The organism is Geothrix paludis, from assembly GCF_022808815.1.
Taxonomy (GTDB): domain Bacteria; phylum Acidobacteriota; class Holophagae; order Holophagales; family Holophagaceae; genus Geothrix; species Geothrix paludis.
This window is the reverse complement of sequence record NZ_JAKZLC010000002.1, coordinates 389,780-445,845: the sequence shown is the minus strand read 5'-3', so window position 1 is coordinate 445,845 and position 56,066 is coordinate 389,780. Positions and strand designations below refer to the sequence as shown.

General features: G+C 64.3%; 52 protein-coding genes (1 of these 52 cut by a window edge). 27 read left to right on the top strand and 25 right to left on the bottom strand.

Annotated features, from left to right (window positions below):
• A protein-coding gene (locus tag MLE64_RS07635; RefSeq protein WP_243317184.1) for a hypothetical protein crosses the window boundary here: on the bottom strand, positions 1 to 64 show its beginning. 653 nt of this gene lie to the left of the window's left edge; 64 of the gene's 717 nt are visible here — the first part of the coding sequence; it begins with the start codon at positions 62 to 64; its stop codon lies beyond the left edge, outside the window.
• A gap of 113 nt (positions 65 to 177) precedes the next feature.
• Between MLE64_RS07635 and MLE64_RS07630 the strand changes: the two genes are divergently transcribed.
• Together MLE64_RS07630 and MLE64_RS07625 are read left to right on the top strand one after the other, a co-directional pair.
• Positions 178 to 963 carry an NRDE family protein gene (locus MLE64_RS07630; protein ID WP_243317183.1) on the top strand — a complete coding sequence of 262 codons (786 nt, stop codon included), beginning with the start codon at positions 178 to 180 and terminating at the stop codon, positions 961 to 963.
• 8 nt (positions 964 to 971) lie between these two features.
• A complete protein-coding gene (locus MLE64_RS07625; RefSeq protein WP_243317182.1) occupies positions 972 to 1,307 on the top strand; it encodes a hypothetical protein in 336 nt (111 codons plus the stop codon).
• Between the two features lie 140 nt (positions 1,308 to 1,447).
• On the opposite strand, the gene MLE64_RS07620 is transcribed toward MLE64_RS07625, so the two are convergent.
• Complete coding sequence (locus tag MLE64_RS07620; protein ID WP_243317181.1) at positions 1,448 to 1,843, bottom strand: hypothetical protein; 396 nt, start codon at positions 1,841 to 1,843, stop codon at positions 1,448 to 1,450.
• Between the two features lie 128 nt (positions 1,844 to 1,971).
• On the opposite strand from MLE64_RS07620, the gene MLE64_RS07615 reads away from it, so the two are divergent.
• Positions 1,972 to 2,853: a tRNA (adenosine(37)-N6)-dimethylallyltransferase gene (locus tag MLE64_RS07615; protein ID WP_243317180.1), complete on the top strand. Its 882-nt coding sequence runs from the start codon at positions 1,972 to 1,974 to the stop codon at positions 2,851 to 2,853.
• A complete protein-coding gene (locus MLE64_RS07610) occupies positions 2,850 to 3,539 on the top strand; it encodes an enoyl-CoA hydratase/isomerase family protein (RefSeq protein ID WP_243317179.1) in 690 nt (229 codons plus the stop codon). The genes MLE64_RS07615 and MLE64_RS07610 overlap by 4 nt, the downstream gene beginning before the upstream one ends.
• On the opposite strand, the gene MLE64_RS07605 is transcribed toward MLE64_RS07610, so the two are convergent.
• Together MLE64_RS07605 and MLE64_RS07600 are read right to left on the bottom strand one after the other, a co-directional pair.
• The gene (locus tag MLE64_RS07605) at positions 3,499 to 4,242 is read right to left on the bottom strand and encodes a YIP1 family protein (protein WP_243317178.1); all 744 of its coding nucleotides are present in this window, start codon (positions 4,240 to 4,242) and stop codon (positions 3,499 to 3,501) included. The two genes, MLE64_RS07610 and MLE64_RS07605, sit on opposite strands and share 41 nt — an antisense overlap.
• Positions 4,243 to 4,272: 30 nt before the next feature.
• Positions 4,273 to 5,811 (bottom strand): sigma 54-interacting transcriptional regulator, encoded by a 1,539-nt coding sequence (locus tag MLE64_RS07600; RefSeq protein WP_243317177.1) that lies wholly within the window; start codon positions 5,809 to 5,811, stop codon positions 4,273 to 4,275.
• Here MLE64_RS07600 and MLE64_RS15750 point away from each other — a divergent pair.
• Complete coding sequence (locus tag MLE64_RS15750) at positions 5,707 to 8,460, top strand: protein kinase domain-containing protein (protein ID WP_341482268.1); 2,754 nt, start codon at positions 5,707 to 5,709, stop codon at positions 8,458 to 8,460. The genes MLE64_RS07600 and MLE64_RS15750 overlap by 105 nt on opposite strands.
• Before the next feature lie 4 nt (positions 8,461 to 8,464).
• Here MLE64_RS15750 and MLE64_RS07585 read toward each other — a convergent pair whose 3' ends face one another.
• Positions 8,465 to 9,211, bottom strand: a complete 747-nt coding sequence (locus MLE64_RS07585) for a lysophospholipid acyltransferase family protein (RefSeq protein ID WP_243317176.1) — start codon at positions 9,209 to 9,211, stop codon at positions 8,465 to 8,467.
• 45 nt (positions 9,212 to 9,256) lie between these two features.
• Between MLE64_RS07585 and MLE64_RS07580 the strand changes: the two genes are divergently transcribed.
• A complete protein-coding gene (locus MLE64_RS07580; RefSeq protein ID WP_243317175.1) occupies positions 9,257 to 9,475 on the top strand; it encodes a hypothetical protein in 219 nt (72 codons plus the stop codon).
• A 75-nt stretch (positions 9,476 to 9,550) separates the two neighbouring features.
• On the opposite strand, the gene ric is transcribed toward MLE64_RS07580, so the two are convergent.
• The 4 genes from ric to ispG form a co-directional block, all read right to left on the bottom strand.
• Positions 9,551 to 10,267, bottom strand: coding sequence for an iron-sulfur cluster repair di-iron protein (ric, locus tag MLE64_RS07575; RefSeq protein WP_243317174.1), 717 nt, complete (start codon positions 10,265 to 10,267; stop codon positions 9,551 to 9,553).
• 140 nt (positions 10,268 to 10,407) lie between these two features.
• Positions 10,408 to 12,864 carry an SIS domain-containing protein gene (locus MLE64_RS07570; RefSeq protein ID WP_243317173.1) on the bottom strand — a complete coding sequence of 819 codons (2,457 nt, stop codon included), beginning with the start codon at positions 12,862 to 12,864 and terminating at the stop codon, positions 10,408 to 10,410.
• A gap of 155 nt (positions 12,865 to 13,019) precedes the next feature.
• Positions 13,020 to 13,334 carry a membrane protein insertion efficiency factor YidD gene (gene yidD / locus MLE64_RS07565; protein ID WP_243317172.1) on the bottom strand — a complete coding sequence of 105 codons (315 nt, stop codon included), beginning with the start codon at positions 13,332 to 13,334 and terminating at the stop codon, positions 13,020 to 13,022.
• Positions 13,318 to 14,424: a flavodoxin-dependent (E)-4-hydroxy-3-methylbut-2-enyl-diphosphate synthase gene (gene ispG / locus MLE64_RS07560; protein WP_243294924.1), complete on the bottom strand. Its 1,107-nt coding sequence runs from the start codon at positions 14,422 to 14,424 to the stop codon at positions 13,318 to 13,320. The genes yidD and ispG overlap by 17 nt, the downstream gene beginning before the upstream one ends.
• Positions 14,425 to 14,615: 191 nt before the next feature.
• Here ispG and MLE64_RS07555 point away from each other — a divergent pair, with 191 nt between their 5' ends.
• From MLE64_RS07555 to MLE64_RS07545, 3 genes are all read left to right on the top strand, one after another.
• Positions 14,616 to 14,945, top strand: coding sequence for an STAS domain-containing protein (locus MLE64_RS07555; protein WP_243294925.1), 330 nt, complete (start codon positions 14,616 to 14,618; stop codon positions 14,943 to 14,945).
• Positions 14,946 to 14,949: 4 nt separating this feature from the next.
• Positions 14,950 to 18,021: a BamA/OMP85 family outer membrane protein gene (locus MLE64_RS15950; RefSeq protein WP_243317171.1), complete on the top strand. Its 3,072-nt coding sequence runs from the start codon at positions 14,950 to 14,952 to the stop codon at positions 18,019 to 18,021.
• 281 nt (positions 18,022 to 18,302) lie between these two features.
• Positions 18,303 to 18,527: a hypothetical protein gene (locus tag MLE64_RS07545; RefSeq protein ID WP_243294927.1), complete on the top strand. Its 225-nt coding sequence runs from the start codon at positions 18,303 to 18,305 to the stop codon at positions 18,525 to 18,527.
• Positions 18,528 to 18,618: 91 nt separating this feature from the next.
• Here the strand turns inward: MLE64_RS07545 and MLE64_RS07540 are convergent, their stop codons facing one another.
• The 3 genes from MLE64_RS07540 to MLE64_RS07530 form a co-directional block, all read right to left on the bottom strand.
• Positions 18,619 to 18,963, bottom strand: coding sequence for a cupin domain-containing protein (locus MLE64_RS07540; protein ID WP_243317170.1), 345 nt, complete (start codon positions 18,961 to 18,963; stop codon positions 18,619 to 18,621).
• Between the two features lie 54 nt (positions 18,964 to 19,017).
• The gene (locus MLE64_RS07535; protein WP_243317169.1) at positions 19,018 to 19,932 is read right to left on the bottom strand and encodes a sigma-70 family RNA polymerase sigma factor; all 915 of its coding nucleotides are present in this window, start codon (positions 19,930 to 19,932) and stop codon (positions 19,018 to 19,020) included.
• 217 nt (positions 19,933 to 20,149) lie between these two features.
• Positions 20,150 to 20,629 carry a carboxymuconolactone decarboxylase family protein gene (locus tag MLE64_RS07530; protein WP_423748251.1) on the bottom strand — a complete coding sequence of 160 codons (480 nt, stop codon included), beginning with the start codon at positions 20,627 to 20,629 and terminating at the stop codon, positions 20,150 to 20,152.
• An 865-nt stretch (positions 20,630 to 21,494) separates the two neighbouring features.
• On the opposite strand from MLE64_RS07530, the gene MLE64_RS07525 reads away from it, so the two are divergent.
• Complete coding sequence (locus MLE64_RS07525) at positions 21,495 to 22,853, top strand: tyrosine-type recombinase/integrase (protein ID WP_243317166.1); 1,359 nt, start codon at positions 21,495 to 21,497, stop codon at positions 22,851 to 22,853.
• Between the two features lie 26 nt (positions 22,854 to 22,879).
• Here the strand turns inward: MLE64_RS07525 and MLE64_RS07520 are convergent, their stop codons facing one another.
• Entirely contained in the window at positions 22,880 to 23,125 is a 246-nt protein-coding gene (locus MLE64_RS07520) for a MerR family transcriptional regulator (RefSeq protein WP_243317165.1), read from the bottom strand.
• Between the two features lie 716 nt (positions 23,126 to 23,841).
• Here MLE64_RS07520 and MLE64_RS07515 point away from each other — a divergent pair.
• From MLE64_RS07515 to MLE64_RS07505, 3 genes are all read left to right on the top strand, one after another.
• The gene (locus MLE64_RS07515) at positions 23,842 to 24,474 is read left to right on the top strand and encodes a ParA family protein (RefSeq protein WP_243317163.1); all 633 of its coding nucleotides are present in this window, start codon (positions 23,842 to 23,844) and stop codon (positions 24,472 to 24,474) included.
• Positions 24,475 to 24,493: 19 nt separating this feature from the next.
• The gene (locus tag MLE64_RS07510) at positions 24,494 to 24,805 is read left to right on the top strand and encodes a hypothetical protein (protein ID WP_243317162.1); all 312 of its coding nucleotides are present in this window, start codon (positions 24,494 to 24,496) and stop codon (positions 24,803 to 24,805) included.
• Positions 24,806 to 24,974: 169 nt separating this feature from the next.
• A complete protein-coding gene (locus MLE64_RS07505; protein WP_243317161.1) occupies positions 24,975 to 25,907 on the top strand; it encodes a metallophosphatase domain-containing protein in 933 nt (310 codons plus the stop codon).
• 190 nt (positions 25,908 to 26,097) lie between these two features.
• On the opposite strand, the gene MLE64_RS16035 is transcribed toward MLE64_RS07505, so the two are convergent.
• On the bottom strand, positions 26,098 to 26,574 hold the full coding sequence (locus MLE64_RS16035; RefSeq protein WP_423748245.1) for a helix-turn-helix domain-containing protein: 477 nt from the start codon (positions 26,572 to 26,574) through the stop codon (positions 26,098 to 26,100).
• A gap of 213 nt (positions 26,575 to 26,787) precedes the next feature.
• Here MLE64_RS16035 and MLE64_RS07500 point away from each other — a divergent pair, with 213 nt between their 5' ends.
• Positions 26,788 to 28,086 (top strand): hypothetical protein, encoded by a 1,299-nt coding sequence (locus tag MLE64_RS07500; protein ID WP_243317160.1) that lies wholly within the window; start codon positions 26,788 to 26,790, stop codon positions 28,084 to 28,086.
• 690 nt (positions 28,087 to 28,776) lie between these two features.
• On the opposite strand, the gene MLE64_RS07495 is transcribed toward MLE64_RS07500, so the two are convergent.
• Complete coding sequence (locus MLE64_RS07495) at positions 28,777 to 29,082, bottom strand: hypothetical protein (RefSeq protein WP_243317158.1); 306 nt, start codon at positions 29,080 to 29,082, stop codon at positions 28,777 to 28,779.
• 577 nt (positions 29,083 to 29,659) lie between these two features.
• On the bottom strand, positions 29,660 to 30,025 hold the full coding sequence (locus MLE64_RS07490) for an SPASM domain-containing protein (protein WP_243317157.1): 366 nt from the start codon (positions 30,023 to 30,025) through the stop codon (positions 29,660 to 29,662).
• A 1,335-nt stretch (positions 30,026 to 31,360) separates the two neighbouring features.
• Here MLE64_RS07490 and MLE64_RS07485 point away from each other — a divergent pair.
• Complete coding sequence (locus MLE64_RS07485) at positions 31,361 to 31,963, top strand: hypothetical protein (protein ID WP_243317155.1); 603 nt, start codon at positions 31,361 to 31,363, stop codon at positions 31,961 to 31,963.
• Between the two features lie 279 nt (positions 31,964 to 32,242).
• A complete protein-coding gene (locus tag MLE64_RS07480; protein ID WP_243317154.1) occupies positions 32,243 to 32,677 on the top strand; it encodes a hypothetical protein in 435 nt (144 codons plus the stop codon).
• 94 nt (positions 32,678 to 32,771) lie between these two features.
• Here MLE64_RS07480 and MLE64_RS16030 read toward each other — a convergent pair whose 3' ends face one another.
• The 3 genes from MLE64_RS16030 to MLE64_RS07470 are packed head-to-tail and all read right to left on the bottom strand — an operon-like array spanning position 32,772 to position 34,667.
• Positions 32,772 to 33,224 carry a ubiquitination-like system serine protease family protein gene (locus MLE64_RS16030; protein ID WP_423748244.1) on the bottom strand — a complete coding sequence of 151 codons (453 nt, stop codon included), beginning with the start codon at positions 33,222 to 33,224 and terminating at the stop codon, positions 32,772 to 32,774.
• Positions 33,221 to 34,423 (bottom strand): ThiF family adenylyltransferase, encoded by a 1,203-nt coding sequence (locus tag MLE64_RS07475; RefSeq protein ID WP_243317153.1) that lies wholly within the window; start codon positions 34,421 to 34,423, stop codon positions 33,221 to 33,223. The genes MLE64_RS16030 and MLE64_RS07475 overlap by 4 nt, the downstream gene beginning before the upstream one ends.
• Entirely contained in the window at positions 34,398 to 34,667 is a 270-nt protein-coding gene (locus tag MLE64_RS07470) for a multiubiquitin domain-containing protein (protein WP_243317152.1), read from the bottom strand. The genes MLE64_RS07475 and MLE64_RS07470 overlap by 26 nt, the downstream gene beginning before the upstream one ends.
• Before the next feature lie 144 nt (positions 34,668 to 34,811).
• Between MLE64_RS07470 and MLE64_RS07465 the strand changes: the two genes are divergently transcribed.
• The 3 genes from MLE64_RS07465 to MLE64_RS07455 are packed head-to-tail and all read left to right on the top strand — an operon-like array spanning position 34,812 to position 36,587.
• The gene (locus MLE64_RS07465; protein ID WP_243317151.1) at positions 34,812 to 35,426 is read left to right on the top strand and encodes a hypothetical protein; all 615 of its coding nucleotides are present in this window, start codon (positions 34,812 to 34,814) and stop codon (positions 35,424 to 35,426) included.
• Positions 35,423 to 35,839 carry a hypothetical protein gene (locus tag MLE64_RS07460; RefSeq protein WP_243317150.1) on the top strand — a complete coding sequence of 139 codons (417 nt, stop codon included), beginning with the start codon at positions 35,423 to 35,425 and terminating at the stop codon, positions 35,837 to 35,839. The genes MLE64_RS07465 and MLE64_RS07460 overlap by 4 nt, the downstream gene beginning before the upstream one ends.
• Positions 35,829 to 36,587, top strand: a complete 759-nt coding sequence (locus MLE64_RS07455; RefSeq protein ID WP_243317148.1) for an ImmA/IrrE family metallo-endopeptidase — start codon at positions 35,829 to 35,831, stop codon at positions 36,585 to 36,587. Before MLE64_RS07460 ends, MLE64_RS07455 begins: the two co-directional genes overlap by 11 nt.
• A 371-nt stretch (positions 36,588 to 36,958) precedes the next feature.
• Here the strand turns inward: MLE64_RS07455 and MLE64_RS07450 are convergent, their stop codons facing one another.
• The 6 genes from MLE64_RS07450 to MLE64_RS07425 all read right to left on the bottom strand — a co-directional run bounded on the left by MLE64_RS07450 (position 36,959) and on the right by MLE64_RS07425 (position 43,372).
• Positions 36,959 to 37,285: a hypothetical protein gene (locus tag MLE64_RS07450; protein ID WP_243317147.1), complete on the bottom strand. Its 327-nt coding sequence runs from the start codon at positions 37,283 to 37,285 to the stop codon at positions 36,959 to 36,961.
• Positions 37,272 to 40,361, bottom strand: coding sequence for an efflux RND transporter permease subunit (locus MLE64_RS07445; RefSeq protein WP_243317145.1), 3,090 nt, complete (start codon positions 40,359 to 40,361; stop codon positions 37,272 to 37,274). The genes MLE64_RS07450 and MLE64_RS07445 overlap by 14 nt, the downstream gene beginning before the upstream one ends.
• The gene (locus tag MLE64_RS07440) at positions 40,351 to 41,481 is read right to left on the bottom strand and encodes an efflux RND transporter periplasmic adaptor subunit (RefSeq protein WP_243317144.1); all 1,131 of its coding nucleotides are present in this window, start codon (positions 41,479 to 41,481) and stop codon (positions 40,351 to 40,353) included. The genes MLE64_RS07445 and MLE64_RS07440 overlap by 11 nt, the downstream gene beginning before the upstream one ends.
• Complete coding sequence (locus MLE64_RS07435; protein WP_243317143.1) at positions 41,478 to 42,653, bottom strand: TolC family protein; 1,176 nt, start codon at positions 42,651 to 42,653, stop codon at positions 41,478 to 41,480. The genes MLE64_RS07440 and MLE64_RS07435 overlap by 4 nt, the downstream gene beginning before the upstream one ends.
• Positions 42,654 to 42,725: 72 nt before the next feature.
• A complete protein-coding gene (locus tag MLE64_RS07430; protein ID WP_243317141.1) occupies positions 42,726 to 42,995 on the bottom strand; it encodes a hypothetical protein in 270 nt (89 codons plus the stop codon).
• Positions 42,992 to 43,372, bottom strand: a complete 381-nt coding sequence (locus tag MLE64_RS07425; protein ID WP_279342966.1) for an ArsR/SmtB family transcription factor — start codon at positions 43,370 to 43,372, stop codon at positions 42,992 to 42,994. Before MLE64_RS07425 ends, MLE64_RS07430 begins: the two co-directional genes overlap by 4 nt.
• A 1,082-nt stretch (positions 43,373 to 44,454) precedes the next feature.
• Between MLE64_RS07425 and MLE64_RS07420 the strand changes: the two genes are divergently transcribed.
• From MLE64_RS07420 to MLE64_RS07385, 8 genes are all read left to right on the top strand, one after another.
• Positions 44,455 to 45,891: a TolC family protein gene (locus MLE64_RS07420; RefSeq protein ID WP_243317139.1), complete on the top strand. Its 1,437-nt coding sequence runs from the start codon at positions 44,455 to 44,457 to the stop codon at positions 45,889 to 45,891.
• Between the two features lie 14 nt (positions 45,892 to 45,905).
• A complete protein-coding gene (locus MLE64_RS07415; protein WP_243317138.1) occupies positions 45,906 to 47,366 on the top strand; it encodes an efflux RND transporter periplasmic adaptor subunit in 1,461 nt (486 codons plus the stop codon).
• Positions 47,367 to 47,376: 10 nt separating this feature from the next.
• On the top strand, positions 47,377 to 50,691 hold the full coding sequence (locus tag MLE64_RS07410; protein ID WP_243317137.1) for an efflux RND transporter permease subunit: 3,315 nt from the start codon (positions 47,377 to 47,379) through the stop codon (positions 50,689 to 50,691).
• A 34-nt stretch (positions 50,692 to 50,725) separates the two neighbouring features.
• Entirely contained in the window at positions 50,726 to 51,001 is a 276-nt protein-coding gene (locus MLE64_RS07405) for an eL24 family ribosomal protein (RefSeq protein ID WP_243317136.1), read from the top strand.
• A gap of 722 nt (positions 51,002 to 51,723) precedes the next feature.
• Entirely contained in the window at positions 51,724 to 52,137 is a 414-nt protein-coding gene (locus tag MLE64_RS07400; protein ID WP_243317134.1) for a hypothetical protein, read from the top strand.
• Between the two features lie 563 nt (positions 52,138 to 52,700).
• Positions 52,701 to 52,979: a hypothetical protein gene (locus MLE64_RS07395; protein ID WP_243317133.1), complete on the top strand. Its 279-nt coding sequence runs from the start codon at positions 52,701 to 52,703 to the stop codon at positions 52,977 to 52,979.
• A gap of 129 nt (positions 52,980 to 53,108) precedes the next feature.
• A complete protein-coding gene (locus tag MLE64_RS07390) occupies positions 53,109 to 53,399 on the top strand; it encodes a hypothetical protein (RefSeq protein WP_243317132.1) in 291 nt (96 codons plus the stop codon).
• Between the two features lie 195 nt (positions 53,400 to 53,594).
• Complete coding sequence (locus tag MLE64_RS07385) at positions 53,595 to 55,124, top strand: ATP-binding protein (protein WP_243317130.1); 1,530 nt, start codon at positions 53,595 to 53,597, stop codon at positions 55,122 to 55,124.
• Positions 55,125 to 56,066 lie beyond the last annotated feature (942 nt).

The following is a 56,066-nucleotide window of genomic DNA, read 5'->3' as shown; positions in this document are numbered from 1 at the left end:
CGTCGGCCCGGAGCAGGGCGCCGCAGAGCAGCAGGGCCAGGGGCAGGGGCAGGCCAGGACGCATGGAATCACCTCGGATGGGAGGATTACGGGGGGCCCTCTCAGGGGTTGAGCCAGAGGTTGAGGCGGGGCTGAGCCGGGGATTGAACCGGGGCATGGGGCCTATGATGGGAAGCCATGTGCCTCATCGCGCTCGCCTACCGCGCCCATCCCGACTTCGAGCTCGTCATCGCCGCCAACCGCGACGAGTACCACGCGCGTCCCACGGCCCCCGCCGGCCCCTGGGAGGACGCCCCCGAGGTGTTCGGGGGCCGCGACCTGTCCCAGGGCGGCAGCTGGCTGGCCCTGTCGAAGCGGGGCCGCCTGGCCTGTGTCACCAACGTGAGGCGCATGGTGGCGCCGGACCCCGGCGCGCCATCCCGGGGCGGCCTGGTGGCTTCGTTCGTGCGCGGCCGGCAGCCGGCCCGGGCCTTCGCGGACGAGCTCCGCGAGCGGGCCATGGCCTTCGCGGGGTTCAACCTGCTGCTCTGGGACGGGACGGACCTGCGCTACCTGAACAACCACCCGCGGTTTCTCTCCCGGGAGGTGCCGCCGGGGGTGCATGTGGTCTCCAACGCGGACCTGGACACGCCCTGGCCCAAGACCGAGAAGCTCCGGCGGGCCATGACGGCCTGGGTGGTCTCCGGGGATGGTGACGAGGCGCCCCTTCTGGCCGCGCTGGCGGATCCGACGCCCGCCGCCGATGCCGACCTGCCGGACACCGGCGTGGGCCTGGAACTGGAGCGCAAGCTGTCGCCGGCCTTCATCGTCGATCCGACCTACGGAACCCGCTGCACGACGATCGCCACCCTGGGAAGGGACGGCGCGGTGCGGTTCAGGGAATGGCGCTTCGATCCCGCGGGCCAGCTCGCCGGGCGCACGGACACCCGCTGGACCGCGGCCCCCGCAGGCGGTCGGCCATGAGCGGATCCATGAGCGGATCCGGGCCCTCGAACCCCTCCCAGGACCGCTTCGAGGACGGCCTGCGCTTCCTGGCCGCGGCCCTGGCCCTGGACATCGACCGCCGGCACAGCGGAGCCATCGTCTCGGCTGCTTGCGATGCCATCCAGTGCTTCCTGGTGGTCTTCGAGACGGCGGCCCAGCGACACCTCTCCGATCCGGAAGGGGAGACCACCCGTCTCCGGGGCCAACTCGAGGCCTTGCTCACGCCCCGCCAGTCCCCCGAGGACGCGGCCCGCAACGCCCTGGAGGCCGCCCGCCTGGCTCGCGACCAGGCCGCCCTGCTGCTGCCGAGGCTCATGGAGTAGACGGCCCGAACAGAAATGAAGAACGCGAAGGGCGCTAAGAAGGCGAAGAGCGCGGAGGGTGGTTCAAATGGGGAAGCCCTTCGCTCCGCCGCAGGCGGCTTCGCGCCCTTCGCGTTCCGCTTTTTCCACGGGAAGGGCGATCAGAAGCCCACGCGTCCCAGGGGCACGTTCCGGGGCACGGGGTTGCCGCCGAACCGGTCCACGGGCAGGGTGGCGGAGGCCAGGCTGGTGGGTTCGGGCAGGACGCCGCCATGGGCTTTCAGGAAGCGGCGGAGATCCTCCCGGAACCAGACGATGAACTCCTGGAAGGCGACCTGACGGAGCTCCTCCCGGGTGAGCTCGCCGATGACCTCCACTACGGCGGAAGCCGATTCCGGGGGGGCCTTGTAGGTATGCCAGGGACGGGCCCCGCCCTCGCTGTCACCCGTGATCCGCGACAGGAAGGCCCGGTCCTTTCCGGGCTCGGGCACTTCGGAAGCAGGCTTCCCCCCGGCCAGGAGGCTGGAGGCGAGGCAGAGGCAGACCAGGTGGCGCATGGCCTTGGTGTGAGCCGTGGGCTCCGAAGGTTCCCGGGGGGCAGCTGTCAGCTCTCAGCTGCGAGTGGCCGCCTCCTGCTTTCACGGAGAGCTGACGGCTGATAGCTGATAGCTGATAGCTTCAACCCATGCCCATCGCGATCCTCGGACCCACGGCCTCCGGCAAGTCCGCCGTGGCCGTGGCCGTGGCCCGACGCGTCGGCGGCACCGTGGTGAACGGGGACCCGTACCAGGCCATCGCCGGCCTCGCCATCGGCACCGGCCAGCCGGACGAGGCGGAACGGGGCGGGGTGCCCCACCTGGGCTACGGAGAGCTGCCCCTCTCGACCCGCCCCAACCCCACGGCCTTCGGCGCCTGGGTGCGGGAGTGGCTCTCGGCCTGCCGCGAGCCGGTGCTGGTGACGGGCTCGGGCCTGTACCTGCGGGGCATCTGGGACCAGCTCAGCGCCCTGCCGGAGGTGCCGGCCGTCCTGGTGGATCGCGTGCGGCGCTGGGGCGCGACCCTCGGCACCCCCGCGCTGCACCGCTTCCTGGCTGCGGTGGACCCGGCCCGGGCCGCGGCCCTCCACCCCAACGACAGCGCCCGGGTCCAGCGCGCCCTGGCCCTCCATCTCGCTTCCGGCCAGGCTCCTTCGAGCTTCCTGTCCGGCCCGGACACGGGCGTTCCCGCGGGCTGGCGGGTGCTGGTGGTCGCGCCGGGGCGCGAGCGCCAGCGGGAGCGCGTCGCCGCGCGGGTGGCCGCCCAGGTAGCCGCCGGCTGGCCACGGGAGGTGGCGGACCTGGTGGCCGCGGGCCACGGGGATGATCTCGAGGCCCTGAGGCCCCTGGGCTACGCGGCCTGGATGGCCGGAGGCGATCCCGCGGCCCTCCAGGCCGCCGTGGTGCAGGAGACCCAGGCCTACGCCAAGCGGCAGGCCACCTGGTTCCGCAACCAGCTGCCCGGGGCGCCGGCGTGGGACCCCGACGCCGAGCCCCTGGAAGCGGCCTTCACCCGGCTGGGGCTGGCATGACGCCGACCGCCTGGCACGAGGGGCGCACCTCCCTGGATCTGCTGCGCGGGCCGGACTGGGCCTGGATCGGGCTGCGCTCCGGTGACGGCCTCAACCGCCTCCACAGCGACCTGCTGGTGGCCCTGGACCGACTCTTCATTGAGCTGCGGGGCGGCGGCGCGCGCCGGGTGGCCCTCAGCGGCTCCGCCTGGATGATGGGCCGGGGCCATCACTTCACCGCGGGCGCGGACCTCCATGAAGTAGGCGCCCTCGACCCCATGTCGGCGGAGCCCTTCTCGCGCCGGGGCCAGCGCGTGATGAACCACCTGCTCTGGCCCGGCTGGCGCACCCTCACGCTGATCTCGGGCGTGGCCATGGGCGGCGGCTGCGACCTGGCCCTGCACGGCCAGGAACGCTGGGCGGTGGCGGCGGATCCCGCCGCGGGCAAGGGCGGCCTCCGCCTGGCGCACCCCGCGGCGAAGCATGGCATCCTGACCGGCTTCGGCGGAACCGTCCGCCTGCCGGAGATCCTGGGCCGCGACGGCGCGGACCGGTTGTTCCGGCATTTCGAGACCTGGGGCGCGGCCGAGGCCCTGGCCGCCGGCGCGGTCCACCGGGTGCTGGAGGCGGATTCGGCCGGCCCGGCCGTACGGGTCTGGCTCGAAGCTACCGTCCCACCGCCGCGAGGATCGCAGGGACGGCCATGATGAGCATGAAGCCGCAGCAGCAGATGAGCACGAGAGGCGTCATCACGGCGCAGATCCCGCGCCAAGCCTCCGTTTTGTGCATCCGCGCCAGGCCCATTCCGATCACGACCAGGCCGGCGATCTGGATCAGGAAGCCGAGGGTGGGAATCCAGGCGCCGAGCTGGATGAAGGCCGAAGCGTAGCCGTAGGCGCGGATGCTCTGGCCCACGCCCACCCCGGGCTTGAGGCCGCCCCACATCCAGAGGAAGGCGTGGCTCAGGGCGCCGAAGACCACCATGCCCAGGAAGGTGAAGAGGGGCATGAGCAGCAGCAGGGCCCCGAAGACGAGGGGCATGGCGGCGGCGATGACCCGGCCTTCGGGTTTGCCGGCCTCTTCCAGGGCCGCGACCATGATGCCCATGCCGAGGAGGAAGAACAGCAGGGCCGTGACGAGGAAGACGGGGACCGACATCAGGAGGAGGAAGCGCCACGGGGCGCCGAGGCCGCCGGTGGTCGGAACCCGGTCGAAGAGCTCCATGGGGTTGCTGAAGACCAGCCGGAACATAGCGCCCACCCGGGCCCAGAAACCGGGGATGGCTTCGAGGTCCTCGAAGGGGATGGGGCGGAGGGCGGCCGGTGTCTGAGCTGGGACCGGCCCCGGGTCAGGGGAAGGCGGTGCGCCCAGCGGTGTCAGGGGATCGGTCGGGCCTGGGATGTCGCTCATCCGTCGCTCCGGAGGGGAGTGCCTAACCTATCACGATTCCTTGAAATCCTTGGGCCTGAGGCCCAGTTTCTCCAGGCGCGAGAGCAGGGTGGAGGGGGCCAGACCGGCGACCGCCGCCGCGCCGTCGGCGCCGGCGATCTTGCCGCGGGTGTGGTGGAGCAGCCGCTCCAGGTAGGCCCGCTCCTGGGCCTCCCATGTGTGGGGGCGTCCCGATCTCTCGGCGCCACCGCGCGCGGCCAGGGCGCCGGGGGGCAGCCGCAGCTCCCGGCCCGTCGAGAGGATGGCGGCCCGCTCGAGGACGTTGTTCAGCTCCCGCACGTTGCCGGGCCATGGGTAGGCCTCCAGTTGCTCCAGGACCGGGGACGGCAGGTGGATGGCCGCGACTCGGTTCTCCCGGGCGAACTTGTCGAGGAAGCTCTCCGCCAGGGCGGCGATGTCGCCCGGCCGCTCGCGAAGGGGCGGGAGATGGATGGGGAACACGCTGAGGCGATAGAAGAGGTCCTCGCGGAACCGCCCCTCGGCCACGGCCTTGCGCAGGTCCGTGTGGGTGGCGGCCACCAGGCGCACATCCACCTTCCGGGGCTTCTCGGCGCCCAGCGGGTCGATCTCCTTCTCCTGGATGGCCCGCAGCAGCTTGGGCTGGAGGTCCAGGGGCAGGTCGCCGATCTCGTCCAGGAAGAGAGTGCCGCCGTCCGCCAGTTCGAACCTCCCCTTCCGCGCCGACGCGGCGCCGCTGAAGGCCCCCTTCACGTGGCCGAACAGCTCGGACTCGATGAGCGTCGCGGGCAGGGCACTGCAGTTCACCTTGATGAAGGGCCGCTCGCGGCGGGGCGAGAGATGGTGGAGAGTCTGGGCCACCTTCTCCTTGCCCGTGCCGGTCTCGCCGGTGACGAGCACCGTGGTCACCGTGGGGGCCACTTGCCTCAGCTGGTCCAGGATGGCGCGCATGGCGGGGCTCTCGGCCCGCAGGGGCTCCTGCAGGACATCCCGGCGCTGGACCTCCCGGAAGTAGCTGACCTCCTCGGCCAGGCTCCGCTCCCGTTCGGCCAGGCGGCCCAGGTGTTCGGCCTGCTTGATGCCCAGCGCCAGCAGCGAGGCGAAGACGCTCACATGATGCAGCACGCTCTCGGGGTACTGGCGGCACACCATGGCGTCCAGGGTCATGAGGCCGAAGGTCTCGCCCTGGCTGCGCAGGGGGGCCACCAGGCAGCTGTGGCCGCGGGGCATGTCGAGGAGGCCGTGGAAGGTGTCCTCGCCGGGATCCTCCTCTTCGAAGGTGGCGGGCTTGGACCGGGCCTTGAGCGCGTTCAGCAGGCGGAGGTTGCCCCGGACGGGGATGAGGGCCTTCGCGAGCTGGGGCGTGGCCAGGGGACCCACGGCGTAGGCCACCCGGAGGGCTTCCCCCTCCCGGAGCAGGACGGTGGCCAGATCGTAGGGCACCAGCTGGCCCAGACGCTCGAAGGCGTGGGCCACCATGCGCTCCGGCTCTTCGCCGAGGGTGAGGAGGGCGCCTGCCTCTTCCACCAGCCGGGCTCCGGTGAGGGCAGTCTCGAGATCCAGCGCGGCCACGGGCACCTCCCGTACGATTCTCGAGATTTCGAGAATTCAGTCAACCCGCCGGTCGACCGGGAGCTAATCCCTCGCCTAGTCCGATCGGTATACTGCCTTACCTCCGCAAGGACACGCTTGACCTCTGACGCCTCACATTTCGGTTCCTACCGTCTGCTTGCCCGGCTGGGCGAAGGAGCCATGGGCGAGGTCTGGAAGGCCCTGGACCTGCGCCTCGAGCGGGAAGTGGCTCTCAAGATCCTCAAAGATGCCGACGACCTGCGCCGCAAGGCGCTCATCGGCGAGGCCAAGCTGGCCTGCCAGCTCAACCACCCGAACATCGCCCACATCTACGACGCCGGGGAGGTGGACGGCACCCCCTACATCGCCATGGAGCTGGTGGAGGGGCAGACCCTCCGCACCCTGGTGGGCCACCCCCTGGATGGGAGCGCCCTCCAGGACCTGGCGCGTCAGGCGGCCTCGGCCCTCTTCCACGCCCACCAGAAGGGGATCGTCCACCGGGACATCAAGCCCGAGAACATGCTGCTCACGGACGATGGCCAGCTCAAGATCCTGGATTTCGGCATCGCGCGCCGCGGGGTCGAGGACCTTCCCATGGGCCAGACCTCCCACCACATGACCCTGGTGGAAAGCACGGCGCCGGGCTACAGCCAGGGGACGCCGGCCTACATGAGCCCGGAGCAGGCCAACGGCCAGCCGCTCACGGGCCAGTCCGACCAGTTCAGCCTGGGCGTGGTGCTCTACGAGCTGGCCACGGCGACCCACCCCTTCCGCCGGGCCAGCCTGGTGGACACGCTCTACGCGGTGACGCGGGACGAGCCTCGGCCCCTGTCGGAGCTGCGGCCGGACCTTTCCCGCACCCTCCAGGACGCCATCCACCGCCTGATGGCCAAGTCCGCCAAGGACCGCTTCCCCAGCCTGCAGGCCCTGGCCGCCGGGTTGGCCGAGGACAACCCCACGGCCACCATCCCGCACCTCAGCCTGTCGGCGGTGCGGATCCAGCGGACCCGGCGCCGGTGGCTGCTGGTGTCGGCGGCGCTGGTGCTGGTGGTCGGAGGGGTCGTCAGCGGGCTGCTGGTGCGCCGGGCCCTGGCCACGGGGCTGGGCGAGGCGCGACGGGCCTCCCGGATGGATTTCACCAGGGGCCGGCGCGTGGTGGCCATCCTGCCCCTGGAGCAGCTGCAGCCCGACGCGGAACATGCCTGGCTCAGCAACAGCTTCGCCGACGCCATGGCCTACGGGCTCGTCCGGCGGGAGGACATGCTGGTGGTGGACCGCCTGCGGGTGGTGGAGGCCATGAACCAGCTGGGCGACACGCCGGGGCGGGCCCCGAAGGCTCTGGGCGAGCTGGGGCGCCAGCTCAAGGCCGAGCTGCTGGTGCTGGGCAGCTTCCAGGTGGTGGGCGGGCAGATCCGCATGGGCGTGCGGGTGGTGGACGCCACCCAGGGAGCCACCACGCACCAGTTCCAGCTCGACCGTCCCGTGGGGGACCTCCTGAAGATCGAGGACGAGCTGCAGCAGCGCCTGCCGCAGGAGATGGGCCTGGCCGGCGAGGCCGGCGCGCCCAGGATCCAGGCCCGGAACCCCCGCACCCGGGAGCTCTACACCAAGGCGCAGCAGGTGCTCACTGAGGGCAACCAGGATTCGGTCCAGCTGGCCAACTCGCTCCTGCAGTCCGCCATCGAGATCGAACCGGATTACGCGCCGGCACGCGCCGAGTACGCCTGGACCCTGGCGGAGCTGGGCGCCACCCGCGCCCTCAGCCAGGGACGCTTCGCGGAGGGGCAGGCCCTGCTGCGCCAGGGGAAGGCGGCCGCCGAGGCCGCCATCGCCCTGGATCCCGGCGCCTCGCAGGCCTACCGGGCCCTGGGCTCCATCCTCCTGCGCCTAGGAGATCTGGAGGGCGCCAGCCGTTCGGCGCTCCAGGCCGTGCGCCTGGATCCGGCCGACCACCGGGCCTATGACGTGCTGGCGGATGTCTTCGCCGGGCTGGAGGGGGCGGACAACCACGCGGCCGCCCGCCGCTACTTCGAGAAGTCCCTGGAGCTCTTTCCGGAAGGCTGGCAGGCCCACCACCGCTACGGGGTGCTGCTGCAGAACGAAGGCGACCTGGCGGCGGCGCTCCAGCATGCGGATCGCGCCATCGCCCTGCGCCCCGCGGCCGAGTACGCCTATGTCACCGCCGCCGATGCGCTGCTGTGGATGGGCCGGTCGGGGGAAGCCGAATTCCGGCTGCGGGCGGGCCTCCGGGAGGTGCCGGGCTCCAACGTCCTGCGCAGCCTCATGGTCTATGCGGCCTGGGACCTGCAGGACACCGGCACCGCCGAAGGCTACCTGCGGGAGCTGGAAGGGGCCTGGCCTCCGGACCACTCCAGCACCGTCCTGCTGGCGGGGCTGAAGAAGGCCCTCGCGGGAGACTTCGCCGGAGCCCTGGCCCTGTTCGAGGCCCACCGGCAGAAGGTCCTCGCCTCGGATCTGGCGGCCAAGAAGCACAACGAGCGGCGGGTGCTCTCGGTGAACCTCTATTTCATGGCCCGCATGGCCGCGAAGCTGGGGAACGTGGCCGAGGCCCGGGACCTGCTGGAGCTGGCGGACCGCCTGCATCCCGGCAAGCGCCGGGTCGCCCAGCAGGACCCCGCCTTCCGCTGAGCGGTCAGAGCGCCTTCCTGGCCTCGGTCATGAGGGCTTCGATGCGGCCGCGGACCTCGGTCATGAGGGCCTCCCGATCGGCCAGCGCCGACGGATCCACCGGCTCGCCCACCGCCACCACGTACTTGCCCGGGCGGAGGCGGAGGCTTCCCGGCGGCAGCACTTCCCGGCCGCCCACGGTGGCCATGGGGACGATGGGCACGCCGGCGTCCAGGGCCAGGGCGAAGCCGCCCTTCTTGAAGGGGAGCATCTCGCCGGTGCGGCTGCGGGTGCCTTCCGGGAAGATCACCACGTTCTTGCCGCCCCGGATCTCGGCGGTGGCCTCGCGGATGCTCCTGATGGCCCGTTCCCGGTCGCGGCGATCGATGAAGATCACGCCCGCGACCCAGGCCGCCCAGCCCACGAAGGGGAGGTACTTGACCTCCTTCTTGGCGATGTAGACCGCCGGCACGGGCAGGATCCCGATGAGCACCGGGGGATCCAGCTGGCTCTCGTGGTTCGACATGAAGATCACGGGCTGCCGTCCCTCCCGGACGGCCTCCGGCAGCCGCTCCCAGCCCGTCAGGGCCAGCGGGATCCGGCAGAACCAGCCCAACCCCTTGGCGTAGAGCGGCCCGATGCCGAAAAAGGCGCGGCGGCGCCCGAGGAAGGGAACGGCCAGCAGGATGCCGAGGACGACGACCGGCACCAGGACCATGCCCCAGACCGCCATCACAACTGCGCCCCATCCCGTGTTTCGCCAGTTGGCCACGATGCCCCTCCGTGATATTCAACCTATCAGTTCCGGAGGTTTCCCGTGGGCATCACCGAGCAGATCCTGGCTGATCACGCCACGCGGAAGGACCACGACGGCGTCACCTGGTTCACCGCGGAAGACCTGGCGCGCCTGGGCATCCACGACCGGCTCTTCACCGTCATGCAGAACGTCCAGCACGCCCTGCGCCTGCGGAAGGCGCGGCAGGTGGTCGAGAGCCACGGCTGCACGGACCGGTGGAGCCTCCAAGACGCGCACTGAGGTCGCCGGACGCGAAGCGGCCCGATGCCTGGTGGCATCGGGCCGCTTCGTCGCGGGGCCCGGGAATGGCCCGGATCAGACCTTGACGGCGCCTTCCATCGCCAGGGCGCGGGGATGGAGGATCTGGTTCTCCAGGTAGATGTGCAGGTGCAGATCCCGCTCCATGGTCTCCAGGCCGTCGTAGAAGGCGCGGAAGGTGTTGCAGCCGTCGGCGGGCACGGTGTAGCTGTCCGTGAGCTCCCGCAGCTCGGCCAGAAGGGCCCCCACGGCCTCATGCTCCATCTCCATGACGCGGATGGGGCTCTGGACGCTCCCGAAGCAGGAGGAGCCTGACTGGCCCCGCTCCATCTGGGTGATGTAGGGGAAGAGGATCTGCTCTTCCTTCATCATGTGCGGCATGAGGTCGGCCACCATGGCCCGGTAGAGCTCGCCCACGCGGGCCAGCTCGGGATGCCGCTCGCCGTGGGCTCGGAGCACCTTCGCGAGCAGAAACTCCAGGCGGGGCATTTCCTCGCGGAGGTAGTCGTGGTGCGTGGGCACGATGTGCTGGATGAGGTCCGCCAGAGAGGCCGTGGCCCAGTCCTTCAGGGAGGGCACGCCCGCCACGGGCGGCTCCAGGGTGGCCAGGTCCGCCAGGACCTTGCCCGCGTCCTGCTTCGCCAGGCCGCAGGCCTCGCCGAGGCTCCGGTGGCCCCCGCAGCAGTAGTCGATGCCCAGGCGCTCGAAGTAGCGCATGGTCTCGGGCCGCGCCATCACCAGCTCGCCCACCTTGGTGTCCAGTTCCACGTTCATGACGGCTCCATCGATGGGGACCACCCCCTGGCACCCAAGATGGGGCCTTCGGGCCGTGAGGGAAGTCACATCTTGACTAAAAAGGTCAAATTTTCTTAAATAACTCGAATGTCATATTCAAACTGTTGAATGCGTTGTTTTTAGTCCACCGTGATGGACTTGGACACGTTCTTGGGGGCGTCGGGGTGGACCCCGTGGTCCGCCACCGCCAGGCGGTCCAGGTACTCCATCTTCAGCACCGACATCCGGAAGGCCAGGCGCTGGAGGGCCACGGAGGCCGCGAAGACGAAGAGGTTGGCATCGCCGTTGGGGGGCACCTCGATGTACTTGGACCAGTAGCGGTCTTGGCCCATGGGCTTCCCGGAGACGGCCAGGGCCAGCTCGGGGTTCTTCTCGGCGATGAGGAGGATGTCCGCGCCGCGGATCTTGTGGGTGTGGATCTGGCTGATGGTGATGCGCACGTCCCGCTCTTCGGCGGGGCACACGAAGAGCAGCGGGTAGTTGGAGAAGCGCGTCTCCACCAGCTCGGGCCAGGCCTGGAGGGCCTCGATGCCGCCGGCGAAGGGGCGGCCGTCGCGGTGCTGCTCGTAGACCTCCAGCAGGCCCGCGAGGTCCTGGATGGAGAACAGCGTGTTCTTCCCCAGGATGGTGTTGGGGCCGTGCTTGAACTCGGCGGCGTCGTAGCCCTCGGCGTGGTTGAGCACCACCTCGCGGATCTTGAGGGCGCCCTCCCGGGCCAGGCCGATGAGGCCCGTGCCCAGGATGTGGAGCGAGGGCTCCAGGTAGAGGCGCTTCGCGGCCTCTTCCACATCGGCCTCGCAGGAGCGCAGGGTCTCGGCAATGAGGTCCTTCGCGCGCTCCAGGTTCGCGGCGATCTTGCGCTCCGTGAGCGAGAAGGAGGCGGCCAGCACGTAGAGGATGGCCACCTGGTTGAGGAAGCTCTTGGTGGCGGCCACGGCGATCTCGGGGCCGCAGAGGATGGGCAGGTAGAACTCGGAGAGCTCCTGGGGGATGCGGCTGTTCTCGTTGTTCACCAGCGCGATGCGGCGCAGGGCCGGCACGCGGGCGCGCACGTCCTGGAAGATGTCCACCAGGTCCTTGGTCTCGCCGGACTGGGTGATGCCGATGAGCAGGTCGTGCGGCTGGACCGCGTTCAGGTACATGGACCGGAACTGGCCCGGGTTGCAGGGGAAGACGGCCACGCCCGCCAGGTTGTTGAAGAAGGTGGCCGCCACCAGGGCCGCGTGGTACGAGGTGCCCGAGGCCACCAGGAAGACGCGCCCGCCCTCCTTCTGGGACTCGCGGATGGCCTGCACCAGCTCCTGGAGGTGGCGGGTGACCCGGCGGCGCTTCTTCCACACGAAGAGCAGGTCGTAGAGGGCCAGGGCCGAGGCAGCCGAGGGCGCCAGGCGGCCCAGGTCCGCCAGCAGCTGGCGCTCGTCCGAGACTGGCTGGCCATGGGCGCGCAGCACGTCGGCGTGAGGTTCCACCCGCGCGGCCAGCTCCCGGTGGACGGGATCCGCCAGCAGGGCCTCGAAGGCCTTCCGCAGGGCCGCCTCCTCCGGCGCCTCGTAGAGGGAGAGCACCTTGGCCACCAGGGCCTTGCAGAGGTCCTGGCGGTCCTCGAAGGCCGCGAAGAGGCCCTCGGTCCCCGCGTCGCGGAAGTAGTAGCGCAGCACCTCGTCCAGGTTGTCCGGGGCCGAGGCGATCTCCTGCTCCATGAAGTAGCGGTACGGGGCACGGAGGCCCGTGTCGCGCACGTTCAGCTTCGAGCGCTTGGGCCGCGGCACGGAGAAGCTGAGCTCCTTCCCCAGGGTGAAGACCAGGTACTCCCGCTCCGTGAACCAGATGCCCTCGCCCTCGGAGAGGGGGATGAGCATGCGGGTCTTGGAGAGCACGGAGGTGAGGTCGCTGGAGACCACCACGAACTCGCCGTGGGCGTCGCTGCCGATGCCCGCGTAGAGCGACGAGCCGGACTTCACCGCCACCACGCCGGGCACCTTGGGATCGGCGAAGGCGGCGGCGTACGAGCCCTCGGCCCGGGCGTCGGCCTTGCGGGCGGCGTCGATGAGCAGGAAGGCGCCGTCGGGGACGGATTCCGCCAGCCCCGCGGCGGCGTGGGCGGCCCGGCAGGCGGCCAGGGCCGGGCCCGGATCCGCGAGGTTGGCGGCGTAGGCGTCCTCGGTGAGGTGCGTGATCATCTCGCCGTCGTTGTCGGACTTCACGGCATGGCCCTGAGCCGTGAGGGCGGGCTTCAGCGCGTCCGTGTTGGAGATGTTGCCGTTATGGGCGCCCACCAGCTCCACCTTGCAGCGCACGTGGTGGGGCTGGCTGTTCACATCGGTCACGGCGCCGTAGGTGGCCCAGCGCACCTGGCCGATGAAGCGCTGGCCCCGCTGCCGATCGATGCCCAGCTCCGGCACCACGCGGCTGGGGGCGCCCACCTTCTTGAGAAGCGTGATGGCGCCGTCATCCCCGATGAAGGAGGCGCCCGTGGAGTCGTAGCCGCGGTATTCCAGCCGCTTCAGCAGCTCCCCGGCCTCGTGGCCCATGGCCGCGACTTCAGACGCATAGCAGAGCGAAACGATTCCACACATGGGGCGACTCCAGAGATCCAGTCCAACCGACCATCTTGGTGGGTTTCGGCGTGACCTTCAAATCAGAAGGAAGGCAAAAGATCACCACCAAGGCACCAAGACACCAAGAAAAGCAAAGGCAGTTCTTGGTGTCTTGGTGCCTTGGTGGTGAGTTTTCAGGGAACGGGATCGATCCCGCCGTCCGTCAACGGCGAGCAGCGGATGAGGCGCCAGGTGGTGAGCAGGCCGCCGCGCAGGGTGCCGTACCGCTGGATGCAGCCCAGGCCATAGTAGCTGCAGGTGGGGGTGTACTTGCACTGGGTGGGCAGGTGGCTGCTGAGCGTCGCCTGGTAGGTGCGGATGGCGCCGCGGCAGACCCAGGCGGAAGGCTGGAAGCGCACCGGCAGGAAAGCCTCCACCACCAGGTAGAGGCCGAAGGCTGCCAGGGGGTGGGCCGCCAGCCAGTCCAACGCCTTAGGCCTTCGCCGCATCCGCTTCGGCCTTGACCTTGCGGGCCTCTTCCAGGAAGGCGGGGACGAGGTCCTCCTCCTTCACCTTCCGGATGAGCTCGCCCTTGCGGTAGATGAGGCCCTCGCCGGCGCCGCCGGCCACGCCCAGGTCCGCGTCCTTGGCTTCGCCGGGGCCGTTCACCACGCAGCCCATGACGGCGTAGGTGATGTTCTCGTGGTTGATGGCCTTGAGGCCCTCCTCGATCTCGTTCGCCACGCGGTTCAGGTCGATCTGGACGCGCCCGCAGCTGGGGCAGCTCACCATGCGGAAGCCGCCGCTGCGCAGGGCGAGCGACCGCAGCAGTTCGTGGCCCACGCGGCACTCGTCCTCGCCGTCGCCGGTGAGGGAGACGCGGATGGTGTCGCCCAGGCCTTCCGCCAGGAGGATGCCCATGCCCGCGCTGGAGCGGATGGTGCCGCCGAAGGGCGTGCCGGCCTCGGTGATGCCCAGGTGGAAGGGGTAGTCCACCTGTTTCGCCAGCAGACGGTAGGCCTGCACAGTGCGGATGACGTCGCTGGCCTTGAGGCTGATCTTGATGTCATGGAATCCCTCGCGCTCCAGCACCTCGATGTGGCGCAGGGCGCTCTCCACCATGGCCTCGGGCGTGGCGGTGCCGAACTTCTCCAGCAGGTCCTTCTCCAGGCTGCCGCCGTTGACGCCGATGCGGATGGGAATCCCCTTGGATCCGGCCTTGTCCACCACGGCCTTCACGCGGTCCTGGCCGCCGATGTTGCCGGGGTTGATGCGCAGGCAGGCGGCGCCGCCGTCCGCGGCCACCAGGGCCAGCCGGTAGTCAAAGTGGATGTCGGCCACCACGGGAATGGGGCTGCGGTCGCAGATCTCGTGGAAAACCTCGCCGGCCTTCTTGGTGGGCACGCTCACCCGGACGATCTCGCAGCCGGCGTTGGCGTAGTTGTAGATCTGCTGGACCGTGGCCTCCACATCCCGGGTGTCCGTCTTGGTCATGCTCTGGACGGTGATGGGGGCGTCCCCGCCCACCGGCACCTTGCCCACCAGGATCTGGCGGGTCTTCCGGCGGGGGGCGAGGGGCTGGAGTTCCTGGTCAGACATGGGACCTCGACATCAAAGATTCCAGTGTACCCACCTATGCCATCCATCGGGCCGCCCGCTGGGCCTCAGCCCGGGCCGGCCCTGGAGGCCCGGGGCCGCCCCCATGCCGGAGGATTCCATGCGGCCACGGGCTTGCGCTGAGCCTTGGAAGCCTTGCTACACTGGCCCCTCACCCCGAGGTGCCCATGATCATGAACTCACGCAATCACAACGACGTGCTGATCCTATACCCCGAGGGCAAGATCACCCTGGGTGATGGCGATCAGGAGCTGGGCGAAGCGGTCCGCACCTCGCTTACCAATGGCTCTCGCAAGATCGTGATCAACTTCAGCAAGGTGAGCTACCTGGATTCCTCAGGCGTGGGCGAGCTGGTGGGCTGCTACACCTCCATCAAGGGCAAGGGCGGCGAGCTGCGCATCTGCGGCATGAGTGGCAAGATCTTCAGCCTCATCAAGATGACCAGCCTGCACTCGGTCTTCGAAGTGAAGGACACCGAGGAAGAGGCCCTCGCGGGCTTCTGAGGCGGTGCGCCTCCGCGCCGCCCTCGGCTGTAGCCTCCTGGCCCTGGTTTCCGCCGCGGGCCAGGAGGCTGCGTCGTCCCACCCGGTGACGGCGATCCGGGTGGTGGGGGGCGATGGGGATGACCAGCGCTTCGCCTTGGCCGCCCTCGGCCTGAAGGTGGGGCAAGCCGTGGATGCGGCAGCCTTCCAGCAGGCCCTGGCCGCCGTGCGCCTGGTGGACCGCTATCGCACGGTGGAAGGGACCTTCGGTGGGAGCGGCGAGATCCTCCTGCGTCTGGACCCGTTGCTGCCCATGGAGACCTGGCGCTGGGAGGGGGATCCTCTGCCCGCCGATCTGCGCAAGACCCTCCTGCCGGAAGTGCGGAAGGGTCAGCGGCTGGGGCCCCAGCGCCTGGCGCTGCTGGAACGCAGCGCCGAGCAGCGCCTGAGGGAGGCCGGGTACCGCCAGGCCGATGTGAAGGCCGTGGTGGACGAGGGGGGCCGGCAGCTTCACCTGATCCTCAGCCTCGGGGCCCCGCGGCTCATCCAGGAGGTGCGCCTGGAGGGCGATCCAGCGCCGTATACCCGGGAATACCTGCTGAAAGTCGCGGGCATCACGCCCGGCCGCACGCACTGGACCCCGATCGTCCAGCGGGAGGCCCAACGACGCCTGCGCCAGCGGCTGGTGAAGGACCGCCGCATGGAGGGCTCCATCCGCCTCGCCCCTGCTGACGGAGAGGGCGGCGTCCTCGTGCTCGAGGTCAAGCCGGGGCCGAAGGTCACCCTGAAGGCCAAGGGCATGGACCTGCTCGGCCCGGTGCTCTGGGGGCGCCCCCGGCTGCTGGAGTTCGTGCCCCTGGCCCGGGCCGAGCGCTACTCGCCGAGCGTGCTGGACGAGGGCGACGGGCGGATCGCCGCCTACTACCGGGACCAGGGCTATCCCGAGGTCAAGGTGTCCCACGAGCGCGTCGTGACGGCGGGCACCGCCGAGCGGCCCGAGGCCGTGAACATCACCTACACCGTCGAGACCGGTCCCCGGCGCGTCCTGGGCACCGTGCGCTTCGAGGGGAACCGGGAGCTGTCCGACGCGGAACTGTCGCGGGCCGTGAGCCTGCCCAAGCGGTTCCTCCTCCTGCCACCACACGCGAAATCCGAGGCCATGAAGGCCCTGGAGGACCGCCTCACGGCCCACTACCTCCAGCGCGGATTCCCCGAGGTGCAGGTCCGCCGCCGCGTCGAAGTCGGGAAGGGGGGCGCGGTGGATGTGCGCCTCGTCATCCGTGAAGGGTCGCGGCGGTTCCTCGACGCCCTCGTGCTGGAGCTCCCGTCCGATCCCGCCTTTCCCAGGGAGCGCCTGGCCCGGAGCCTGCTGCTCGCGCTGGCGGACCATCCGGTGTCCGTACGGGGCACCTCACGCTACCGGTCGGACCGGAGACACCTCCAGGGATTCGAGGGCACCCTCGAGACCACGCCCGAGGGCGCGCGCCTGATCTTCAAGCCCTCGCTGCCCCTGGTGCGCAACGACTTGGCCCTGGTGGTCTCCGACCTCCGCCAGCGGCTCTCCTCGGTGGGATCGGCCAATCCGCAGGTCAAGATCTCCTTCGAGGACGATGAGATCCATCCCGTGGTGCGCATCCAGGTGCCCGCCCAGCCGCTCGATCATACGCGCCGCCTGGTCGTGCAGGGCAGCGACCGGACCCGCGCCGAGGCGGTGCTGCGCGAATCGGGCCTTGCCCCGGGCATTCCCCTGAATCCGGCCAAGCTGGACGAGGGCCAGGTCCAGCTCGGCGGCCTCGGGGCCTTCCAGCGGGTGGACCTGCTCACCCTGAAGGACCTTCCGGGCCAGGAAAACCAGCCCTGGGAGCGCGGGGACCTGGCCCTGCGCCTCCAGGAGCGTAGCCCCTGGGTGTTCACCGAGTCCTTCGGCTACGACAAGACCCAGGGCTACCACTTCGGCCTGAATGCCCAGCGCCTCAACGTGGGCGGCATGGGCCGGACCCTGGACTTCGGCCTGCGGGCCGGGGATCAGACCCTGGACAGCCCCTTCCTGCGGAAGGCCTTCCCGACGGGCGAGATCAAGCGCTCCGTCGACAGCTACAGCATCGGCTACACCGACCCCTGGTTCCTCCCCGGCTCGCTGGACACGCTGCTGGCGCCCCGCACGCGCTTCCGGGTGGAGGGCGCCTACATCGAGGAGGCCCAGGCCGCCTTCTTCGCCCGCCGGCGGCGCTTCACGCCCAGCTTGGAGTGGAAGATCAGCCCCGTGCAATCCGTGCAGCTCGGCTACCGCTTCGAGCGCGTGGAGGTGGCCTCCAACACCGACAGCAACGGCGTCCCCCTGCTCGCGGACCAGGATCTCTTCCTCCTCGCGCGCACGCCGGCCCGGAGCATCATCTCGGCCCCCTACCTGCAGGTGATCGTGGACCGCCGGGACAAGCCCTTCGATCCCACTCAGGGGACCTTCTTCTTCGGCCGGCTGGAGCTGGCGAACCAGGTTTTCGGCACTTCGATCAACAGCAGCTTCGTGAAGCTGGACCTGCGTCAGCAATGGAACTGGCCCATGGGCTTCCATGCGGAGAACGGCGTGGTCATGGCCAGCGTCCGGCTGGGCCTGGCCCGCCCCACCGCGCAATCGGCCAAGGATCTGCCGCTGTCCGAGCGGTTCTTCGGCGGGGGATCCTTCACGGTGCGGGGTGTGGAGCCGGACATGCTGGGCGACGTCCGGCGCACGGATTCCCTGGGCAACCTGCTGCCCCAGCCCATTCCGCTCGGCGGTCAGGGGCTGGCGGTCGTGAACCTCGAGTACCGCTTCCCGCTGCTCGGCATGCAGAGCGTCTGGGCCGAGATCTTCCTCGACAGCGGCCAGGTCTACCGGAGCCTCACCGCCGAGACCGATCCCGTCACCCTCCAGCGGGTTCCACCCTCCTTCCCGCCTCTCCGCACCACCCTCGGGGTGGGCCTGATCCTGAAGCTGGGCATCCCCCTCAAGCTCGAATACGCCGCCGACTGGAAGCGCATCATGGGCCGTCCGCGTACCCAGGACGAACGCGACACCCAGCTCAAGAGCCTGCTGATCTCGGCTGGATTCCAGTTCTGAGCGGTTCTCGACCCCCCGCCACCTGAAGCGAGGGCGGACAGTTCCACGGCGTGGTTCCGATCGGAAGGGGCGGGCGTCTACCGCTGGGCACCCGAAAACGACCGTTCGCCTGTTTTTTCTTCTTGGACCCTAGTCGGGGCCCATATTGGCGATCTTCGTTCCCGGTGCCTCCAGGGTCATTCGCTTGGACCTGGATGAGCCCCGTCTCCAATCACCGCTGTCGCGAATGGGATGCGGCCATGGCGGCGTCCCCACAGGCAACCCGGTTTCCGGAGGACCCCATGTTGTCCAAAGCCGCCCTGGATTTCCTGCTCCGCCTGACGGACTGGTTCCATGGCCACTGGGAGGATCCCGAGTGGGGGAAGCGCCCCACCACCCAGATCCTCATCGCGCTGGCGCTCCGCGACCTGGCCACCGGCCTCCATGACGCGGAGTCCCGCGGCCAGATCCAGGCCGCCGCCGACAAGGTCATCGCGAAGAACGGCCAGGCCATGACCCGGGCCTGATCTCTCCAAGTGGCCGCGGCGCTTCACTGGGCGGCCTGTGGCCGCCCAGTGAAGATGGGTGCGATCGGAGATCCATGCAGACCGAGGGAACTCAGGCCAAATCGGTGCGATCCCCGCGGGTCGTCGGATGGGAGATGACGAGGAACTCGACGGGATCGCCGAAGGGATTCTTGAACTGATGGGGCATGCCACGCGGGATGTGGATGCCCTCGCCCGTCGAGAGCGGGTGGTCCACCCCGTTCAATTCCATGACCGCTCGGCCAGCGAGGATGAAGAAGAACTGCTTTGCGGTGGAATGGAGATGCCGCTTCTCGGCCTTTCCCGGCGGGACCCTCTCCTGGATGACGTGGAGATCGTCGCCCTGGAGAAGGTGCCAACCATCGCAGTGGTCGCCCCACACGTAGTGATCAGCATTCTGGATCGAGACCGGGTGCATGGAGGGCTCCAACGGGAGATGGCATGAAGGAAGCAGCTCTGCCTGGAATCGGCTTCAGGATTCGGGGGCCTCCCAGGAGATCCGTGTGAGCTTCTGGGGAGCAAGGACGGATCGGACCCAGGAGATGCGCCCTTCTTCGTCCACCTCGACCAGCAGGACCCAGCGGGGGGCTCGCAGTCCCGTTTCCGGGACGTCCCTCTCTCCCACCTGGGCGGGCCATCCGTTGATCTCGCGGAGATCCAGCCGAATGGAGGGATCCTGCTGTGCGATGCGCAGGAAGAACTGGGCAATGGCGCGCGCTCCCAGAATGGGGACTTCGGCCGAGGCATAGACTCCACCCCCATCCCCGCAGGCCTTGGCATCCGGGGTGAACAGAGATTCCAGGGTCTCCAGATCCTGAGCGGCCAGGGCCTCCTGGAACCGCCGGAGGGCCCGACCCGTGAGCTCCCGTTTCCGGGGCGTCGGGTAGCTCGGCCGCTTGAGCACTTTCCGGGCCCGGTGCAGGGTCACCTTCACGTTGGACTCTGAGATGCCCAGGAGCCGGGCGGTTTCATCGACGGAATGATCGAACACCTCCCGGAGGAGAAACACCGCCCGCTGCTGGGGACTGAGGTCCTCCAGGGCCACCAGGAAGGAATAGGATCCGGTCTCCAGCAGGTCGAAGCGCTCCTGAGGCGCCTCGATCACGCAGTCCGAGGCGTCCCATTCGACGGGCCCCGGGAGCCACACCCCCGGGTAGGGTCGCGATTTCCGTCGCCGGAGCAGATCCTTGGACAGATTGACGGCAATGGTCACCAGCCAGGGGCGGAGCGAAGATTCCTGGTCCGCGGGGGGACGCTTGAGCGCACGAAGGAAGGTCTCCTGGAGGACATCATCGGCATCGGCGGGAGATCCCGTCATGCGGTAGCTGAGCCCCCACAGCAGTTTCCGGTGGGCTTCGAAGGCTTCGGCCAGGGCGGTTGAATCCATGGTCCCCTCGGCATGGAAGGGAAAGGATCGCACGCGCCGACGCCGGAGCCACTCTGTCCCATGGGCTTGGGTCTGCGATCTGTCTTGCATCATGGTTTCCCGCTCTTTGCCCCCTCCTGGGCCACGGGCTCAGGAGGGGGCATCCCCAAGATCAACGGACCAGGCCATCCGGCTGTCGCATCGCAGATGAGCCTACGATCAGCCAGGGGAACCCGGCCTAGTCGCCCGCAAGCAGCGTCGCCGCCGACCGGGCGACATAGCCTCCGGCCGGAGTCCGGAAACCGATGTTCAGCCGGTTCCAGCCATTGATGGAGATGATGGCCAGGGTCAGGTCGACCAGTTGGGTCTCGCTGAAGTGGCTCCGGACCCGCTCGAAAGCCTCATCTGGCACCCCCCCTTCCGGGAGGCGCGTGAGGACTTCCGCCCAGGCCAGCCCCGCCCTTTCCCGTTCGGAATACAGGTCTGCCTCCCGCCAGCCGCTCAGAAGGTAGAGCCGCTGTTCGGTCTCGCCCGAAGCCCTCAGCTCCTTGGTGTGCATGTCGAGGCAGAAGGCGCAGCCGTTGATCTGGGAGACCCTGAGTTTGACGAGCTCGACCAGCGAAGGCTCCAGCCCCGATTTGCTCACGTGCTTTTCCAGGCCCAGCATCGCCTTGAAGGCGCCCGATGAAGCCTTGGTGTAATCCAGTCGAGGTTGCATTGCTTCTCCTTGCTTGCTGGCATCCATGGCAAAAAGCCGTGAAGGATGCGTGTTGTGGGTTTGGCAGGCCGTTCAGGGCTTCGCCCCGTCCTTGGGATCGGGACCCCGTTCGGCTTGCCCCTTCAACAGACGACACGCATCCGGGCGCCGAAGGGTTACAGGTGCGGGTGGTTTCCGGGAAGCAACAGCCCGACCTGGGAGGTCCGGGCTTGTCTGGGCTGGTTGGCGCGGGCGGTCTCGACCATCCGACCGAAGCGGAGCGGAGGGAGGATAGGACGGAATCCGCGGAGCGGATTGCCGCCCGAAGGGCGAGGGGTGGAGCCCCGAGTCAGCCGGCACGCCGGAGGTTCTCGGCGGTCCGGGATCGCCTGATTGGTAATGCAAAAAAAGGCTGGAAATGCGGTCTTTGGCTAGTTGGCGGGGGTGGTCTCGAACCGGCGCGCGGCTGGCCCCGCGGCCAAGCGGCTCCGGCGCGCCACTGGCGCGTCTCCACCGGGCCCCACCATCCGACCGCAGCGGAGCGGAGGGAGGATAGGACCGCATCGCCATAGGCGATGGCGGCCCCGGAGGGGTGAGGGCCGGAGGCCCGAATCAGCCTGCCCGCCGGACTTTCTCGGCGGTCCGAGACCGCCCGATTGGAGATACAGAAAAGGCCGCTTGTCAGCGGCCTTCACTGGTTGGCGCGGGCGGTCTCGAACCGCCGACCCCTACCGTGTCAAGGTAGTGTACATGGCAATTCCGGACCAGGACGGATGATTTGAGTGATTCTAAGGCTATTGAAATCAATTTTGTATCCGTCTTGGTCCGCCTGGCTGGTATCTTGTCTTGCAGGGAGTTTTGCTGACCGTTTGCTGACGGAGGATCGATGGCCAGGACCAAGCGGTCTGCTGCGCTGGGAACCAGAAACAGCCGGCTTGCCCTGGAGATGCAGCGCGATCACACGGAAACCCTCAGCGCCGGTAGGTATTTGATCTACCGTCGGCCAGGGAATGGGGCGAACGGATCCTGGGTCGCCCGGCTCTATGATCCGAAGACTCGGAAGATGAGCCGGGAACCCTTGGGGCATGCCGACGACTTCCTGGAATCAGATGGGATCAAGGTTTTGGATTACAAGCAGGCCTGTACTAAGGCCGGATTTTGGTTCAAGGAGCGGGAGCGGAGGGCGCTTCTTGCCGAAGGCGGGGATATCCCTCACGACGGCCCCTACACGGTCGTCGATGCGATGCGAGACTACTTGGTTTACCTGCGAAAGAAGGGGTCGCGAAGCCTCTCCATCATCGAGACGACGATCAATGCCCACATTCTTCCTGTTTTGGGGGCCACTCCGGTCGAAGGACTGACCAAGAAGCGAATAGATGAATGGAGAGTTGGACTGGCCGAAACTGGGCGTCGGAAAACTGGCAGGGTTCGGGAAGAGCCTGAGCACCTACCTGCGCCGACGACACCAGAGGAGATGAGGAAGCGCAGGGATACGTCCAATCGGATCCTGACGAACCTGAAGGCGGCGCTCAACTTGGCGCACCAGGATGGGAAGGTACAGGGCGCGGCACCTTGGCGAGACGTGAAGCCCTTCAAGAATGTGGGCAACTCTCGGGTCAGGTTCTTGCAGGGGGAAGAGCCTCGTCTGCTGGTGGAGGCCTGCGAAGGCGATTTCAAATCCTTGGTGATTGGTGGGTTGGCTTCAGGTGCTCGTTACGGGGAGTTGGGCCGATGCCGAGTCAAGGACTTCTCGGCCAAGCCCAAGACGCTCTTTATCGAGTTCGGAAAAAACGGGAAGAGCCGGTACATCCACCTGGATGATGAGGCTGTTGCCTGGTTCGCCTCCTTCACAAAGGGGCGTGATTCTGAAGAGACCCTGTTTCGACATACGGGCGTGGATCGGGTGAAGCGAAAGGTCTCGGATGACTGGATGCCATATGACCAGGTTCATCTGATGAAGAAGGCCTGGAAGAAGGCAGGCATCACCAAGGTGACATTTCACGAGCTGCGCCATACCTACGCATCCAATCTCATCCTTCAGGGGATGCAACTCCTCTATGTGGCGGCCCAACTCGGGCACTCCGACACCCGAATGGTCGAGAAGTACTACGGGCACTTGGTTCCTTCTGCCGTTGCGATGGCAGTGAAGAAACACGGGCCTAAGCTGGGCATCTTTGAAGGAAGTAAGGAGAATCCTCTCGATGAAAAGGTGCGTGTTGCGAAGAAGTCTTCCCGAGTGAAATGAATGCTCTGTAATTGGTCCGTCATTGGTCAGGCCACATTGTCCTTCAAATACCGTTCCAGCTCGAAGATCGGCACCACGCGTTTTTTCCGCCCGGCTGGGACGGTTCGAATCTTACCTGCCTTGATCAATTCATAGATGGCGGACCGACCCACTGAAATCCGCCGTCCCGCCTCTTCGATGTCGACCGCCAGAACGGAGGGGTCATGACTGTCGACGGAGGTCGATTGGACCAGGACCTGCTGGGGGATCATTTTCAGCTTCTTGGGATGCATGTTCAGGCCCTTCTGGTTGCCGTTCTAGACCTCCTGAACATAAGGACCTGCCTGAGGCTGCGGTAGGGTGCGGCCTTCTGAGGTGGTAATTGGATTGCACGCTACTTCTTCGGAACTTAGGCGTGGTGGGCCTTTGAGGCCCCTGAGTCCGTCATCCATCGCCCCCCGCTTTGGGTGAGGGGGCGACGGATGACGGACTCAGGAGCAGTTGGAAGGGGGGATGGCGTGGACTGGTGGTCCTGGCTTCCTCTCAATGAAACGACAGAGGGCTCTGAATTCTGGATCTTGGAGCAGCTGGGGACGGGGCTCCGCCCCGCAGAGAACTGAAAAGGCCCCGGGAAGCATTCCGGGTGAGGGGGGAGAAGGGATCGAGAAAATAATTTCGAGCTTCTTGACTTTTGAAGTTAAAAACTTATACTGAATCATGGAAAGTTGAAACCCACTCTTCGGCTCCTCCAGCGAGTCACGGTTTAGCTCGCATCTCTCTTGGTGGCCCTCAATGAACTGGTCAGGTCCAATTCAGCTTCCAAGGACGAACCTCCTGCGAATTCAGGAGCATTGCTGGCAGATCATCCGATCAATTGAGCTCAGGCTGTCCACCGGAGCGGCCTGACTGACTCGAAAGAAGAGGTGGGGCTTCGGGATGCTGTTCTCTCCCTTTTTGAGTTGGGTTTGAAAATTTTAACTTTTTAACTTTATAATTTGGAGGCCTTCAGATGATCCTCGCGTTCTGGTCCGACAAGGGTGGCACCGGCAAATCCACATTGGCCACGACCACGGCGAAGGCCCTCGGCCTTCCGATCGTGGACCTGGATCCTCAGGGCGATGCCGCACGGTGGTGCAAGCGGGCAGGACACGCCTGCACCACCCTCTCCAATGAGTCCTGGGAAACGGTCAAGGACATCCTCAGTCGCTTGGCGACCGAAGCGGCGGATGTGGTGGTGGACTGCCCCCCTGGGCACGATCCGCGCAGTCTTTCGGGTGCGGCCTTGGCCAGATTGGCTGTCCTCGTGGCCGGGGATGGGGACTCGGACCTGGTGGCTCTCGGCAGAGGACTGGAATACCTCAAGCGCCTGAAGGGAGCCGGGAATCCGGGCCTCGCCGTGGCCGTGGCTTTGAACAAGGTGAACCCCCACACCATCCTTGGGCGACAGGCTGTCGAAGGGTTGCGGAGGGCCGCCGGCGAGAAGGGTTACCGATTTCTCGGTGCGGTGGGGAATCGGGTTTCCATTCGCCAGTCCTTCGGCCTAGGCGTCTCGGCCATCGCGACAGGTGGGGCCGGGGCTCACGAAATGCGGGGCGTGGTGGGGGCCATTCGGGATATTCTAAGTTCAGAAGTTCAGCAGTGAATAACCCACGGACCTCACAGTGACCAAGCGCAAGCCGACTCGGCCGGATTCGAAGCAGATCTTCGGGGCCCTGGAGCAGGGTGCCGCCGAGGTGGTCAGCCAGCAGACGCCTCGGACATCCGTGAGACCCTCACGGACCCAGAAGAGCAGCGGGCCCGAGGGAAGGCCACGGATCTTCGAAGGGGATACCGAGCGGGTTCAGATTCGATTGCCGAAGCGTCAGTTCCTGGCCCTCAAGGCCGCGCGAGCGGAGATGATGCTCACGGAAAGCCAGATTCTCTCGGAGGCCTTGGATCTCTGGCTCAAGACTCACGAGACGAAAACTCGTTAGGCATTCCACCGAGCTACATAGATCCTCGCAGTCCGGGCAAGACCCATGACTGGATACCCCATGGCAACTTCGCCGCTGGATCATGGGGCAGGGGGCCCATCTTGGCGGCGAAGCAGCACCAGATCCGTCGGCGGCCAAACCACCACTCCTTCGATTCCATGAGGCATTCATGAGGTTCATCTGCATTTCTGATACGCACATGTCTCACCGGGGTTTCAGCCTGCCGCATGGAGACGTGTTGATCCATGCCGGGGATGCCACGAGCACGGGCACACCGGATGAAGTCGACCGGTTCCTGCGCTGGTTTGCAGCCCAGGCCCATCCGCACAAGATCCTCATCGCCGGGAACCACGACTGGATCTACCAGAAGGATCCGGAGAGGGCAACCGGCCTCCTGGCGAAGTACCCCGAGATCACCTACCTCCAGGACTCTGGGGTGACGATCGATGGGGTGAGGTTCTGGGGATCCCCCTGGCAGCCGTGGTTCATGGATTGGGCCTTTAACCTGCCTCGGAATGGCGAAAAACTCATGGAAACCTGGGGGCTGATCCCGGAAGGGACCGATGTCCTCATCACTCACGGGCCACCTCACGGAGTTCTGGACCAGGTTCACGGAGGGGAACACCTCGGTTGTGAGCAGCTAAAGCTCCGCCTCGGGGTCGTGCGGCCGAAGGTTCACATCTTCGGCCACATCCATGACGGGTACGGCGTGGCCCAATCAGAAGCCACCACCTACATCAATGCCTGCACCTGCACCGAGCAATACCAAGCCCTGAACCGTCCCATCGTCTTCGACTTCAATGAAGGCCAGGTCGCGGTGCAGGGAGTCGAGGCGAACCCAAGAAAGGAGTGGCTGGAGAACCTGAGAGGCCTGGCGGAGGCAACTGGAGAGGGGCTCAAGCAAACCATGGAAGTACAGCTTTCTGAGGTCCACGTTCAGGCTTTGAGCGAAATGGCGAAGCATCGGGGCATGACCTTGGAAGCCCTGCTTGAGCACTATGCCTTGCGCGGGCTCCATGCCGATGTGGCCAAGTATTCCCGGGTAGAAGGCAAATCCAGGAACCGAAGCATCCCATTCAAGGTGATTGAAGATGAAGGTTGAGCAGTTATCTGTCCACGAGCTGATCGCTCAGCTTCTCACCACAGGCTATGGCGGTGTGTTGGTGAAGCGGGCTTGTCTTGTCCGGCTCCTTCAGGATGAAACTCTCGGCCAGAGTGCCTTGAGCCTCATGAAGGGCCCCCCCGATCAGCCGCCCTCTCATCCGACCAACGCGCGGGATGCATGATCCGCATCAGTTTCGGGGGCCGACCACAATCCAGATGGATCGTCCTTCCGCGAGTGCCTGTTTCAGAGCCCCCAACGCTTGGCGAGAACTCAGGGGACCAGCGGACTCAGCAGAATCCATGGGGAGCAACATGGCGGGAATGTCCGGATCAAGGTCTGGCACCAGAACCGGGGTTCCAGGTCGATCTGTGCCCCCTGGGCCCGGAGAGAAGCGGAGCGGGACTTCCGGGACACCGAAAGCCTTTCCTTCCAGCAAGGCGGAGGTTGGCATACGGAGGAACCTGCACAGGGCCATCATGCTGGCCTGGCTCGGGAGCTGGAGGTCTCTCTCCCAGGCCGAATAGGTTCGCTGGTTGGTCCCAAGAGTGGTTGCCATGTCAGTTTGGGACCAATTCCAGGCCAGTCGAATCTTCCGAAGCCGCTCGCCGAGCGTTCGAGGAACCGCTGGGATGCGCGTTTTTCCGTAGGCACCGACCGGGCTCATGCGAAAATACCCGAATCAGTTAATTGCAAACACCCACCCCCTACGCCCACGGATCCAGGGCGAGAAAGGTGGCTGAAAGCCATGGCCTCAGCTTATCCCAGGCGGAGAAGTGGTGGCGGGCTCAAGATTTTCAACAATAACCCGTTTCAAGTAATGTCGGACAAGTCCATCCAGACCCCGCCATGACCTTGCATCTTCAGATCAGGAGCATCCATGAATCGAATGACGCTGGTTCTTTTCCTAGCCCTCTCGGGCATTCAACTGTGGGCAGGTGCGCAGAAGAAGCCTTCGCCTGCGAAAGCCGCCTCGGCCGCGAAAGTCGATGTGAACGACAAGTTGGGTCTGCCGAAGTCTCTCGTCGGCGCCGTGGTTTCCAAGAAGACGAATCAATTTCTGTTCGGGTTTCGGGGGAGGTGGACGAAGGCGCCTCAGGTTACAGGTAGCGGTTCGGCCACCTACTCTCAGTTCGCCACCCAATTCGTGAACTTCATGTCAGACGACGAGCAGACCGTGTTCCGGCTGAGCATCAATGCAGGCATGAAGCAGGGGAAGGGAGTGTTCCGGGTGTTCCTCTGGCCGGAAGAGGGGTTCACGGTTCTCCCTTCTCCCCAGGAGGACGAAGGAACCCTCACTGAGAAGGATGGGGTCTTCACCCTGGAAGGGGACAAGTATCTGGTCATTTTCAAGGGCAAGGCTCCTGACGCTGGCTGGGAGCCGAATGTCATCAAGGCCTATCGTCTCGAAGGGACTGATTTCACCCCCGAACGGCAGCCGCTTCCCGGCAAGCCTCATGGCACGGGCATGTGGCCCACCCAATTTGTCCCGGCCTGGATGGCTGCCAGTGGCGTGGATGTCTCCGATGGCCTGGTCGGAAAGAGGGTACTGAAATTCTTCGGAGGTCAGACCCTGGCGATCACGCCTTACGCCGTGGTGGACGGCAAGCGGGTCATGGGTGCCTCGCTCTACCTTGTCGATTCGAAGTGGGCCAAGCGAAGCAATGAGGAGGCCCTCGGCATCTTCGGTCGGGGGTTGACCTTCTTCTCTGGCGGGCAGAGCTACCTCGGTCAGTTCGTGCTGTCCGCCCTTCGAGGCACCGAATTCGAATTGAAGACCACGGGAAATGGCACCGGCAATGGCGAGCAGAGTTCCGTTGTCACCATTTCCGGCCAGCTGGTCCCCGTGGCGATCGGCGAAGCCGACACCAAGGAATACCTCGATCGTGCCAAGCAGAACGGCTGGGTGGTCGGGGCGGGGCCATGGTCCTTGGAGAAGCTGCTCCTGAAGGCCTATGCGGGGTGTCAGATGGTGGCGCCTGTGCCTGCCCTATGGTTCGTGTCAGACAGCACTCCGGGTATCCAGCACGATCAGCAAACCAAGCAGGTCTACGCCGAGCGCATCGAGGCATGGAAGGCCGCCATCGAGTCGGTGGGGGGATCGATGACGGTCCCAGAAACTACGGGGCAGATGGTCACAACCAAGCCTGCGCCACTTGGATACATTAAGCGCCCCTAGGAGGCTCCAGAGCATGGGTGGATGCAAACCGTGAAATCAGGCGCCACCCTTGCTCAGCCTCCAGTAATGGCAGGGATCCGGCTGCTTTTGAAGCCAGTGATCCCACCTCGATGTGTCTGGTGGCCAGGTTGGGTGCTTTAGCCAGGTGCAGTCGAGAGGTGTCCTGGGAATGAGCACCCACCCATCGTGCATAGGGTTGGCTTCAAGTATTCGGCTTCCTGCTGGAGTAGATCGACCGAGAAAGACTTGTGATGGGTCAAAGGCATAGCGCCACTTTCGGATTTCCTCGGCAAAGAGAAGCCCGAGCCATACTCGGGCAGCAAACGGTGCCTTCAGGGCTTCCATAGGGAGAGTCGGACGATCGAGCATGCTGAGTGCTTCTTGTGATGGCCATGCCGCGCGCCGCCAACATCCGGATCGGCACACTGTGTTGAGCCAATCGGGATTCAGGAGTGGCATCAGCCACCAACCGATCACGTGAGGATCTGGTAGGCGCCGCGCATGGCCACGAAGCCCGGGGGCCGAAGGGGATATCGCGTCTGGGCCATGGAGGCCGTTGACGAGCACTCCATCCTGGGGAAGAAGTGCCCGTCCAGTTACTGCACAGACCCCCCTCTGGTTCGCAAGGGCAATTTGGATCTGCTGGAGCGAGTTCGATAAATGGCGCATGGATGTTGACCCTTGGCGGGTTCAGTAGTCTTCAGGCGCGCGGCTGACCGGTGCAGCATCCGTATTATCGAGCGGTTCGGGGTGGTGCTTCTGGACGGAGCCACAAGCGCGTGACTCCTTCAATCCGTTCTTACGCTTGCGACCAGACGCAGATGGAGATGCGCCCTCAGACTGCCTGAAGGCATACACGATCGCTTGCCGGACAACTTCCTGGATGTCGACGTTCGCCCTCTGGGCCGCTTCTCCCAGGCGCTTGTGCAGTGAATCCGGGACGACGACTCGAATGGTGGTGGTTGCTTCCCGCTCGCGGGATTCGACGATGAACATGGTGTGACCTCCTGGCCTATCAGCATGCGTGTGCCGGTGTTCGGATCAAGATCTGGCGCTTCTGAGGTGGTATCTCGCCTCTCGGGCCGAATGTCTGCTGCACCGATGGCATGGAGAGGATGTCGTCGATGGTTGGTCTGTTATGGCCCACGCAAGGAAGGGCGCTGAGATGGGGTCCATCTTCTGAAGATGCCAAGAACGACGTAGCTGGTGTCATCTCCTCCTGCCACGGCGTGCCAACGGCACATGCCGTCATGTCGCTCGCAAAACTGACACCGCGGCATCGCGTAAATACCACCTCATAAAACACCCATCTTGAAGAGCGACCTTTAGGGCATTAGGTTCTTCAGCACAAAGGCGGCGAAGCACTGCTGCCCACATTCCGGGGCCCACCTCCGCTCCGCTTCGGCTCCCCGGAAAGTGGTCCATCACGGTGATTGAGCCACATGCTACCGAGATCGGTATGCCCCCAAGGTTCACGATCAAACATCAACCTATCACCACTGCGAAGGCACAGCAGCATGGCGGGATTGTCGGCTACCTCGGGAATGGCGGATATCTACTGAGAGAAAGGATTCTAGATGATCCAAATCTCTTTCAAGGCCGTTCCGAACCCTACTTGAGTGCTCCAAGGGTGGTGGATGCATGGGTGGACCTTCCCATTGGAGGTCGCGTCGGGCATGCCTGGGAAGTTTGGGGAATCGATGTGGTCACGGATGAGCATCGTCAACGCCTGGCGGATGGAAATCATCCGGTGACGGGTGAAAAGGTGGTTCGACGAAGTCGGGGCAAGGCCGATTACACCCTCGTCCATGAATTGGACTTCACCCTCCCTAAAGAACTGAGCCTCTTCGTTGGAAGGCCAGAGCTTGTCGAGGGGATCGAGATCGGAATGAAGCGTGTGTTCGGGGATATAGAGAGTCGGGCCCTCGCCGCTGGGCATCGGAACCCCGTCCGGGTAGCAGGACTTGCTGGGGAGTGGCGGTTTCATCCGGTGGGACGTGGAGCAGATGGAGCCCGTCCAGACCGTGGACTAGCTGGTGTGCCCCACGCGCACATCCACGGTCCGATCTATTCGGTGGCGCCGCTTGAATCCCCTCAGACTCACGTTGTAGGGCGAAAAAGTAAGCGCCACCCTGAACGGGAACGAAGGACCAAGACCGTGAGCCATGGGCGATTCGACGCTCGTAGGGCGTTTGCGAATCGAGAAGATGCGCCGCGTCTCGAGGCGCTGTTCGCCCAAACCGTGATTGACCATCTCCGAGAGCATGGATGGATCCTTCGACCCCCAGCAGTTGGATTGTGTCCAGGCGTCGGGTTAGTGGGATGGGAAATCATCACTCCTGATGGGCGGCGACCAACGCAGGAGATGGTGCTCGAAGCCTCGCCACGAAGACGCCAGATCGAGGCCGATCGACATCGGCCAAAGTCACCTTCGCTCATCAAATCCACCAAGAAGAAGATCGCCTGGGCCCTTCGAAATCTTGAGTTCCAAATCTCTTCAGGACATAGCGTTTCACCACTGATCGGGGTCGGCCACTTGAGCGATCACATGCGTTTCCTTATGAAGGAGGGTTTACATGAGCGACGACTACACCGAGAACGGGCGCGCACCTTGGCCCGAACCGGGCGACTCCGGTCTATCCCTGAGCCAACCCAGCCCGACCTCGAACGACCCGATCACTCGGGAGGGGATCGCGAGGCATTTGTCCCAGCCATCGGGAAACTCGAAAAGCCCATGGCAGGGAGAGTTGTTGGCTGGTCAGGCAAATTACCTGGGCCTCCCGGCTTGGATTCTTCCATACGAGGAGGACCTGAGGCGCTGGGAGGAACGAACAACGGAACTGCTGAAATCGGGCCTTCAATGCCCATTGAACTCCCAGTCAGTCTGGGTGGTTCCGGCATCAACCCCCGACAATCCGAATCACTCCGCCCGCCCGGTCCTTCTGGCTTGCGATGCGAACCTGGAAGTCGTGGACGGCATGCGGATCACGTGCATCGATCCCCAGGAGGGCAGAATCCTTGGGACAGTGGCAGTGCTTGGAGCGACGGTCATGTTGAGCCCAAGCCAGGCAATGGCCCTGGTTCCAGGAGCCTGGGCGGAAGGGGCTGCCTCAGTCGGGAGAATCTCAAAACCACCCCATTTGGAGTCCTGGCTGGACTGAAATTGCATGATTGGCTGGATGACCCGGCCCAACAGGCCAGGTTCTTGGACTACATTCGCCTCGATGCCGAGGTGCTCCCCGAAAATGCCTCGCGAAGGAAGTGGACACCTAGCATGCTTGAGGCCGCCGTGAAGAGCCCGTACGCAATGGGGCTTTCCCTGGTGCTTCATGAGTATCTGAATAGGTATGGTGAGCTGGACTCTTTGGGCGATGTAAAGTCCCGGGGGATGGTCCGACTCATTTCTTGGTTAGTCGCTTCGGAGAGCGGGCTTTCACTTCGGATCTGGCCGAAAATGCGCCGATTGGCGCATTTGGAGTTGAAAGGAACAGATCCGGATCATCCGGCCGTGGGAGATCTCTGTTATGCCCCGAGTAATGGACTGTGGCTGCCATTCCAGGAGGCCTCACAGGCTGCAGTGACCAGCCTGAAGAAGAGAACGATTCAAAAGGGCATGACCAAACCTGGGGCAGTACAAAAACAACTGGCTCCAGATGAAACCGGACCCATATCAATCGCCGGTTCCGACTCCCTGCTCATTTCCATCGGGGATGAGCTGATGGATTTCCTTCCCGGTCTGGTCCCTGCCGTGGAGTCCTTGGAGGAGTTCGAGCCACCCATTCGAGAGGCGACCTGGCGGAAGCCACCCAACTCAGATCCGAGTGGTCTCACACCCCAGCCCATCTATCCAAGCACAAGAAAACCGGGCTTCAAATGAGCACGGGTGACTGGAGGCTATCCAAGGCGATCACCAAAGAACTGCACTTACGCTCCGTAGAATGATGAGACAGTCCTCTGCGATTGGCAGGGCAACATGCTGCATGCGCATAGCCCACATCAGTTGAGCCATCCATTTGGGTCGGTATGGTTTCCCCCTCCTTGGCCTTACGCATAATCTGACGACCTACAATGAAACTGTTCATTTCCCCTTCTTTCAGGTTGATCAAGCATTCGATAAATATTGATTTTCAGGCGCATGCCGCCTCCTGGAGACCCCATGAAGAAACCCGGCTTCCCGAGACATACCCCGGATCCCGAACCACCGAAACGCCAGCCCATTCCCGGACCTGACCTTCGTGAGCGTGCCCACACGTCTCGCAGCTCCTCCGAGCTTCGGGCAGCGGCCCCATCTCCGGCGGTAGATGGCCCCGAAGAATGGCTAGCCGACCTCGACGCCGAGATCCGGCGCCTGGAGGCTAAGGAGGAGGAAACCTTCCTGCTCGGCCGCCTGAGGCGCTTGGCCTCGCGCTTGGCGAAGGAGGTCGAGGCACTGGCCATCCTGGTGCACTTGGAGGACGAACTGGAGGCCCTATGGGCGAAGCTTGGGTCCACTCCCTTGGATCAGCAGAAGTCGATCCGGGCTGAGATCGAGATGATCAAAGACCTTCGAGATCGTTGCGAAACCTATCTGAAATCTATTCGAAACTCGTGAGTGGTGGCTCTGGACGATTGGTGATGCGCCATGTTCAGGAATTCTACGGCCCCAGCATGCTGGGGCCGTAGACTGATGTCTTTAGAGCGTAGCGTCATTGCCCCAAGAAGAATGCTCGCAGGAGGCGCATGAAGGCAGAGGGCTTTCTTTCCATCTCCCCCCGGGCCTTCGAGCCAGGGGGGGCCTCCTCCTTCATACGATTGACCTCCTTTATGTAGGCGGCCTTGTCCCTCCGGTCCCTCCGCCGAACTCGTTCCACCTCTGATCTGGTCATGGATTTTAACCAAACAACCTGGTTTCGCCGAATGAAGTAATGGGATCGGCATGGGAACCCCCAGTTTCCGATTGAGGGGTGGAGGGTCACATTGTCACCCTCCCGTCGCAAGGACCAGTCGGCGGGACCGAGCGGAGTGATGACCTCCTGGCCACAACCGCAGCAGCAGTTGTGGGCGACGGTGCGGTACTGTTCGCAGATGTATAGAACGCCATCTTCCAGCCGCTCTGGGATGACCTTAACGAATTCCGGCCTGACCGCCTGTTGCTTCATTCCTCCGGCGCTCCAGTCATTTCGGCCCTCGTCAGGGACTGCGAGTTGATCGAGTAGGTCATGTGATGCACCTGGAGTGGGTCCTGGTAGAAACCGCAGATTTGCTTCCACCTAATGACTGCCAAGGCCGCGTTGAGGGCATTCATATCCGCGACCTGGATATTCTTCCGGTAGAGGTCGTCCGCCCTGTCGTCATGCATGTCCACGTTCTTTGCGAAATGATCGTGCTTAGTCGTGGTGCTCAGGGTGACCCGGCATGTGCCGAAAAGGGCTGTCTCTTCTGGGACCATCTGTAGATCCATGCCAACATCAATGAACGGAATTTCGTGCTCGTGCAGGAAGTCGCTGATCAGTCTTCGCACTGGCCCCTTATCCACACAGATGAAGACGAAGTCGAAACCGACTATGGCCTCGATGTTGTCGTCCGTCAGGTAATCGGCGTGCGGCACTATCCCCCGGCGCATCGCATCGTAGACCTGGGCGTAGTAATCAACTTTTGGCAGCTTCTGCCCGAGGATCGCCTCTGAGGCCGCCCCAGGAGCCCGGAAGGCGTTGTGCTGAAGAAAGGCATCGCCATCGAACAGGTGGATTTCCTGGACCGGAGTCTTGGCAGTGAAGTCCAACAGGTAGGATCCAGTACCGCCCAGGCCGACAATTGCGATTTTCTTCATGGCCAGCTTGGCCGAGACTGCGAGGATGTCAGCGCGGCTGGAGGCAGAATCGTGGTACCTGAACACCGAGTCCTCTTGAACCGGCGGAACTACTTTGAAGGTGCATGGTTTGATATTGGGGTCAATCGCGCGGGCTTCGTTCGAGATGATCGTGATGTAGCTAACCATCTTCGAGTAGTAATCCGGGAAGTTGCCAGTGGGGGGCTTATTGGAGAATCTGTGCTGGACTTGGAATCCCTCCCATAGGGCCTGTGCAGCAGAAGAATGTCGAATCCCCTCTATGGGAGTTCCATCCTGTCGGCAGGGGAATTCTCCGCAGAACCACACCTGATGATCTCGGGGAGGGAGCAGCTCCCCGAGATTCTCGGTGAGGTCGGTAATGACTTTCCCATAAGCCACTGTGCGCTGAGCCGTGACGTAGGGGACGGAATGGACGACCAAGTACCCGTTCCCGGGGAGGTCAATCTCGTAGCCGTCATCGAGCAGGCGCTTGAGGTCGGGATTAAGAACGGTTGGTTTTGGTGACATTGAAAATCATCCCATCCTTCACCGGCACGTCCTGGCCATCGACCAACGTCCCATCCTTCCCGTGAGGGTTCGCGTAGGCCACGGTATAGACCATGTTCGGATCGGGCTGGTCGCCCGGAAATGCCAGGTCGACGACCTGCTGGTAGGTCAGTTTATGGTCGGTCACCTCGCGGGGACGGCCATTGACGATGATCTTGAAGGTATTGCTGTGACCAGAAATCTGGTCGGAATGCTCGTCGGACACGGAATTCTCCATGAAAAAGGGTGGAGTGGGAGCCAATGTGACTGCCATCAACTATGTATGCGGAGCTGCCGAGAAATCCGGACGGCCCCTAACCTGTCCGGTTCAGGGATAATCTCCGCATACATAGGTGGGAGGAGGAACGTATTGAAGGGTGGTGAATCACTGGACCGCCTGGCGTCACGGGAAGAGGTCGACCAAGCCATCGAGGCCCTTTCGGCCGAGGATATGTATCGGCTCAGGAAAGCGGCTTCGTTCTGCCTACTGGGAAGTGATTACAGTGACCCCGATGAAATCGTTAACGAGGCGATCTGCCGCACCCTGGGTGGGGATCGCCATTGGCCAAAGTCCGTGCCCTTCATCGCCTACATGATTCAGACCATGAAAGGACTAGGGAGTGACTCTCGCAACTCGCTTCAGCAGTCTCGGACCAAGCAGTTGGAAGCCCTCGTACCCGATGGCATGAGTGTCGACGAAGTTCTGGGAAGGTTGGACCAACGCCACCCAGACGCCCTCGCCAATATGATCGAAGTAGAGGCCAGCTCGGAATGGCAGACTCGCGCCAAGGTCGATGCCGACAAGATTGAGGCTTTTTTCGCTGAAGACCTCCAAGTGACCTGGGTCATCCTGGGGATTAAAGATGAACTGCCTCCCGCTGACATCATGGACATGGGCGGCATATCCCAAACTCAGTACGACACGGCCAGACGGCGATTCCGCCGTGGAGTGGCAAAAATCTTCTCTGAGAAGAGGCCATCATGAACCAATCGAAGGCTCGCAAGGAGATTGCAGCCCTTCGGGATGCCGCCCTGGAGGATCTGGCGAAGACCACGGATTTACAGTTGCGGCAGGAAGCCCTTGAGGCTGGTGAGGACCTTGGTGCGATTGCGGCACACATGAGGGCTGTCATGAGAGGTGCCGCCGCCTCGGTCCACCGGCAGCGGCTGGTTCAGGCCAGAGAACAGATGGAAGCACAGGCTCGCGCCCATGTCGCCCCGGTCGCCCGACCTACCTTGGGCCAGATCAAGCAGATCATTCAGACTGCATTCGCCCGCAACCCGGCCCTCGGCTTGGCCTATCGGGAGGGCAAAAATCAGCCCGATGACGACTGGTTGAGCCTCTATGACGACCTGGTTGCCCTTGGCGAGATCAAAACTGGCGACCATGAGCGTTGATCTGAAGCGGTTGTCGCCAGCAGAACGGCTGCTATGGGACTACGGGGTCAGGCGACCGGCACACATTGATTTGGAGGCAATTGCCTTCGACAAAGGAGCAAAGGTTATTTACCGGCGCCTAGGGGGAAGTGAAGCCCGACTGGTCGCCCGGGGAAATCACGCCGTCATCAGCATCAACTCCGATAGCAACGATGGACGCCAGCGGTTCTCACTCGCCCACGAGCTGGCCCACTGGATCAACGATCGGGAGACGGGAGCATTCCTGTGTGCAAAAGAGGACATCGGACCTCAGGACTTCGAGGCCAAGCTTGTAGAGAAGAAAGCCAATGAGTTTGGAAGCCAGTTGCTATTGCCAAATTATCTGGTCGATCCTTGGATGAAAGGTCGGACAGTGACCTTGGGCACGGCCTCCCTGCTTGGCGCTGATTTCAGTACAAGCCTGACGGCTGCCGCGATCAGGTTGATCAGGAGGACCAATGAAAGCGCATGCCTCGTCTGCCATAACCAGACGAGGTTGGTTTGGTTCCAACGAAGTATCCGATTCCCTTCGGAGTACTTTCTGGCTTCTGGACTCCACCCTGAAACCGATGGCTTCCGGATGGCTTTCGGCGGAGCATCAGGGTTATCGGAAGTAAAGGTTGAACCGGCAAATTATTGGATTTCAAGTCGAGGTGTTTCCCGACTGGAAGTTGAAACCCAGTCGGTCAAACTCCCAGATGGGACGGTGCTCACTTTGATTTCCATTTAGCGGGGTCGCTTGGTTGACTAAGGGAGGGAATAGGCAGGCGTCATTGACCCGGGTAGGGATTTACCAGCGGCTCAATTGCTACGACATTCGACGTGATCCAGCCCAACAGTTGGGTTCGCGTGACCAGGGGAACGAAGCCGATCCCGACCCGAAATCGAGCCGGGAGAATCGGCAGAGACCTTCCCGGCGACGGCTACGATCTCCAGAAGATTCATATCCAGACGGAAGCGTCTGGCTGAAAGCCACGCCTTGGGGGCGATGAACCAACAAGCCGAGGTAATGCCGAATAAGTAAATGATCTTCGATAGCCAGGGCACGGCATGGGCTTGGCCGAATCCTTCAGAACCAAGGGCCCCAATGAACCCACCTGCCTACCAGGCGTGTAGACCGAAGGCCAGGGCAGTGAGGGCACCACTCGCCACCATGAGGGCTAATTGAACCCATTGACGGCGCGATTTCCCTTCGGGGGGCCTCCCGTCGGTCCAGGATTCAGCCTTCATGCCTGTACGGGGAATAGCTTGGATGATTGCCTCGGAGGAGGCCGAAGCCCCCTCCTCGACAATCATTATTCCGTTTAGAAGGTCAAGGGAGAGGCGGCCCTCTCCTCCAACCGCCGGGCCCACCTCACGCTTGAGAAGGGCGATCTCCTCGGCGCAGTCCATGCCGTGGATCTTGAAGGCTCGTTTAGATGTGCTCATGCTCCATCTCCTTCGGTTTTCCCACCCAGGCATAGAAGCTTGGGAGGGCCAAAAGGGTGAACAGGGTGCTGGTGATGAGGCCGCCCACCATGACGATGGCCAGGGGGCGCTCCAGTTCGCTGCCGCCGATGCCGAGCAGCATCGGCATGAGGCCGAGGATGGCGCTCCCAGCAGTCATGAGCTTGGGGCGCACGCGACCCAGGCTGGCTTCCTTCAGTGCCTCGTGGAAGGGCATCCCGGCGGCCATCAAATGCTTGGCCTGGGAGATTAGGACGAGGCTGTTCTGCACGGCCACACCGAAGAGCCCAATCATCCCCACGATGGAACTGATGTTCCAGGTCTCCCCCGCGAGCCAGAGCGCGAAGAGCCCCCCGGCGAAGGCGTCTGGCAGGGTCAGCACGACGACCATGACCTCGCGCCAGCGCCCCAGAGCCAGGTAGAGCAGACCCACCGCGAGGGCCAGGGCGGCCCCGATGGCCACCAGCAGCCGCTTCTGGGTCTCGCGGGCCTCCTCGATTTTGCCACCCAGCTTCACGACGGTACCTTTGGGCAACGTGATGCTCTTCAGGGCCTTCTCCAGGCGATCCGCCGTGCCACCGAGGTCGCCCGAGGTACGGACGTTCAGGGCCAGGCGCCGCTGGGCCGCCTCGCGGCGGATCAGGCTGGGCGTGCTGGCCTCCTCGAAGCGGGCGACCTGGCCCAGCTCCACCACACGGCCATCCTCGAGGACCAGGGGCAGGCGCTTGAGGGTCTCGGGGCTGGTGCGGCCATCGTCTGGGAAACGGACGATCCGTTCGATCCGCTGGGGGCCGTCGAAGCGGGGCGTGGTGTCGAGGCCCTGCAGGGCGGTCTTCAAGGTCTTCACGATCAGGGGCCGTGGGACATCGAGACGCCGGAGGGCGTCTTCGTCCGGCACCACGGTCCACTTCGGCAGGGATCCGGCGCCCTCGGGTGTAACGGATGCCACGCCCGGTACCTTGGCCAAGGCTTCCTGGATGCTGGAGAGCTGGGTCTGAAGAACCCCTAGGTCCGGGTGGAAGAGCTTCACCTGGATGTCTGCTGGCGTGCCGCCGATACCTTCGGCGATGCGCATCTGCATGGGCGTGGTCAGCTCCACCGGGTAGGGCAGTTCCTCGGAGATTTCAGCGACCTCCTTCTGCACTTCGGGAGTTCGCTTGGTGCCATCCAGCACCACCAGCACGTCGGAGATCGTGTGGGGCATGGGGTCCTCAGTCAGCTCGGAGCGCCCGGTCCGGCGATAGACGGACGACACACCGGGGAGCTTCACCAGCTTCTGTTCGAGCTGGAAGTTGGCTTCGTCGACGGCAGCGAGGCTCGTTTCCGCCGGCAGGATGCTGTTGAGGAGGAGGGCCCCTTCATCCAGGTTGGGCAGGAAGTTGCTTCCCAGGTGCAGGGCCAGCCAGAGGCTCGGGATGGTCAGCCCCAGGGCCAGCACCCGCACGATGGGGCCATGGCCCATGGCCCATGCGAGGCCCGGGCGGTAGACGCGCTTCAGGGTCACCACCAGACGGGGCTCCTCAAGCTGAGCGCCGGGCGGAAGGAACCGCTCCACGAGGGCGGGCACCAGGGTGAAGCTCAAGACCAGACTGAGGGTCATAGCTGCGGCGATAGCGATGGCCAGCGGCGCATAGAGCCTGCCCGCGAGTCCCCCGATGGCCAGCAACGGGATGAAGACGGCGAGGATGACCAGCACCGCCGTGAGGACGGGAATCCCCACTTCAGCGGCAGCCCGGGTAAGGGCCACCCTGCGAGGTTCGATGTGATCCCGATGCTCATGGAGGCGATGCGCGAGGTTCTCCACCATGATCACGGCGGCATCCACCAGCAGGCCCACGGCGATGGCGAGGCCACCCAGGGTCATGGCGTTGAGGCCCATGCCTGCGGCGTTCAGGGGGATCGCCGCTCCAAGGGTGGCCAGGGGTAGCACGGCGATGACGATGAGGGCCGCCCGGAAGTTCCCCAGGAGGAGCACGAGCACCAGGGCCACGAAGAGCCCACCGAGCAGGAGCGCCAGCGTCACGCCGTTCAGGGCGTGGGTGACGAGCCTTCCCTGGTCGTACATCAAGGTCAGGTCCATGCCTTCGGGAAGGCTCTGGCGCAGTTCATCCAGGGCCTTCCGTGTCTCACGCGAGACCGCCAGGGTTTCCGCCGTGGGCTGGCGAACCACCCGAAGGCTCACGTCCTCGTGGCCCTGGTGACGAGCGAGCCCGCGCCGGAAGCCAGCGCCTTCACGGACTTCAGCGACATCGCCCAGAAGGATCGTCCCCCGGGGTGTTTTCAAGCGGAGCTTCTTCACAGCCTCGGGCTGGGCCGCGAGGCTGCCCACGGTGATGAACCAACCCTTGTCCTGGATCTCCATCACGCCGGCGGCGCTGTCCTGGTGGGTGCCGTCCATGGCTTCGAGGATCTGGGTGAGGCTCACGCCCTGGAGACGCATCCGTTCGGGTTGGACGATGACCTGGAGCTGGCGCTCCTCGCCGCCCAGGCGCTCGACGCGGGCGACGCCGGGGACGGCCTGAAGCCGGGGGATGATCACCTTCTCCGTGTGGTCCCGCAGCTTCATGGGGTCCGTGGCGGGGCCTTCCAGCACGATCTCCATGATCTCCTGGAGGCGCCCGGCGGCACTGGAGACGAGCGGGGCCCGGGTTCCCTCCGGGAAGTTGCCGATGATGCCCGCGAGGCGTTCGGCCACGAGCTGCCGGGCCCTCCAGGGGTCGGTGTCCCCTTCGAAGGAGACCACGACCTGGACGACTTCGGCCTGCACGGTGCTCACGACGCGCTTGACGCCCGGAAGCCCCCCGATGGCCTGCTCCACCGGCTGGGCCACGGTCAGCTCCAGCTCCGTGGCGGCCCGTCCCGGGCTCTGGATGAGGAGGTTGAGGCTGGGGAGGGTGAGATCCGGGAAGAGGTCGCGCTTCAACGTCGCGAAGCTGGCGAGCCCGGCGACGCCCCACACGAGGGCCAGCGCGAACACCCACCCCTTGCGCGGGAGCATCCAGTCGAACCAGCGGCGGATCAGGGAGCGGTGGTGGGGAGTGGTCGGCTCAGTGGTCATGGTCTTCCCCGCCGCTCTTACGCTTGATCTGGAGGGACTTCAGCAGATAGGCCCCTTCGCCCACCACGGTCTCGCCGGGCTTCACACCGTCGAGCACCATCACGTCGGTGCCCAGCTCAGGGCCCCGGCGCACGGGCCGGAACTCGGCCTCTTCGCCATCCTTCACGAAGACACCCCAGATGCCTTCCACCTGCTGAAGGGCGCTCTGGGGAAGAACGACTGTCCTGGCCAGGGGCACATGGACTTCCAGCGGCGTGCCGGGAATCGGCAGTGGACCCCCGAGCAGCCGCAGGCGGTAGCTCAGGCGCCGGGTGTCCGTGGTGAGGGTCATGGGCGTGCCCTCCAGCCGGGCCTTCCAGCGCTGGCCGTCGCCCTTCCGGACCTCCGTGACCGCGCCAGGCCGCCAGTTCTCGGGGGCCGGGAGCGGCAGCTCCAGCCGGACGATGGCGGCGGAAGCGGCCTGGAAGCTGCCCAGGTCCTGCCCGGCCTCGACCCCCTGCCCGAGCTGGATCTTGTAGGTCGTGACCACCCCCGCCTTCGGGGCCTTCACGGTCAGGACGGCGCCGGCAGCTTCCGGCTTCAGGCCCCGGGCCTCCAGGGCGAGCCGGGCGGCCTCCTCCTCCGCCCGGGCCGTGGCCGCGTCGCTTCGGGCGGCTTCCTGGTCCCGCCTCGAACCGGCCTGGGCTTCGTAGAGACGCTGCTCCCGGGCCAGTTCGGCTTCCGCGCGTTCGCGCTTCGCCCTGGTGGACAGCCAGTCGGCTTTGAGACGGGCCAGCTCCGGACTCTGGAGGGTGATCAGCCCGGCCCCGGTCCCGACGCGCCGGCCCGGGGAAACCTGGATGGCCGAGACGATGCCTTTCACAGGGCTGCTGAGGATCGCCTGGGCGGATTCGTCCCCGATGGCCTCGGCGGGATACCAGGCCCCCTCGGCCGTCGGTTCAGGGACGACCAGGAACCGGAGCCCCCGGATCTCCTTCAGCGGGAGGTGCATGGGCTCGTCGCCCCGGGTGGCCTCATCCTTGTGGGCCTCCTTGGTTTCAGGGGGCGCGGCCTTGCGGTCGCATGCCGTGGTGGCGATCAGCACAAGGGATAAGAGGGACAGTCGAAGGACATGGTTCATGGGTTCACCCCGTTGGTGAGGGCCTGGACTTCGGCGGACAGAAGGTGGGCGGCGTAGAGGCGGCGGAAGGAAGCGGCCTTCGCCTCCAGGAGCTGGCGGCGGATGGGCAGGGCCTCGGAAGGGCGTTCCTTGCCCTCGCTGAGGCGCAAGCTGATGGCCTTGAGGGACTGCTCGAAGCCCGTGAAGGGCAAGGGCGGCGTGGCGGTCTGAAGCCTTGCCAGCGCGGATTGGAAGCGGGCATCCAGTTCCAGTAGGGCGGTCTCCAGCTCACGCTTGGTGGCCTGGATAGTGGCCTCCGTCTCCCGCCGGACGGCCTGACCTTCACCCGGGCGGGGAAAGCGATACGCAAAGACAACCTTGCCGATGCGGTCTTCCCCTTCCTTGCCGTAGCTGCCTCGGAGACTCCACCGGCTGGTGGCGATGGCTTCCTGGTGCCGAAGGGCCTGCTCTTCCAGATCCAGACGCTCCTGGATGGCCCGGCGCAGGGTGCTGGCCTCGAACCTGGGTTGGAGGTCGTCGGAGGGTGGCAGGGAAGCCTCCCCCGGGGCCGCCAAAACGGTAGGTGCCGAGGGCACATCAGCCAGGGATCGCAGCACGGCCCAGGCGTTCAGTCGCTGGCGGCGGGCCTCGTCCAGATCAGCCTGGGCGCGGAGCCGCTCGCCTTCGACCAGGGTCACCTGGAACGCGGGGTCCGCTCCGGTCTCCAGCCGCACCTGGGCGGCTTTGAACCACGCTTGCACCGTCGCGAGATCCGTCTCCCGAAGGTGCAGGACCTCCTCGGCCAGCCAGGCGTCCAGATAGGCTTGGCGGAGACGGAAACGTGCCTCAATCTTGGCGGCGTCACGAAGCGCCGGGTCGGCCTTGCCGAGGGATGCCTCCAGGCGACTCCGGGTGCCTTGCGACAAAAACAACGGCAAGTCCAGATCTATGGTCTGGTCCGTTGTCGTCGGAGCGATAGGGTTCGTGCGAGGCCCGGCGGCGATGCCAAGGGCTGGTCCCTCGCGCAGGAATCCACGTGTGCTGGCCAGGGCTCGATGCCGTTCAGCGAGCAGGGCCTCGGTCCGGAATTGCTCGGGGCTGGTCCGGGCCCGCTGGATGATGTCGTCGTAGGAGAGGGGCGGCGCCTGCGCGAAGAGCAGGCAGGGCATCGCCCCAAGAAGGAGAGATCGCATGGGAGCCTCAATCGGTTCGAGTGGATGGCGCGGCAAGGCGAGGCCCAGCCGTGGCTTCGAAGCTGGAATCGCTCAGGCCCGGGGGGGACCCTTCTCGGGTTCGATGACCATGCTGACGAGGTGCTCGGCCCGCTCGGCCTCGTAACGAGGGCGAGGCAACGGATCGGGGGCCGGGGGAACCGGAGACTCCGGGACTGGGACGGTGGCACAGCCATCCGCACAGAGGATGTGGCAGATGGGGGCACAGTCGTCGTTCACGCCTTCGGTGCACTGATCCAGACTCGTTGCGCCCAGGTAGAAGGAAACCAGGCAGAGGAGCAGGATCGCGACCCAGCGCTTCATGACGCGGTCACTTGAGCGTGGGTGTGGGTCTCCTCGATGAGGCAGAGCCCGTGATACATGAGCTTGGTCACGCATGGATCCACGATGCGGTAGTGGATGTGGGTCCCATGACGGCGCGTGCTGAGGATGCTCAAGTCAACCAGACGGCGGAGCTGGTTGGAGACCGCCTGGGGCTTCATTCCCACGGCTTCGGCCAGGTCGCTCATGCAGGGGTCGCCTAGGAGCACAAGGGCATGGAGAAGACGGAGCCTGGTGTCGGAGGCGAGCACATCGAAGATCCGCGCCAGTTCAGAAGATTCGCCGGGACCCAACAGAGGTCGCTTCGTGAGAGGCGTCTTAGGGGGACAAGGAGAGACCTTCAGGGTGGGCTTAGCCATCGGAGTCATGATACACGGAGTCGTGTAATAGTGGATTGCCCTCCTACCATACACCGCAGTGATTCATTACCTTCCACCACCCGGTATCCGGCACTTCTCCCGGAACATGGATGGCTTACGCCCGCTCCGAAACGGCGGGATTTGAGTGCCTAGGGTGAGAAGAGGCGTGCCACTGCCGGTAGAGAATGCGAAGCCGCCTTACCTCTCTGCCCATGCCGGTGTCGTGCACAGGCCGTAAGGGTGCCGGTCAGGGCTCTCTGGCGAAGGCCAAGCCGCGCCATGGTGACGGGACGTTTAGGCGGCGGGCCTCACGATTCGAAAGATTAAGAACAGATTAAAGAGAGAGCTCCATTTCAGTGACTCGAGTCACGACTGGGCTCAAGCGGCTTCGCATCGTCGATTTACACGTAAATCGCTTTATTCGAATTAATAGATCAAAGTCCTGCGAGACGAAATTCTCCGGGAATCGACCTGGAGGAAGGTTCGGAATGTGAAAGTGCGTTGCATGAGATGACCCCCGGTCTAGACTTCCCCCCAAGAGGTGGTGTCCCTTGCGTCGTCTGTTCCACTACATCGCGATTGCGATCCTGACCTTGGTCGGGCCGGTGGAAATGGCGCGCATGGTGGCAGGGCCAGCAGCTTTGGCCTGCCTTTGTGGATGTGGGGCCGTTTCCGATGCAGACTGTGCGTGCGCGACGAAGCCGATGGCCCCGAATCGGCCGACTTCGCCTGCGACGCAAGGTGGCGCCGGATCCAACTGCTCTTCTCCGAGCACGCCTTGTCCAGGAGGGGTATCCTCCACATCCTCGAGCATGGCCGAAGAGAACCTTGCTGAAAGAGATCTGAACCCAGAACGGAAGCCCGAGCCCAGGCCTTGGGCCGGTGTGCTAGTCCGTGAGATGTCCTTTGCCATCCGGGAAGGGCATGCCCTTAATTGGACGGTTCGGGCTACGGATATTCCACGCGGTCGGCCCCTGGACACACTCGCAATCTTGGCGGTATTTCGGATTTGAGGGGATCGGCTTGTCCAGCTGAAAAAGCTGATTGGAGCTGCACCCACCCTCATTTCTCGGAGTTCGTCCATGCGCAGATTCGCGCGCCTGGCATTGGGCCTCATCCCGGTCGTCGGGTGGGCCCAGACCCAGGCATCCCCAACCGCTTCAGCTTCCTTGCCTGCCAACCTACAGGCGGCGCAGACGGAAGACCCTCTTTTGAAATCGCTGATCCAGGAGACCCTGGATCGCAACCCGGATCTCGCTAAGGCCAAATCCTTGGTGGAGGCCGAGAAAGAGCGCGTCCCTCAATCCAAGGCCTTACCCGACCCCAGCCTGACGCTGGGCCTTCAGAACGATGGATTCAAAGGGATCCAGGTCGGAAAGATGGAGACGAGCTACTACCAGGTAATGCTCACCCAGCCGCTGTACTGGCCCGGGAAGCGGAGTCTCCGAGGCGAAATCTCTAGCCTTGGAGCCGAGGCATCGAAGCTGACGGAAGACCGTACTCGTCTCACCCTCATCGCCGACGTGAAACGGGCTTATTTCGGACTGCTGCTCGTGCGCGGACAAATGGAACTGCTCGATCAGCAGGCCCTCTTCTGGCAGAAGGCCAGCGACATCACCAAGCTGAGGTATGAGGTGGGCCAAGGGTCGCAGGCGGATCTTCTCCGGGCCCAGCTTGAACAGAACCGCATCCGTCAGGCACGCATCTCGCTCCGCTCCGAGGAGCAGGTCCTCCAGGCCACGTTGAACCGGCTTCGCGGGCTCTCATCCGAGGAGCCGATTCCAACAACAGCCCGTCTTGAGGATGTTCTCCCCGAGGCAAGCCCGGTAGAGATCTGGACGAGCCGGGCCGAAAAGGAGAGCCCTGAACTTCAGGCCGCCCGCCTCGGCATCAAGCAGGCAGAACGCAGCCTGGATCTGGCCAAGCGGGATCGTTACCCGGATTTTGCGGTCAGCGCCGGCATCATGCCCCGCGGTGGACTTGATCCCATGTGGCAGGTCGGATTCTCCGTCTCCCTTCCTGTCTGGTCCAAGCAGAAACAACAGCGGGCTGTCTCTGAGCAGGAACTCCGTCGGCGCGCTCAGGGCTCCGACGCAGAAAGCATCCGTATTCTTCTCAACCAAAGAATCCACGAGCGTTCGGCCCAGCTAGAAGCGGCACTCGACACGTTGCGGCTCTACCGAGAAGGGCTGTTGGTCCAGAGCGAGTCCAGTTTCCAGGCCAATTTGGCTCAGTATGAAACCGGTCGCGCACCTTTCCTGAGCGCGTTAGAGGCTCTCAACGGCTGGATTTCCGATCGAGGTGGGTTCCTCCAGACCCTGGCGCAAGCGCAGGCTCTGCAAATCGCCCAAGAGGAATTCAACCTGGCGGGGACACCTGCCATCACCGCTCAAAGCTTGAGCAGTGGGTCCATGGGGATGGGTGGGAGCCCTGGCGGATCCGCCATGCCCTCGTCCCCTGCCAAATCCGGAACGACCTCCGCCAAGGGCGAAGGCGGTCCTGCCATGAAATCGATGTGAGCCCGGAGTAGACCATGATTGATGAATCCATTGAGACAACCCCCGCCCGCCCCTCCCGCCTCCGCACACTAGGCCTGGTGGCCTTGGGGCTGGTGGCCGGTGTGGGAGGCACCCTGCTCCTGCGCCCCACGCCCAAGCATGACCATGGGGCCGAATCCGCCACCACGGCTTCAACGCCCAAGAAGCAGATGTTCCAGTGCCCCATGCATCCTCAGATCATCCAGGACCATGCGGGAACCTGCCCCATCTGCGGCATGGACCTGGTGCCCATGGATGGGGAGGCTCCCAAGGACAAGGGGAAGATCGTCTACTATCGCTCCCCGATGAATCCCAGCATGACGTCCCAGGTCCCCATGAAGGACGAAATGGGCATGGACTATGTCCCTGTCTACGAGGGCGACCTGAAGGGTGAAGGAACGGGGATCGAGTCCCATGCCACGGTGAAAATCGATCACGAGCGCCAGCAGTTGATCGGCCTGAGAACGGACAAAGTGACTGAAGGCCTCGTCGGCGGGGAGCTCCGCACCGTCGGCCGCGTGGCGGTGGACGAGACACGCGTTCGCAAGGTGAACGTGAAGGTGGAGGGTTTCGTGGAGAAGCTCTTCGTGGACTACGTGGGCAAGCCCGTGGCCAAGGGCCAGCCCTTGTTCAGCCTCTACAGCCCTGAGTTCGTCAGCGCCCAGCGGGAATACCTGCTGGCCCTGAAGACCCAGAAGGCCCTGAGCAGTGGATCGCTCCAGCAGTCCGGTGGCGAGCTGCTGGAATCTGCGAAGCGGCGCCTGCTGCTCTGGGATGTGCCTGCGGAGGCCGTGGACCGCCTGGAGAAGACAGGCGAGGTCCAGAAGTCCCTCACCTTGCGCAGCCCCATCTCGGGCATCGTGACGGCGAAGAACGTGGTGGAAGGCGCCCGGATTACCCCTGCGGACATCCCCTTCGAAATCACGGACCTAAGTCGTGTGTGGGTTCTCACGGACATCTACGAGGCCGAGCTCGGCCGTGTGAAGGTGGGTGCGTCTGCGGACCTAAGCCTCGAGAGCCAGCCGGGCCACACCTTCAAGGGTCGGGTGGCCTTCGTGGACCCTGTCATGGATCCCAAGACCCGCACGGCCAAAGCCCGCCTGGAATTCGCCAACCCCAAGGGTGACCTGAAGCCCGAGATGTTCGGAGAGGTCCTACTCAAGGGCCCGGGGCGAAAGGGTCTGCTGGTTCCCCTGGACGCTGTGCTGGATGCCGGCACCACCAAGGTGGCCTTCATTGCCCTGGGTGACGGCAAGTTTGAACCCAGGGAAGTGACCACTGGTACCACCGTGGGCGAGAAGGTCGAGATCCGTTCGGGCCTGAAGGCCGGTGACGAGGTGGTCGTCCGCGCGAACTTCCTGGTGGATTCCGAGTCCCGCCTCAAGGCCGCCCTGGCACACCTGAGCCAGAAACCCGCTTCCCCGGCCGCCGCCCCGGCGGGCGGCCACCAACACTGAAGGGGAAGAGATGAGCGGAAACGTCGCCTACGACCCTGAACACCCGACCTTCCTGCAGCGGATCATCCGCTTCTCGGCGGAGAACCGCTGGCTGGTGATGGCCGCCTCGGCGGTTCTGCTTGCCATGTCCTTCTGGACCATGCGGAACATCCCACTGGACGCGCTGCCGGACCTGAGCGACACCCAGGTTATCGTCTACAGCAAGTGGGACCGGAGCCCCGACATCGTCGAGGACCAGGTCACCTACCCCATCGTCACTAGCCTCCTGGGCGCCCCGAAGGTGAAGGCGGTCCGAGCCCTGTCAGATTTCGGGTTCTCCTACGTCTACGTGATCTTCGAGGACGGCACGGACATCTACTGGGCCCGCAGCCGCACGCTGGAGTACCTCTCCAAGATCACCTCGAGCCTGCCACCCGGGGTGCAGACCTCCATCGGCCCCGACGCCACCTCCGTGGGCTGGATCTACCAGTACGCCCTGGTGGATCACAGCGGGAAGCACAGCACGGATGAGCTGCGCTCGCTCCAGGACTGGTTCCTGCGCTACTCCGTCCAGAGCACACCGGGCGTGGCCGAGGTGGCCACCGTCGGTGGCCAGGCCCGGCAGTTCCAGGTCCAGGTGGACCCCAACAAACTCGCAGCCTACAAAATCCCCATCGAGTCTGTCATCGGAGCGGTGAAGGGAGCCAATGCCGAAGTCGGTGGCAGGCTCGTGGAATACAGTGGCCGCGAGTACATGGTTCGGGGACGTGGCTACGTCAAATCCACCAAGGATCTCGAGCAAGCTGTGCTCAAAGCAGAGAACGGTACGCCCGTTCGCCTAAGTGAAGTAGCCACCGTGAGCCTCGGCCCTGAGATGCGCAGGGGTATTGCTGACCTGGACGGTCACGGCGACGTGGTGGGTGGCATTGTGGTCATGCGCCAAGGTGAGAATGCTCTGAACGTCATTGAGCGCGTGAAGGCCAAGCTGGCTGAACTGAAGAAGGGACTCCCGGAGGGTGTGGAGATCGTCTCAGTCTACGACCGCTCCGAGCTGATCAACCACGCCATCAGCACCGTGAAGCACAAGCTCATCGAGGAGATGATCGTCGTCTCCATCATCATCCTCATCTTCCTGTGGCACGTGCCCTCGGCCCTGGTGCCCATCATCACCATCCCCGTGAGCGTGGCGCTGGCCTTCATCCCGATGTACGGCATCGGGCAGAACGCCAACCTCATGAGCCTGGCGGGCATCGCCATCTCCATCGGCGTGCTGGTGGATGGCGCCATCGTGGAGGTGGAGAACGCCTACAAGAAGATCGAGAAGTGGATCGAGGCGGGGAAACCGGGGGACTTCCACCACGTGAGGCTGGAGGCCCTGATGGAGGTGGGGCCATCGGTGTTCTTCTCCCTGCTGGTGGTGGCGGTGAGCTTCATGCCCATCTTCACCCTGCTGGACCAGGAGGGTCGCCTCTTCAAGCCCCTGGCCTACTCCAAGAACCTAGCCATGGCCATCGCGGCCATCCTGGCCCTGACGCTCGATCCCGCCATGCGCATGCTCTTCGCGCGGGTGGAGCCCTTCATGTTCAAGCCCCGGTGGCTGGCCTGGACCTTCACCCAGATCGCCGTGGGCAAGTACTACGCCGAGGAGAAGCATCCCATCAGCGTCTTCCTCCACCGCATCTACGAGGGGCCCTGCCGCTTCGTGGTGAGGCACGCCAAGGCCACCATCGCCGTGGCCGTGCTGCTGGTGGCGGCCACCATTCCCGCGTTCATGAGCCTGGGCAGCGAGTTCATGCCGCCCCTCAACGAAGGCACGCTCCTCTACATGCCCTCCACGCTGCCAGGTCTCAGCCAGACCGAGGCCCAGCGCATCCTCCAGGTGCAGGACCGCCTCATCCGCACCGTGCCCGAGGTGGACCGCGTCTTCGGCAAGGCGGGCCGGGCGGACACCGCCACGGATCCCGCCCCCTTCTCCATGATGGAGACGGTCATCGTCCTCAAGCCCGAAGACCAGTGGCGCGAGAAGCCTAGGTGGTTCAGCTCCTGGGCTCCGGACTTCCTGAAAGCGTTGCTCCGGCCCATCTGGCGGGATCGCATCACCCAGGAGGATATTGTCGCGGAGCTGGACCGCGTGGTGAAACTCCCGGCCATCCCCAACGCCTGGACCATGCCCATCAAGGCCCGCCTCGACATGCTCAGTACAGGCATCCGCACCCCCGTCGGCCTCAAGATCAACGGCGCCGACCTGGAGACGATCCAGAAGGTGTCGGTCGACGCGGAGCGAATCCTGTCGGGCGTTCCGGGCACCCGCAGCGCCTTCGCGGAGCGCACGGCCCAGGGCTACTTCCTGGACTTCGTGCTCAAGCGCGACCAGCTGGCCCGCTACGGGCTCAGCGTGGAGCAGGCCAACATGCTGGTGATGACCGCCATCGGCGGAGACAACCAGAGCACGGTCTATGACGGCCGGGCCCGCTACCCCGTGAACGTGCGCTACGCCCGGGATTACCGCGAGAGTCCTGAAGCGCTGAAGCGTGTTCTGGTTCCCGCACCCAATGGCGCCATGATCCCCATGGAGGAAATTGCCGAACTGAAGTGGACGAATGGCCCCGCCATGATCCGCGACGAGAACGGCCAGATGAACGGCTACGTGCTGGTGGATTTCGACACGTCGAAGTTCGACGTGGGCACCTACGTCCAACACGCCAAGGCCGCGGTGGAGAAGGACCTCAAGCTGCCCGCGGGCTACAGCCTCACCTGGTCCGGGCAGTACGAGAACATGATCCGCGTGAAGGAGCGGCTGAAGGTCATCCTGCCCATCACGCTGGTGCTGATCTTCGGCCTGCTCTACGCCAACACCAAGAGCGCCTTCAAGGCCTCCGTGGTGATGCTGGCCGTGCCCTTCAGCGCCATCGGCGCCTTCTGGCTCCTGTGGGCCCTGGGCTACAACATGAGCATCGCCGTCTGGGTGGGCCTCATCGCCCTCATGGGCCTGGACGCCGAGACCGGCGTGTTCATGCTGCTCTTCCTCGACCTCAGCCACGACGAGGCGAAGCGGGAGGGCCGCCTGAACACTACCGGCGACCTGGTGGAGGCCATCATCCACGGGGCCGTGAAGCGGGTGCGGCCCAAGGCCATGACCGTCTTCGCGGCCTTCATGGGCCTGCTGCCCATCATGTGGAGCACGGGCACGGGCGCCGATGTCATGAAGCGCATCGCCGCGCCCATGGTGGGCGGCCTGGCCACCAGCTTCCTGCTGGAGCTGCTGGTCTACCCCTCCATCTACTACCTCTGGAAGCGCAAGGAGGTGGTGGAGGGACCCATGACTTCATCCCCTGAACCAGCCTGATTCCGGTGGATCAGGCCTTACCAAGGAGCACCAGATGCGCAATGCAGTTCTCCTTACCTTCACCATCATCGCCGCGGCCACGAACCTGGAAGCGGCCAAGCCTGCCACGAATGGCCGCTGCCCTGTTCTGGGCAACCCCGTGGCCGATCGGAATCAGGTCGTGACTGTCCGGGAACGGAACTATTACGTCTGCTGTTCAGACTGCGGCCAGCAACTGACCCAGAAACCTGACCAGTTCCTGGATCAGGAGGGGCGACCGAGGAACGCCAGCAGCACTCAGACAGGGGGCAAGGTACGCGATCACTACTGAGCAAACAGCCGTCTGTTCATCCAGGTGGATGGATGTGCCAGCCACCCCAGGCCCTGGCTTCTGCGTCCACCTAAGGGGGCCTAGCCCTTCATAAGGAGTCACCCATGAAACCTTCTTCCATGAGCCACCGTCAACCATGATCCACGCCTGCCTCGTGGTACCCGCCAGTCCCGGCCCGAATCCGCGCGCCTCATTCAGCGCGGGTGCTTCCTTGATTCCGCGGGGGCGGGTCATGGCGGCACTCACCGGGAAGGACGGGAAGGGTGTCCGGATGGGCGCCCCCGGACCCGGAGGACCTGCTTACAAGGGCGCAGGTCTCTCCGGTTCCGGCCCCGGGGCGGGGCTGGCGGAGCATCCGCTGTGGCGAGGTCAGCGCCGCGGACGGGCAGATCGTTCATGCCTGATCGAACCCCTCACGCGGTACTGCCACTCAGACAGGAGGCATTCATGAACATTCTCGCCATGGGCATCATGATGGCGCTGGGCTGGATGATCTTCCACGGTAAGGGCCACCATGGCCCCTCCCGAGAGCCCCAACCCCGAACGGCAGAGCGCGAGGCTCCCCGTTCTGGACCAGCCGAATCTCAGCGAAATCCGGGGGAATCGGGCCTCCCGGGGCATCCCAAAAACGACCGCGGTCCTGACCCGGATCCGGTCCCGTCGAAACCTGATCAGCCGTGAACTCCGCCGGCTTTCGAACACTTCACCCCAAGGAGGTTGAAATGAACCCATACACCCTGCTCCTGCCCGTCCTGCTGTCGTTGGCTGCATCCCCCGCCATGGCGCAGTGTGGCCCCAGCCATGGCGGACACTCCGGCCACGGAGGACACAGCACCACCCAGGATCATTCCGGGCATCAGGACAGCGGGCCAAAAGTGAAGGCCACCAACACGATCTGCCCCGTCATGGGGCAACCCGTCAAGCCAGGTCGAGACCGAGAGGTGGTGATCCGGGGCAACTACTACTTGGTCTGCTGTGATGGATGTGGGCCTGCCATGTCGGAGGATTACGACAAGTACCTCGACAAGGAGGGAAGGCCTCTCAACGACCCGACGCGCGATTCGAAAGAGGGCCCAAAGAAGGATGAAGGCAAACCCGACTCCTCCCACCAAGCTCACGAGGGCCATCAGCACTGAGTCGAGAGATGAATTCGCCCATTCCGGCGGATTGGAACTCGCCATCTACTTCGAACGGGCCGGCGAGGCACTGATCACCGACACCATCCACCTCCACTAAGGAGTTTGGCCAACACACTCAGCGATCCCAATCCGATCGCTCGAAATGTTCCCTGGGATTCCCAGACGCATGCCCTTCAAACGGGGTAAGAGAGGTTTTGTGCACCCATTCCGCAAGCAGGATGTTGGTTCGACAGGTCAGGCGACGCAAGGGCGAAGCTTGACGGTCGGCTGCTGCCTGCGGATCTCCTCTGTGTTCCTGGAGGGGGCCGTCACGAAAAAGTGGACCGTGACGGAACCTGCGACACGCCTCCGCCGCAGGACCCAGGACCAGGGGAGGGCACCCTTCGGGGTGCCGCCGGCGCCGGGGATGTTCTGTTCTGGAGGGTTCGGAACACCCCCGGCGCCGGGTCTTGGAACGGTTGAGCGCTTCCCAGGTGAGCCCTATTGCATGGATCAGCCCCGAACGGCGGCCCGGGCTGTCCCTCCCTTTCTCCAGGCCGTCACCCACTGAAAGGACATCCATGATCAACCTGCTGTTCGCCCTGGCACTCGCTGCCAACCCCGAAACCAAACCGGCGACCAACCTCATCTGCCCCGTCCTCGGACAAAAGGTGACCGAAAAGAGCAAGACCGTGACCGTTCGTGGGCAGGAATACAGGATCTGCTGCGCCGACTGCGACAGCAAACTCAAGAACGATCCTGGCAAGTATCTGAACGAGGACGGTACCCCGAAGAATGCCGGCCAAGCCCCGGCGATGCCTACCTCTGGCCATGCGGGCCACGGCGGACACATGCATTGATGTTCGGACTCCCCCTCATGGGAAGGGTCCTCATGGTCCTGAAAAGGCGATTGAAGCCGCCAATGGTGGGCCTTGTCACGGCCAAGGCCCACCTTCATTCCCCCGCCGTGATCCCCTAGGAGAAAAAATATGCTCTCTCTTCTATTGACCCTCGCTATGACTGCCAACGCGCCGTCCAAACCCGCCGTCAATGTGATCTGCCCGGTCTGCTCGGGTGAGGTGGACAAGGAAAGCCCGACGGCTGACATCCGTGGTCAGCAGTACGCCCTCTGCTGCACGCCTTGCGAAGAACCGCTCACCGCGGCACCAAATGACTATTTGAAGGCGGACGGGACTCCCAAGAATTCGCCCAAATGCATGAAGATGGCCCCCGAGAAGGACGTATGGGCGTCTGGTACCTACATGCCGGACATGCCGTAGCTGTGAGACCTGAGGTGGGCCATGGCTCCAAAATATCCTTCTGTCTCGCATCGTCGAAAGCTCTGGATTCTTGGAGCCGTGGCACTGCCGTTTCTCGGGCTTCTGCTCTGGTCTGTCTTATTGATTCAGTCGACTCAGGCAGCCTCCCTCGGATTCGCGCATTGCAGCACATGGACCTTGGAGACGTCCAGGCATATGGGAGTGCTGGAGGAAGTCCATGAGAAGGCCCTTGGGTTACTACACGCCGAACGCCCCGAAGTCGAATCCGCGGCCCTAGAAGCCAGCATCGATCGCCTGAGAGCCTCCCGACAGGAGCTTGGCCGGCGGACCGGCCAAGAACCAGACGCCTACCTCACAGCGGTCGATCGATCCATCTCAGGGTATCTCGACCAAGTTGCCTTAGCCAGACAGCACGCCCAGAACCTCAAGGCCCTTCCGGCCGGGCCCGAGAGAGAGCTTCGATGGCAGAAAGCCATGGAAGCTTATGCCCATCTGGACCACCAACATCAGACTGTCCTGGGCGCCCTACAGGCCTTGGCTCGTTACCACAAAGACATGTTGGAACTCGCCATCCGGTCCAGCCGACAGAATGCACGACAACTCGCATTATTCGCGGGTGCATCCGTCCTTCTTGCCATGGGGTTTTGCCTGGCCGGCGGGCTGGCCTTCTACCAACAGCATCGAAGCCAGGTTCTCGCGGACTTTCTCCAGACCCTGGTCGACACCATTCCAGATGGCGTAATCGCCTGGGATTCCCAAGGAGACGTGATTCGGCTCAATCCCGGATTCGCAGCCTTGGTGGGCATTCCTTCTCTGCGGCACGCCATGAGGCCGCGCATCCATACCTTCCTGCCCGAGGAAACCGTGAGCCGAATGGAGGCTGCATCTTCCGAGCGACCAGTGAGGTTGAATCTGGTCCACGCCAGCGGGGCCTTACGGGCCGTGGATGCAAGCATCGGACGCATTGATCATATGGGTGGCCCCTCGTTCATCGCGCTCATGCGCGATGTGTCAAATGATGTGGAACGCGAGCGGAGAATGGTGGAATCCCAGTGGCAAGCTGACGTTGGCCGACGTGCAAGTGCGATCGCGAAAGATCTTGAATATGCGATGCACCCGGTGCTCTTCGCGCAGGAGCTTCTCAAGCCTGGAGGCGACGCCCCACCCGCTCAGGCCGAAGCCTGGAGGACCCTCCATCGGGCCTCAGAACAGGCCGCCTTGCTCCTGCGTCAGTTCAGCCACACGGCTGCAACCTCTGAAGAATCACCGGATGTTCGCGTGTTCGACCTCCAGGTCTGTCTGAGGGAGGTCATCGAGTCCTTTCACATAAACCGAGGCACCATGGCGGGAATCGATGTCGATCTCGATTCTGACCCGAGCCCGGTTCGCGGACCGGAGAGCTTGGTTCGCCGAAGCCTAGAACTCCTGATCCAGCGAGCGATGGATCTGGCGAGTGGAAGGGGTTCGGTTCTGATATCCAGTCAGCAGGCGGCAGGATGGGTGGCGGTGCAAATTCAGGACCCTGGTCGCAACGAAACGGATGCGGAACTTGCAAGGTTGTTCGACCCCCTGTTCTGTCTCCCGGGGATCCCCCCAGTCGATGGATTCGGAACCTATAACGTCTCTGAAACGGTCCATTCCATGGGTGGAGATATTGGCATCGCTCGAACGAGCCACGGGTGGACCGAAATCACGCTCAGATTCCCGCTGGAACTGACGTCATGACCAGACACCTGCCCGACAGCCCGAAGGACCCAACGGGAATCTCCGCGAGGCGGGGCGAGTCAGAATTACCGCCCTTCGACTCACCGGATCCGATCAACCCAGATCCCCAGAACCGGTGGGCGCGAGGCATCGTCTATTTTTCGGCTGTCATCGGATTGGCCCTCGCCGCGCTGATGATCTTGCGTCCCCCAGATACGCCCAAGGATCCTCGGGCACAGCCCTCAATCTGCTCTCCTTCCTGCCGCTGACCACGCTTACAGGAGTTTCCATGAGCGGTTCACACCCTGGAGGGCCAATTCGGCCGTCTCGGCCGCGGGCTCCCAAGAAGTTCTTCAAGGACCTGATCATGCCGGCCGTGCCTCACCCGGCGGGCGCCGTTCCTGAAGGACTTCAGCCAAAATCAGACTCGCGAAGTGTCCGCTTCGCCGTGATCTGCTGGGTCACGGCAATTCTCGTGTTCGGGTCGTGGATCGCCTTCTCCCAAATCCGGAAGGCCATGAAGAGGCGGTCGCTGCAAGCAACGGGATGCTGCGGCTGTGAGCAAGGGCGTAGCGGCCAATCCTGTGCCGGGGGTGTGGCATGTCCACTCGCGGCAGTATCGCGGTCCGCCTGCCGTTCCGATCGAGCGTCCTCTCCAGGATCGGGTTCCTCCAGCAGCCGAACTCAAGGCACCCCCTCATCCGTCACCGGCCCCTAACGATGCGCAACCCTACGGGTAAATCTAAAAAGGTCGTCATGATCCCAGCGCTACTTATTCCTGCCGCGATTCATGCAATGGGCTCTCCCCACCCTGAAGAAATCCAGCCCGGTTTGTTTGTTATACGGGGTATTCCCGAAGAGGAGGTGATTCATTCCCTGGGTTTAGTCTCATTCATCCATGTGATCGACTTGAGGCGCCCATCTGAGGGTGATCTCACGCTCGAATCTGAGGCCATTGGCAAC

Coding starts and splice junctions, on each gene's coding strand:
- MLE64_RS07630 (WP_243317183.1), top strand. CDS start 178: ATGTGCCTCATCGCGCTCGCCTACCGCGCCCATCCCGACTTCGAGCTC.
- MLE64_RS07625 (WP_243317182.1), top strand. CDS start 972: ATGAGCGGATCCGGGCCCTCGAACCCCTCCCAGGACCGCTTCGAGGAC.
- MLE64_RS07620 (WP_243317181.1), bottom strand. CDS start 1,843: ATGCGCCACCTGGTCTGCCTCTGCCTCGCCTCCAGCCTCCTGGCCGGG.
- MLE64_RS07615 (WP_243317180.1), top strand. CDS start 1,972: ATGCCCATCGCGATCCTCGGACCCACGGCCTCCGGCAAGTCCGCCGTG.
- MLE64_RS07610 (WP_243317179.1), top strand. CDS start 2,850: ATGACGCCGACCGCCTGGCACGAGGGGCGCACCTCCCTGGATCTGCTG.
- MLE64_RS07605 (WP_243317178.1), bottom strand. CDS start 4,242: ATGAGCGACATCCCAGGCCCGACCGATCCCCTGACACCGCTGGGCGCA.
- ric (WP_243317174.1), bottom strand. CDS start 10,267: ATGAACGTGGAACTGGACACCAAGGTGGGCGAGCTGGTGATGGCGCGG.
- MLE64_RS07570 (WP_243317173.1), bottom strand. CDS start 12,864: ATGTGTGGAATCGTTTCGCTCTGCTATGCGTCTGAAGTCGCGGCCATG.
- yidD (WP_243317172.1), bottom strand. CDS start 13,334: ATGCGGCGAAGGCCTAAGGCGTTGGACTGGCTGGCGGCCCACCCCCTG.
- ispG (WP_243294924.1), bottom strand. CDS start 14,424: ATGTCTGACCAGGAACTCCAGCCCCTCGCCCCCCGCCGGAAGACCCGC.
- MLE64_RS07555 (WP_243294925.1), top strand. CDS start 14,616: ATGAACTCACGCAATCACAACGACGTGCTGATCCTATACCCCGAGGGC.
- MLE64_RS07545 (WP_243294927.1), top strand. CDS start 18,303: ATGTTGTCCAAAGCCGCCCTGGATTTCCTGCTCCGCCTGACGGACTGG.
- MLE64_RS07540 (WP_243317170.1), bottom strand. CDS start 18,963: ATGCACCCGGTCTCGATCCAGAATGCTGATCACTACGTGTGGGGCGAC.
- MLE64_RS07535 (WP_243317169.1), bottom strand. CDS start 19,932: ATGGATTCAACCGCCCTGGCCGAAGCCTTCGAAGCCCACCGGAAACTG.
- MLE64_RS07530 (WP_423748251.1), bottom strand. CDS start 20,629: ATGCAACCTCGACTGGATTACACCAAGGCTTCATCGGGCGCCTTCAAG.
- MLE64_RS07525 (WP_243317166.1), top strand. CDS start 21,495: ATGGCCAGGACCAAGCGGTCTGCTGCGCTGGGAACCAGAAACAGCCGG.
- MLE64_RS07520 (WP_243317165.1), bottom strand. CDS start 23,125: ATGCATCCCAAGAAGCTGAAAATGATCCCCCAGCAGGTCCTGGTCCAA.
- MLE64_RS07515 (WP_243317163.1), top strand. CDS start 23,842: ATGATCCTCGCGTTCTGGTCCGACAAGGGTGGCACCGGCAAATCCACA.
- MLE64_RS07505 (WP_243317161.1), top strand. CDS start 24,975: ATGAGGTTCATCTGCATTTCTGATACGCACATGTCTCACCGGGGTTTC.
- MLE64_RS16035 (WP_423748245.1), bottom strand. CDS start 26,574: ATGAGCCCGGTCGGTGCCTACGGAAAAACGCGCATCCCAGCGGTTCCT.
- MLE64_RS07500 (WP_243317160.1), top strand. CDS start 26,788: ATGAATCGAATGACGCTGGTTCTTTTCCTAGCCCTCTCGGGCATTCAA.
- MLE64_RS07495 (WP_243317158.1), bottom strand. CDS start 29,082: ATGTTCATCGTCGAATCCCGCGAGCGGGAAGCAACCACCACCATTCGA.
- MLE64_RS07490 (WP_243317157.1), bottom strand. CDS start 30,025: ATGCCCAGCGGCGAGGGCCCGACTCTCTATATCCCCGAACACACGCTT.
- MLE64_RS07485 (WP_243317155.1), top strand. CDS start 31,361: ATGCTTGAGGCCGCCGTGAAGAGCCCGTACGCAATGGGGCTTTCCCTG.
- MLE64_RS07480 (WP_243317154.1), top strand. CDS start 32,243: ATGAAGAAACCCGGCTTCCCGAGACATACCCCGGATCCCGAACCACCG.
- MLE64_RS16030 (WP_423748244.1), bottom strand. CDS start 33,224: ATGAAGCAACAGGCGGTCAGGCCGGAATTCGTTAAGGTCATCCCAGAG.
- MLE64_RS07475 (WP_243317153.1), bottom strand. CDS start 34,423: ATGTCACCAAAACCAACCGTTCTTAATCCCGACCTCAAGCGCCTGCTC.
- MLE64_RS07460 (WP_243317150.1), top strand. CDS start 35,423: ATGAACCAATCGAAGGCTCGCAAGGAGATTGCAGCCCTTCGGGATGCC.
- MLE64_RS07455 (WP_243317148.1), top strand. CDS start 35,829: ATGAGCGTTGATCTGAAGCGGTTGTCGCCAGCAGAACGGCTGCTATGG.
- MLE64_RS07450 (WP_243317147.1), bottom strand. CDS start 37,285: ATGAGCACATCTAAACGAGCCTTCAAGATCCACGGCATGGACTGCGCC.
- MLE64_RS07445 (WP_243317145.1), bottom strand. CDS start 40,361: ATGACCACTGAGCCGACCACTCCCCACCACCGCTCCCTGATCCGCCGC.
- MLE64_RS07440 (WP_243317144.1), bottom strand. CDS start 41,481: ATGAACCATGTCCTTCGACTGTCCCTCTTATCCCTTGTGCTGATCGCC.
- MLE64_RS07435 (WP_243317143.1), bottom strand. CDS start 42,653: ATGCGATCTCTCCTTCTTGGGGCGATGCCCTGCCTGCTCTTCGCGCAG.
- MLE64_RS07430 (WP_243317141.1), bottom strand. CDS start 42,995: ATGAAGCGCTGGGTCGCGATCCTGCTCCTCTGCCTGGTTTCCTTCTAC.
- MLE64_RS07425 (WP_279342966.1), bottom strand. CDS start 43,372: ATGGCTAAGCCCACCCTGAAGGTCTCTCCTTGTCCCCCTAAGACGCCT.
- MLE64_RS07420 (WP_243317139.1), top strand. CDS start 44,455: ATGCGCAGATTCGCGCGCCTGGCATTGGGCCTCATCCCGGTCGTCGGG.
- MLE64_RS07415 (WP_243317138.1), top strand. CDS start 45,906: ATGATTGATGAATCCATTGAGACAACCCCCGCCCGCCCCTCCCGCCTC.
- MLE64_RS07410 (WP_243317137.1), top strand. CDS start 47,377: ATGAGCGGAAACGTCGCCTACGACCCTGAACACCCGACCTTCCTGCAG.
- MLE64_RS07405 (WP_243317136.1), top strand. CDS start 50,726: ATGCGCAATGCAGTTCTCCTTACCTTCACCATCATCGCCGCGGCCACG.
- MLE64_RS07400 (WP_243317134.1), top strand. CDS start 51,724: ATGAACCCATACACCCTGCTCCTGCCCGTCCTGCTGTCGTTGGCTGCA.
- MLE64_RS07395 (WP_243317133.1), top strand. CDS start 52,701: ATGATCAACCTGCTGTTCGCCCTGGCACTCGCTGCCAACCCCGAAACC.
- MLE64_RS07390 (WP_243317132.1), top strand. CDS start 53,109: ATGCTCTCTCTTCTATTGACCCTCGCTATGACTGCCAACGCGCCGTCC.
- MLE64_RS07385 (WP_243317130.1), top strand. CDS start 53,595: ATGGGAGTGCTGGAGGAAGTCCATGAGAAGGCCCTTGGGTTACTACAC.